The organism is Kribbella antiqua (assembly GCF_004345665.1).
GTDB classification, from domain to species: Bacteria; Actinomycetota; Actinomycetes; order Propionibacteriales; family Kribbellaceae; genus Kribbella; species Kribbella antiqua.
On the sequence record NZ_SLWR01000001.1, the window covers coordinates 904431 to 961546 of the forward strand.

Sequence of the window (57116 nt, forward strand, 5' to 3'; positions counted from 1 at the left end):
CCACGCGAGGGCTGGTCAGTGGTCAACGAGCAGGGCGAGACCGTTGCCCTCGACCTCGAAGTCACCCCGGAGCTCAAGCAGGCCGGCCTGGCCCGCGAGGTGGTCCGGACGTTGCAGGAGGCCCGTAAGAACGCCGGCCTCGAGGTGTCCGACCGGATCAAGGTCTGGCTGACGTCCACGGACGCCGACCTGTCCGATGCCCTCGGCAAGCATGCCGACGAGATCGCCCGCGAGGTCCTCGCCGTCGAGCTCAGCCAGGCGGTCCCGTCGGAGTCCGCCGACGTTGCCACCGGCACCGAAGAGGACCTGCAGCTGACCTACTGGCTGACCAAGGCCTAACGCGGCGGCCGCGCCGCTCTGGCCCGCAGAGCCGGAGCGGCGCCGAGGAGGTTGATCGCGTCGACCAGCAGCAACCGCGCCGCCTCGACGCGATCGACCCCCAAAGCCTGACGAAGTTCTGACTCCAGCGCAGCCCGATGCCTCCGCGCAGCCGCGATCACCCCGTTCCCCCGCTCCGTCAGTACGACGATCCGCGCCCGAGCGTCGGCGGGATCGGGGGCTCGGGCAACGTACTGGCGCTTCTCCAGATCGACCACCGACTTGGATGCGGCCTGCTGCGTCACCTTCATCCGCTCGGCCAACGCGCTGATCGTCAACGGCCCGCCAACCAGATGCTGAAAGACCACACCGTCTGCGAACCGGGTGTCGGTGAACCCATCCGCGACCAGCCGGCGCTGCACCTCGTCAGCCAGGGCCCACCCGGTGAACAGGCTGGCCAGCGACAGGTCAGCATCCACCGGGTCGAAGTCCATACCACCGAACTATACAACCGAGGTTGTGCATAAGCTAACCTACAACCATGGTTGTGCAAAAAGAGTTTGTCCAAAGAGCCCACCGCATCGTCTGGTGCACAGTGGCAACGGTCGGCCCGGACAACCGGCCCCGAACCCGGATCCTCCATCCCCTCTGGGAACTGGCCGGCGAAACCGGCAACCCGGAGGCGGGCGGACTGGTCGGGTGGATCGTGACCCGGGCGACGCCGGTGAAGGTGCGGCATGTTGCCTACAGCCCGTATCTGAGCTGTAGCTACTGGGAACCCGGCCAGGACGTGGCGGTGGCGGACTGCCGCGCCGATTGGGTCGGCGATGTGGCGACCCGGCAACGAGTGTGGGAGCTGTATCGAGCCGCTCCGGCACCGCTCGGATATGACTTCTGGAGCGTGTTCCCCGCTGGTCCCGCGGGGGAATCACCTTCGCTGCTGCGGCTGACGCCGTACCGTCTGCGGCTGACCGACGTCGAAACCCTCAGCGGAAGAAGAGGACCGTTGACCTGGCCTGACTCCGTGTCACCAGGACGGGACGGTGGGTCAAAAGAGCCCGGACATGACGAAGAGGCGGTGCCGCCGGAAAGCACCGCCTCTTGTCCCGAGGTTTTAGACGCCGTGGCCGTGGGCCTGGGCGCGAGCCTCCGGGCGGAAGCCGTTGCGCGGGCTGAGCGTGTCGTCGCCGTTGCCCAGCGCCTTGAGCTGCTCGGTGAAGTAGGTCTTCAGCCGGCTGCGGTACTCGCGCTCGTAGGCGTGCAGGTCGTCGATCGTGCGCTCCAGCTGGCCCTTCTGCTTCTCCAGCGTGCCCAGCATCTGGGCGCGGCGCTCGGCGATCTCGCCGTCCAGCTTCTCGGCGCGGGCACGGGCCTCGCCGGTCATCCGGTCGGCCTTGCCGCGCGCCTCGTTCTCCAGCCGCTCGGCCTTGGCGCGGGCCTCGCCGATGATCTTGTCGGCGGTGTCCTTCGCCTCCTGGACCAGGTCGTCGGAGTGCTTGGTCGCCATCTCCAGCAGCCGCACCGCGGAGCTGGAGGCGTCGCCGACGGTTCCAGCCGCCGCAGCAGCCCCCGCGGCCGCTACAGGCGCGACAACAGGTGGCTTCTCCTCCGGCTTCTCGACCACGACCGGGGGCTTGGGCTGCTGCACGACGGGCGGCAGCGCGGCGGTCTGGTCGACCGGCCGGTCCTGCCCCGCACCCGCGCGCTGAGCCGCCGCGAGCTTGGCCCGCAGCTCCTCGTTCTCGGCGAGAAGTCGCTCGAGCTCGGCTTCGACCTCGTCGAGGAAGGAGTCGACCTCAGTGACGTCGTAGCCCTCCCGCAATCGGACGGGCGTGAACTGCTTCGAGCGGACGTCATCCGGCGTCAGCGGCATCTTTCACCTCGTTTGTCTGTGTCTTGGCGGAGTCCCCGCGGCCTTCACCATCGGCGACTCAGTAGATCACGTTATCGCTTCGTTGTCTTATGACGGAATCCGGGCGGGCGATAACGGTCCACCTACCCCGTTTTTGTCGAGACTGTACCTACCCTGTCGCCGGCGTTCGTACCCTCCGACTTCGGGCTGCCCGAACTGGTTCCCACTGGGTCACAGCGAGTTCAGCGCGGTCGAGTTGATCGACATCGCCAGCGAGACGATGACGAACAGCATCAGCATGGACAGGTCGATCCGGATCCCGCCGGCCCCGATCGGGGGCAGGATCCGCCGCAGCGGCCGCAGGAACGGATCGGTGATCGAGTAGATCAGCTCGAAGAACAGCAGCAACGGCCCCTTCGGGTGCCACTGCGGCGCGAACATGACGATCAGACTGAGCACGAACCGCGCCACCAGCGCCAGGAAGAAGGCGAGCAGCACCCAGCTGAGAACCGTGAGGACGAGCGCTAGAGCAACCATGTCGTCAATGAGTGTAGAAGACCGGCGGAAACGGTGCGCGGGTCAGCTCTGGTTGTAGAACCCATCCGCGGCGATCTTCTCCTTCTCCTCGGCCGCCACCGTCACGTTCGGCGGGCAGACCAGGAACACCTTGGTGGTGATCCGCTCGATCGAGCCACGGCAGCAGAAGATCAGCCCGGCGGCGAAGTCAACCAGCCGCTTGGCGTCGGCGTGGTCCATCTCGGTCAGGTTCATGATGACGGGCGTACCGTCGCGGAAGTGCTCACCGATGACTCGCGCCTCGTTGTAGCTGCGCGGGTGCACGGTGGTGATGCGGGCCAACTCGGTAACCTCCGGGGACGGTGCGACACCACGTCGATCTGGGAACTTGCTGACCGTGCCGCCGGTCTCCTCGCGGCCGTGAGAATGGGACTCGGCCCGGGTCTCGCGGCTCTCCCGACCGGCGGGCGCCGGCTCGGCCTCCGCGGACTCCCCGTCGGCGGCTTCGTCGTCGTATTCGTCGTAGTCGTCGAACTCGTCGTCGTACCGCGCGTTGTAGCGCTCCCCGTCCTCGACCAAGCCGAGGTACACACCCATCTTGCGCAGCGCGCCGCTCATGGCCCTCCAGCCTCTCGATCCGGTTCGACGACAACGGTGAGCAGGAAGTGAAAACCTGCTCGATGTCGACACTAACCGAGCGGAGTGCGCGTACCGAGTAAGGCGCGCCCGAGCCGGACGTGTGTCGCCCCATGCCGGATCGCGGCGTCCAGATCGCCGGTCATCCCGGCCGAGATCCAGTCCGCCTTCGGATGTTCGGAGCGTAACCAGGAGGCTACTACCCGCAGTGCGTCGAACGCCTCATCGGGGTCCGATCCCAGCGGCGCCACCGCCATCACCCCACCGAGCTCCAGCCCGTCCGCTGCGGCCACCTCACCGGCCAGATCCAGTACGGCGTCCGGCTCGACTCCCCCGCGGCTGAACCCGGTCGCGGCGTCAGCCGATCCGTACGACGCCAGGCTCACCTGCAGCAGGCACCGGACAGTCCGCTCTTCGGCGACCGCGGCCTTCGACAGCGCGGCGACCAGTGAAGACCTATCCACCGAGTGCACGACCGACGCGTGCCGAACGACCGAGCGAGCCTTCTTCGACTGCAGCTGCCCGACGAAGTGCCAGGTGACATCCGGGCACTCCGGCGCCTTCGCCTTGAGCTCCTGCTCCCGGTTCTCGCCGACGTCCTGGACGCCGAGGGCCGCCAGAGCCCGTACGTCGCTGACTGGGAAGGTTTTGGTGATCGCGACAAGAGTCACCTCGTCCGACGACCTGCCGGCCGCCTCACAGGCCTTCTCGATCCGCTCCCGCACCAGCCGCAGATTCCCCCGCAGCTCGTCCTCACGCCCGCTCATCGCGTCGGGAGCTTCACGAGGCCGGCCAGGCGTCCACTGACCGGGCCCTCGCGCCGGTAGGAGTACAGATTCTCCGACTCGATCGTGCAGCTGGTCGCGTCGATCAGCTCGACGTCCAGCTCGGCCAGTTGCGCCTTGACCCCCGCAGCCACGTCGATCGACGGCGTACCCCAACTCGTCTCCGCGTACGACGCCGGCACCCGCTCGGCCACCTCGGCCCGCATCTCGGCCGGCACCTCGTAGCAGTTGCCACACGCGTACGGCCCGAGGACGGCGGTGATCCGCGACGCGCCGAGCTCGCGCATCGCTTCGACGGTCGCCGGTACGACGCCGACGTACATCCCCTTGCGTCCGGAATGGGCCGCTCCGATCACGCCGTCACCGGCAAGCAATACGGGCAGGCAATCCGCGGCGCGCACGGCCAGCACCACATCGGACCTGGTGGTGACGAGCGCATCCGCCGTCGGCATCGGGCTCAACGGCAGCTCGTCATCAGGCTGTACGACGTACACGTCCCGGCCATGCACCTGGCTGACCCGGACAATCCCCTCCGGCCGCACCCCGAACGCATCCGCGACCAGCCGGAAGTTCTCCGCGATCAACTCCGGGTCCTCACCCGATCCGCCGAGGTTCAGTTCGCCGTACGGCGCTTGGCTCGCACCGCCGAAGCGGTCAGTGAAGGCGAAGCGAACGTCGCGGAGAACCTCGTCATACCCGAACACATCCAGAGCCTACCGGCCCGGATGCGCCTTACTTCAGGAAGTCCGGGATGTCGAGGTCCTCTTCCGGCTCGGGCTTGCGGGCCGGACGGGTCGGGGTGGGCTGGGACGAGTTGGTGCTCGCGTTCGACGACGTGCTGGGGCCGTTGGTCGGCCACGAGTGCTGGGTGGTCGGCGCGGTCGGCGAAGCCGGGGTGTGCGGCGCCTGGTGCGGCGACTGCTGGCCCGACTGCACGGTACGCACCGGGTCGCCGGGCTGCGGGCGCGCGGAGTTCGTCGTACCGACGCCGGGACGGCCCTCGTTCTGGGTCGGGACCGGGACGGTGTCGTCGGTGGGCGCCGGCGGGTTCGCGAACTGACCGGACTGGCCCGACTGGCCCGACGACGCAGCCTGCCCGTTGGACGAGCCACCAGAAGCGGTGGGAGCCGACGGCTCAGCCGCGGGAGCCTGACCGTTGGAGGCCGGCGGTTGGCTGGCGGGCGGCTGACTCGCAGGCGGCTGAGCAGCAGCCGGAGGCGTCGTCTGTGCGGGTGGAGTCGTCGTACTCGACTGCATCGGGGCCGAGTATCCGGAGGGCTCCGGCCGGGAAGTCTGTGGCCGGGCCGAGTCCATGCCCTGCGTCCGGCGCTTCGGCATCCCGCCGTCGAATCCGGCCGCGATCACGGTGACCCGCACCTCGTCGCCGAGGGCGTCGTCGATCACCGCGCCGAAGATGATGTTCGCGTCCGAGTGCGCCGACTCCGAGACCAGCTGGGCCGCCTCGTTGATCTCGAACAGGCCCAGGTCGGAGCCGCCCGCGATCGACAGCAGCACGCCGTGCGCTCCCTCGATACTTGCCTCGAGCAACGGAGAGGAGATGGCCGCCTCGGCCGCCGCGACCGCGCGGTCCTCGCCGCGGGACGAGCCGATGCCCATCAGCGCCGAGCCGGCGTTCGACATGACCGCCTTGACGTCGGCGAAGTCCACGTTGATCAGGCCCGGCGTGGTGATCAGATCGGTGATGCCGGAGACACCCTGCAGCAGCACCTGGTCGGCCTGCTTGAACGCGTCCAGCACGGACACGGCCCGGTCGGAGATGGTCAGCAGCCGGTCGTTCGGGATGACGATCAGCGTGTCCACCTCCTCGCGGAGGGTGGCGATGCCGTCTTCTGCCTGGGTCGCGCGCCGCTTTCCCTCGAACGAGAACGGCCGCGTGACGACGCCTATGGTCAGGGCGCCGAGCGAACGGGCGATCCGGGCCACCACCGGCGCGCCGCCGGTCCCGGTACCACCACCCTCGCCGGCGGTGACGAAGACCATGTCGGCGCCCTTCAGCGCCTCCTCGATCTCCTCGGCGTGGTCCTCGGCGGCCTTCTGCCCGATCGCCGGGTTGGCGCCGGCGCCGAGGCCCCGGGTCTCCTCCCGGCCGATGTCGAGCTTGACGTCCGCGTCGCTCATCAACAGCGCCTGCGCGTCGGTGTTGATGGCGATGAACTCAACGCCCTTCAGACCGTGCTCGATCATCCGGTTGACGGCGTTCACGCCGCCTCCGCCGATGCCGACGACCTTGATGAGTGCCAGGTAGTTCTGCGGTGCCGCCACGTCCGCGCCTCTCGCCTCGTTCTGTTCCCGTTGTGGCCGGTTGGCCCCTGTTCCAGCGAAAAGTTCCAGCGAAAAGACTGAACCTCAAGTGGATGCTTAGACTTATGTCAACTTTAGATTACGCCGCACGGTACGGGACCGATTCGGGCAATGTCCACGCGCCTCGCCGCGCAGTCCCGGGATGTGACCAGTCACCGCTTTTCCCCTTTGGTGACAGGGAGATCGGGCGCCGAGACGTCGTACACCTTCGCCTTGCGCTTCATCAGCACGCTGAGTACCTCTGCCTTGCGCTCACTGTCATCGGAACTACCCCAAACGACCTTCACCCCGGAGCCGAGGTTGAGGGTGATCGAATCCGGTGAAGCGGCCGAGATCGACCCGACCTGAGCCCGCAGCGTGTCCGGCAGAGCGGCCGAAACCGTCACCACCGAACGGATCGTCACATCCCGCCGGGTTCCGGTCACCCGGGCCTCCGGCAGCGACGCCGGACGGGCCGTCACGGTCCGGAAGGCCGTCCCGGTCGCGTCGACCAGGTCGAACCGGCTGCCATCGGTGACGACCACCACCGGCACCCGTTCGGTGACCACGATCACGACCTTGTGCGGCCAGGCGCGGGTCACCTGCGCGTCGGCCACCGCCGGGATGCCACGCACCCGGTCCGCGATCGCGGTCAGGTCGACCTTCGCCAGCGGCTTCCCGATCGGAGCGTCGGCGACGTTCTCGATCGTTGCCACCGGCACCGTGTCCGCACCACTCACCCGGACGCCGTCGACCGCGAGTACGGCGGAGAAGTAGAACAACCACACGACCAGGCCGCCGAACACCAATACGGCGCCACCGATCGCCCACGGCAGCCAGCTGCGCCAGCGCACCAGCCGTTGCCGGCGCGCGAACCGCTGCTGTGCCCGAGCCAGATCAACGCTCTGGCTCATGCCAATGACCCCACCCTTTTACTCCACCACAGGAGTCAGTTCAGCAGCCGCAGACTCGCGGGCGACGGCCCGTTCGGCCAGCAAATCAACGACTTCCGGGCCGATCAGCGTCACGTCGCCGGCGCCCAGCGTGACCACCAGGTCGCCCGGCTCGGCCAGACTCGCGACCAGCTGCGGTACGGCGGACCACGACGGCTCGAACCGAACCTGCTCCGGCTTCAGCGGCACGTGGTTCGCGATCAGCGCGCCGGTGACACCGGGCTCGGGGTCCTCCCGCGCGGCGAAGACGTCCATCACGACGACCTCGTCGGCCAGCGCGAGCGCGTCCGAGAACTGGGTCGCGAAGATCCTGGTCCGGCTGAACAGGTGCGGCTGGAAGCACGCGATCACGCGCCCCTCCCCCGCCACCTGACGAGCCGCGGTCAGGTCGACGGCGAGCTCGGTCGGGTGGTGCGCGTACGAGTCGAAGACCCGCACACCGTCTTCCAGGCCCTTGAACTCGAACCGCCGCCCGGTCCCGGTGAACGACGCCAGCCCTTCGGCCAGGTCCGCCGCGGAGAACCCGAGCCCCAGCCCGACTGTCAGCGCGGCCGACGCGTTCAGAGCGTTGTGCTTGCCCGCCTGCTGCAACTGGACCACCGGCAGCTTCCGCCCGCGGTACACCGGTGCGAACGACTGCGTCGCGCCCGTCGCCGTGATCTCGGTGACGCGCATGTCGGCGTCGCTCGATTCGCCGTACGTGCGTACGTCGATACCACGCGCGCGAGCGAAGTCGGCCAGCTTGCGCGCACCGGCGTCGTCGTAGCAGATCGCCATGAAACCGCCCGGGATCACCCGGTCGCAGAACTGCTCGAAGGCGAGCCGGTAGCTGGCCTCGTCGCCGTAGTTGTCCAGGTGGTCCGGCTCGACCGATGTGACGATCGACACCTCAGGCGCGTAGGTCAGGAACGACTTGTCCGACTCGTCCGCCTCGGCGACGAAGAGGTCGCCGTTCCCGTCGTGGGCGTTCGACCCCGACTCGTTCAGGTTGCCGCCGATCGCGTACGACGGATCGGCCGCGCAGTGCTGCAGCGCGACGGTCAGCATCGAGGTGGTGGTCGTCTTGCCATGCGTACCGGCCACGGCCAGCGTCCGGCGGCCGACCATCACCGAGGCGAGCGCCGCGGCGCGCGGCAGGATCGGGATCCCGGCGGCCTGGGCCGCGACCACCTCGGGGTTGGTCTCGCGGATCGCCGTGGACACGACGACCGTGTCCGCCTCGGCGACGTGTTCGGCAGCGTGACCGACCCAGCAGGTGGCGCCGAGCGCACGGAGCGCGGAGAGCACTTTGCCGTCCTTGGCGTCGGAACCGGACACCTCGATGCCGCGGGACGCCATGATCCGGGCGATCCCGGACATCCCGGCGCCGCCGATACCGACGAAGTGCACTCTGCCCAGCTTCTCCGCGGGCAGGGTCGTGTCAGGAGCGGAGACGATCACGAAGCAGACCCCACCACATCCAGGATGATCCGCGCCAATCGTTCGTCGGCATCGGTACGGATCAGGCCCTTCGCAGCTGTGGACATGGCTGTCAGACGCGCGGGATCGAGCAGAAGTTGCGGCACATTCGCGCGAACCCAGTCCGGCGTCACCGTGGAGTTGTCCACCAGCAGCCCGCCGCCCGCATCGACCACGGGCTTGGCGTTCAAAGCTTGCTCACCGTTACCGATCGGCAGCGGAACGTAGATCGCCGGCAGCCCCACTCCGGAGACCTCGGTCACAGTGTTCGCACCAGAACGGCAAACGACCAGGTCTGCCGCCGCGTAGGCGAGGTCCATCCGGTCGACGTACTGGAGCACGACATACGGGTACCCACCTGTCTGCGGCACCTCGAGCGTGTTCTTCGGCCCGATCACGTGCAGGACCTGGATCCCGGCCGCCTGCAGCTCGGCCGCAGCGCCCGCGACAGCCTCGTTCAGCCGCTGCGCACCCTGGGATCCACCGGTCACGAACAGCGTCGGCGCGTCCGGGTCCAGCCCGAAGAACTGCCGCGCCTCGGCCCGCAACGCGGCCCGGTCCAGCGTCGAAATGGCCCGCCGGATCGGCAGACCGACGTACGACGCATTCGGCAGATCCGTGCCAGGGAACGACGTGATGACGTTCTTCGTGCAGTAGCGAGCCGCGAACTTGTTCGCGATCCCCGGTACGGCGTTGCCCTCGTGGACGACGATCGGCGTCTTCCGCCGCCAGGCGGCGACGTATGCGGGGGTGGAGACGTACCCACCGAAGCCAACCAGGACGTCCGCCTTGGCCTCGTCCAGCGCGCGCCGGGCGGCGTTCACCGAGGCGAGCATCTTGCCCGGTACGGCGAGCAGCGCCGGCGTCGGTTTACGCGGCAGCGGCACCGGCGGGATCAGCTCGAGCCGGTAGCCGGCCTCCGGGATCACCCGGGTCTCCAGGCCGCGCTCGGTGCCGAGAGCGAGGATCTCGACGGTCGGATCGATCCGGCGCAGCGCGTCGGCGGTGGCGATCAGGGGTGAGGTGTGGCCGGCGCTACCGCCACCGGCCAGGACGATGCTGGGCACAGCGTTCAACGCTCCTGCGTTCTATCGGTCGGGCGTACGCCGCGACGGCAGCCACCCGAATCGCGGCCGCCTGATCTCCTTCAAGGCAGCCTGCGCGCCGGGTTCGGCCTTCGCAAAGGACAGCAGCATGCCGATCGCGATCAGCGTCGGCAGCAGTGCGGAACCACCGTACGACAAAAGCGGGAGCGGAATGCCGACGATCGGTAGCAGTCCGATCACGGCGCCGAGGTTGACCAGCGTCTGGGCCATGATCCAGATGGTGATTCCGGCCGCGGCGTAGCGGACGAACGGCTCGGTGTTCCGGGTCGCGATCCGCACTCCGGCATAGGCCAGAGTGAGGAACAGGGCGAGGACGGTGAGCGACCCGACCAGGCCGAGCTCCTCGCCGATCACGGAGAAGATGAAGTCGGTGTGCGCCTCCGGCAGGTTGCCCCACTTCTGCCGGCTGTTGCCGATCCCGACGCCCCACCAGCCGCCGGTCGACAGCGCGTAGAACGAGTGGTACGCCTGCCAGCCGACCCCGGACGGGTCGGTGAACGGATCCATGAACGACGAGACGCGGTCCATCCGGTGCTTCGCCGTGATGACGAAGTACGACGCGATCGTGCCGACCACCAGGATGGTCGCGACGAACAGCCGGGTCGGTGCGCCGACGATCCAGATCATGCCGATCATCACAGCCATCAGCACCAGCGCCGTACCGAGGTCGCGCTGACCGACGATCAGCGCGATCACCAGTCCGCACACCGGGACCATCGGGATCAGCAGATGCTTCCACTGGGTGAGCAGTTTCTCCTTGCGGGCATAGAGATCCGCGCACCACATCACCAGCGCCAGCTTGGCGAACTCACTCGGCTGGATCTGCAGCGGCCCGCCGAGGTTCAGCCAGTTGGTGTTGCCGTTCACACCGACACCGAGGCCGGGGATATAGGTCAGCACGAGCAGGAACATCGACCCGAGCAGGGCGACGTACGCGAGCATGCGGAAGTGCCGCGGCGTCATCCGGGAGGCGACGTACGCCATCGGCAGGCCGACGCCGACCCAGATCACCTGCCGGGTGAAGATCGTGTAGCTGTTCCCGTTGGCGCGCAGCGACAGCACGCTGGAGGCCGACAGCACCATCAGCAGGCCGAGGATCAGCAGCAGGCTGGTCGCACCGAGCAGGATGTGGTACGACGTCAGCGGCCGGTCGAGCACGTCGCGGATGGCAGCCACCCACGGCCGCTCCGAGGTGTTCTGGTCCTGCTTCTGATCCGGCTGGTCAGCGATCGACGTCACTCGATCACCTCCGGATCAGCTGTCGCCCAGCTGGTGCACGGCTTCGGCGAAGGCGTCCCCACGGGCTCCGTAGTTGGCGAACATGTCCCAGGATGCGCAGCCAGGCGCGAGCAGCACGGTGTCTCCCACCTGTGCCAGCTTCGCCGCCTCCCCCACCACGATCTCCATGGCTCCAGTGTCCGTTGCCTCGATAGTGATCGTCGGGACATCCGGTGCGTGTCGGGCAAGAGCTTCGGCGATCACCAGCTTGTCCTGCCCGAGCAGTACGACGCCGCGCAGCCGATCGCGAGCCGCGACCACCAGCTCGTCGAACGTCGCGCCCTTGGCCTGACCGCCGGCGATCCACACCACGTGCTCGTAGGCCAGCAGCGACGCCTGTGCCGCATGCGGGTTGGTCGCCTTCGAGTCGTCGACATAGTTGACCCCGGCAACATCCGCGACGTGTGCGATCCGGTGCTTGTCCGGCCGGAAGCCGCGCAGCCCGTCCCGCACTGCCGACGCCGGTACGCCGAACGCCCGGGCCAGCGCGGCCGCGGCCAAGGCATTCGCCACGTTGTGCGGTGCGGCCGGGGTGATGTCGTCGAGGGTCGCCAGCTCGAGCGCCGACGACGCGCGCTGTTCGATGAACGCCCGGTCCACCAGGAGTTCGTCGACCAGGCCGACCATCGAGCGGTCCGGCGTACCGAGGGTGAAGCCGATCGCGCGGCAACCCTCGATCACGTCCGCGTCCATCACCAACTGCTCGGTCGCCGGGTCGGCCACGTTGTAGACACAGGCGACCTGGCAGTTCTCGTAGATCTTGCCCTTGTCGGCGGCATAGGCGTCGAGCGAGCCGTGCCAGTCGACGTGGTCCGGCGCGATGTTCAGTACGGCGGCCGAATGCGCCGACATCGAGTGGGTGAAATGCAGCTGGTAACTCGACAGCTCCACCGCGATCACGTCGTACGGCTCGGGATCCATGACGGCTTCCAGCAACGGGAGACCGACGTTGCCCGCGGCAACGACTCGGTGGCCGGCGGCGGTCAGGATCGCGGTCAGCATCTGCACTGTGGTGGTCTTGCCGTTGGTCCCGGTGACGCACAGCCAGGGCGCGGCGTTCGCCGGGTCCCGCAGCCGCCACGCCAGCTCGATCTCGCTCCAGATCGGCACGTTCCGCTCGGCTGCCTGCTTGAGGAGCGGCGCGTACGGCGGGACGCCGGGAGAGGTAACGACGACGTCGACCTCCTTGGGCAGCTCCGCCGTACTGCCCGGGCCGAGCGTGATGGTGGCGCCGAGGGTCCCGAGGATCTGCGCCTTCTCCTGCAGCGCTTCGTTGTCCCGGTCGTCCAGGACGATCACATGCTCGGCACCCGCCTGCAGCAACGAGTCGGCGCACGCGTAGCCCGCCGTACCGAACCCGAGTACGACGAAGCGGGTCGTCGCCCAGCCGTCGTCGGTGCGAGTCTCGAGGCTCATCCGCCGGTCACCCATTCCGCGTAGAAGACGCCGAGGCCGATCACCACGCATAGGCCCTGGATGATCCAGAAGCGGATCACCACGTTCACCTGTTCCCAGCCGAGCATCTCGAAGTGGTGATGTAGTGGCGCCATCCGGAACAGCCGTTTGCCCTTGGTGATCTTGAACCATCCGACCTGCAGGATGACGGACGCGGTGATGATGACGAACAGCCCGCCGAGCAGGAGCACCAGCAGCTCGGTCCGGGTCATCACCGCCATCCCGGACAGTGCCCCACCGAGCGACAGCGAACCGGTGTCACCCATGAAGATCTTGGCCGGCGACGCGTTCCACCACAGGAACCCGAACAGCGCCCCGGTCAGTGAAGCCGCTACGACGGCGAGGTCATGTGGATCTCGTACTTCGTAACACTTCGCGCCCGGCGCGGTCGCGCAGCTCTGGCCGAACTGCCAGATGCAGATCAGCGTGTAGGCGCCGAAAACCATCATCGACGCGCCGGTGGCCAGGCCGTCCAGGCCGTCGGCGAGGTTGACACCGTTCGACATACCGGCGATCAGCAGCAGGATCCAGATCACCACGAGTACGCCGGCCAGGTGCAGCCAGCTGATGTCGCGGATGAAGGAGATGAACGGCGAGGCCGGCCGCTGGCCGCGCTCGTCGGGGAACTGCAACGCGAGTACAGCGAAGGTGACCGCGATGAGCGTCTGGCCGGCCAGTTTCGCCTTGCTGCGCAGGCCGAGGCTGCGCTGCCGGAAGATCTTGATGAAGTCGTCCAGGAACCCGACGGCGCCCATCCCGGCGAACAGGAACAGCACCAGCAGCGCCGACGCGGTCGGCTCGGTCATGGTGAACAGCTTGGCGGCGAAGTAGCCGACGATGGTGGCAGCGATGAAGACGGTGCCGCCCATCGTCGGGGTACCGCGCTTGGTGTGGTGCGAGGTGGGCCCGTCGTCGCGGATCTCCTGGCCGTAGCCGCGTTTGGCCAGCAGGGTGATCGCCCAGCGGGTGCCGATCAGGGTCAGCACCATCGAGACGGCACCGCCGAACAGGATCGAGATCACTGCACGTCCTCCAGCAGCGCTTCGGCCAGGCTGCGCAATTTCGCCAGTTTCGAGGATTTGACCAGTACGACGTCACCCGCGCGCAACTCGCCGCGCAGGAACTCGTGCGCCTCCGCGAGCGTGTCGACGTAGGCGGATTCGTTGCCCCAGGAGCCTTCCAGCGAGGCGCCGAGATGGATCGGCTTCGCACCCTCCCCGACCACCAGCAGCCGGTTGACGTCGAGCCGGACCACGAGCCGGCCGATCGCGTCGTGCTCCTCGGCCGAGGTGTCGCCGAGCTCGCGCATCTCGCCGAGCACGGCCCAGGTACGCGCGCCCCGGGCCCGGCCGATCGCGACCAGCGACTTCAGCGCCGCGCGCGTCGACTCCGGGTTGGCGTTGAACGCGTCGTTGATGATCGTCACGCCGTCCGCTCGCTCGGTGACTTCCATCCGCGCGGCCGAGACCCTGGTCGCCGCGTTCAGGCCGTTGGCGATCTGCTCCGGTGTCAGGCCGACCGCTTTCGCGACCGTCGCAGCGGCGAGGGCATTGGACACGTAGTGCTCACCGACGAACTGCAGCTGGACGTGCTCGCTGAAGTCCCCGATGTGCAGGGTGAAGGCAGGCCGCCCTTCGGCGTCGAGCTTGACGCCGGCCGCGCGTACGTCGGCCTCCGGCGCCTCCCCGAAGGTGAGTACCTGCTCCGGCGTCCGGCTCCGCATCGCGGCGACCCGGTGATCATCGGCATTCAGTACGGCGATCCCACCGGGGACGACGGCCTCGATCATTTCGCCCTTGGCCACCGCGATGTTGTCCTGCGTGCCGAACTCGCCGATGTGCGAGGTGCCGACGTTCAGCACCAACCCGACCTTCGGTGGAGTGATGCCGCAGAGGTAGGTGATGTCGCCCCTGTGCCGGGCGCCCATCTCGGCGACCAGGTACTTCGTCTCCGGCGTCGCTTGCAGCGCGGTGAGCGGGTGCCCGATCTCGTTGTTGAAAGAGCCTTCGGGCGAAACGGTTTCGCCGTACGGGCGGATGAGCTGGGCGATCAGGTCCTTCGTGCTGGTCTTGCCGGACGAGCCGGTCAGTCCGATCACGGTCAGGTCCGGCAGCCGGCTGACGATCAACCTGGCCAGCGCACCGAGCGCGGCCTGCGTGTCGTCGACGACGATGCAGGGGCTGCCCTCGATCGGCCGGGTGGTCAGCGATGCCGTCAGGCCCTGCTGGCTCGCGGCGCCGACGTAGTCGTGCCCGTCGACGTTCTCACCGGGCAGGGCGACGAACAGTCCACCCGGTCCGGCGGTTCGCGAGTCGATCACCACGGCGCCGTCGACGACAGCGGCCGGGTCGACCCCGACCAGCTCGCCGTGGACGGCTTCGGCAATCTCGCCGCAACTGACAGGGATCACCGCTCTGCCTCCAGCAACTCACGCACGGTTTCGCGATCGTCGAACGGGTGGATCACACCGCCGACGTCCTGACCTGTCTCATGCCCTTTGCCCAGTACGACGACCGTGTCGCCCGGCCCGGCCAGCTCGATCGCGGTCGCGATGGCCTGCCGGCGGTCGCCGATCTCGTGCAGTTCGCCGGCCGGCACTGCCCGCCTGGCGCCTTCGAGCGCGGCGGCCCGGATCGCGGCCGGGTCCTCACTGCGCGGGTTGTCGTCGGTGATGATGACGACGTCCGCCGTACGAGCCGCTGCCGCGCCCATCGCGGGCCGCTTGCCGGCGTCGCGGTCGCCTCCGCAGCCGACCACGGCGTACAGGCGGCCCTTCGTCGCACCGCGCGCTGCCTGCAGCGCGAGCTCGACGGCGTCGGGCGTGTGCGCGTAGTCGACGATCACCGCCAGGCCGTCCTCCCGGGTGAACGTCTCCATCCGGCCGGGTACGTTCGCCGTACGCAGTCCGGTCGCGATCTTGTCGGCCGGCACGTCGAGCTGCCGCAACATCGCGGTCGCGAGCAGTGCGTTGGCCACGTTGAAGTCACCGGGCAGCGCGATCTCGACGGTCAGCGTCTCCCCCGGCCCCTGGATGTCGAGGACGGTCGCACCGTGCTCGGATTGATGCCGGTTCGTCACCGTCCAGTCGGCCTCGCCCTTGGTCGACACAGTCACCAGCGGTACGACGGTCTGCGCGGCAAGCCGGCGGCCGTACTCGTCGTCGATGGTCACCACAGCGACATCACACCGCTCCGGGGTGAACAACGAGGCCTTCGCCGCGAAGTACTCCTCAAACGTGTGATGGAAGTCCAGGTGGTCCTGTGTGAGGTTGGTGAACCCCGCCACTGAGAAGCGCGCGCCATCCACGCGTCCCAGGGCCAGTGCGTGGCTCGACACCTCCATCGCGCACCACCCGACGGCCCGCTCGCGCATTACTGCGAACAACGCATGCAGGTCCGTGGCCTCCGGAGTGGTCCGGACGCTCTTCACTACTTCGTCGCCGATGCGCGTCTGTACCGTCCCGATCAGAGCGGCCGGGCCAAGCTGCTGCAGTACGGCGTCCAGCAGGAAGCAGGTGGTGGTTTTGCCGTTGGTGCCGGTCACACCGAGCAACCGCAGCTCACTGGTCGGCTCACCGTAGATCCGGGATGCGACCGCACCGAGCACGTCACGTGGCTTGTCGACCACCAGCACGGGCAGACCGGTCGCCCGGGCCCGCTCTTCACCAGTGTGATCGGTCAGTACGGCGACCGCACCGGCCTCCTTCGCCTTGGCGACGAACGCAGCGCCGTGCGTGACCGCGCCGGGCAGAGCGGCGTACAGGTCACCGGGAAGGACCGAGCGCGAGTCGAGCGATACACCGGTGACGTCTGGACCGGCTGCCGGGATCTGTGCGTGCGCAACGCGTGCGAGGTCGCTCAGGCTGACCGGCACGATGTGCCGAGGCCTGATCGCTGCGACGGCTCCGCCTGCGGCAGTAGGGGTGGACACGGGCCCTGAGGCTACCGCTCCTGCCCGTGTGACTCCTACCTGACCCTGGGTCACCACGTCAGCGGTACGACGGGCTGCTTCGCACCTGTCGGCGGAACGACGTACTTCTGCAGTGCGTAGCTCATCACGTCGCGGAACACCGGGCCTCCCTGTCCACCACCGCTGCGCCCATTGGTCGGGTTCTGGAGTACGACGTACGTAACGAAGCGCGGGTTGTCGGCAGGAGCAAATCCGGCAAAAGAAGTGGCCCACTTGCGGTAGCAGCCGCAGGCCGAGTCGACTTCCTGCGCCGTACCGGTCTTGCCGGCCACCAGGTAGCCGTCGATCGCGGCCTGCGGCGCCGTACCGCCCTTGCCGGTGACGGCCTCCATCATCGTCGCCACCTCCTTGGCGGCGGTCTCACTCACCACCCGGCGGGAGGGAGCCGACGGGTTCGGGATGGTGTTGCCGTTCGCGTCGACGTAGTTCTTGACCAGCTTGGGCGGCACGTAGACACCACCGTTCGCGACGGCGTTGACGGCGGCGGTCATCTGGACAGCGTTCACGGCCAGCCCCTGGCCGAAGGCGACGTTCGAACGGGTCAGTTCGCTCCACTCGTCACCCTGCTGCAGCTTGCCGCGGCTCTCACCGGGGAAGTTCAGCCCGGTCGGCTCGCCGAACCCGAAGTCGTGCAGGTACTTCACGAACTGCGGGATCTGCATCTGCTGGGCGGCCATGATCGTGCCGACGTTCGACGACTTGGCGATCACGCCGGCGATGGTCAGGTCGAGCGTGCCGTGGTCGAAGTGGTCCTTGATCGTCCGGCCCTGCACGCGGATGCTGCCGGGCACCTTGAGCTTGGTGTTCAGGTCGATCAGCCCGGCGTCGGCCAGCGCGGCCATGGTGACGACCTTCTGCACACTGCCCGGCTCGTAGATCTGCTCGAGCGCCGGGTTGCTGAGCTGGCTCGACTTGACCGGCTTGTTCGGGTCGAACGTCGGGTAGTTCGCCATCGCCAGGATCTCGCCGGACTTCACGTCCGCGGTGACGACCGTTCCCGAGGTGGCCTTGTACTGCTTCACCGCCTGCTCGATCCGCCGCTCCGCGAACCACTGCAGGTCCGCGTCCAAAGTGAGCTGCGCGGTGACGCCGGGCTTCGGCTCCTCGACCGTGTGGTTCGCGTTCGGGATCTTGTTGCCCTTGGTGTCGACCTCGTACATCGCCTTGCCGTCCTGGCCGGACAGCTTGCCGTTCATCCCGTACTCGAGCCCGGACAGACCCTTGCCGTCGGCACCGACCACGCCGATCACGTTCGCCGCGACGGTGCCGTACGGGTGTGAGCGGACCGGGTCGTCCTCGGTGTAGATGCCGGCCAGCAGCGGCTGCTTCTCGTCGTCGGGCAGACTCTGGTTCTGCTTGCTGATGTCGGCGTTCTTCGCCTTCAGTTCGGCCTCGATGTCGTTCCAGGTCTGCGGGCTGACCTGGCGCGCGAGGTACGCGAACCGGCCCTTCCCGGTCATCGCGGTGACGAGCTTGTCGTACGTCGTGGTGGTCAGCTTCGGCGCGAGAATGTTCGCGAGCTGAGTCGCGACCTTGGCCGTCTGGGTCGGGTCCGCGGTGATCGCCACCGCGTCCTCGGACACCGACAGCGGTACGCCGTTCCGGTCCAGGATCGAGCCGCGCGACGCGTGCAGCACGAACGGCTTCGTGTTCTCCCGGGTCGCCGCCAGCGCGTAGCTGTCCGGGTCGACCCCCTGCAGCAACACGAGCCGCCCGGCGAACAACGACAGTACGAACGCCATCACCCCGAACGTCACCCGCAGCCGAAGCGCCGGCCGCCCCAACTTCAGCGTCCGCGGCGGCTTGCGCTTCTTAGCCTGCGGAGGCCGCCGCTTCTGCGGCGGCCGCTTCCGAGGCAGACTCTTCTCAGCTGCGACCTTCTTTGCGGGAGCCTTCTTCGCCGGCGCCTTCTTCGTTGCGGTCTTCTTGGCAGCAACCTTCTTTGCGGGTGCCGGGCGAGCGCCACCTGCAGCAGGCCGCTTCCTGGGCTGACTGGAGGCCGCCTTCTTCACCGGACGCTGCTGCTCCGCGGCGCGCTGCTCCTGCTCTTCGCGGGCTAGGCGGAGGAGGCGGTCGCGGGTGGATTCCGGACGTTGTGGGGCGTTGCGGTTGCTGTCTGTAGTGGAGGACGGACGGGACGGAGCCTTGCGGGGTGGCGTGCCCCGGCTCTGGTCACCACCACGCTTGCGTGGCGGTTCGTTGCCCCGTCGGTCGGTCATCCGTACCTATCCCCCGGTGGTCGTGCGTGGCTTGTTCGTAGCTGGAGGCTTGTTGCCTGTCGCCGTACCGGTGCGTGCGGTCGTGCCGGTGGCCGGCGGCTTCGTGGTCGCGGCCGGCGGCTTCACCGTGGTCGCCGGCGGCTTCACCGTCGTCACGGGTGGCTTGACCGTCGTGGTCGGCGGCTTGACCGTGGCGACCGGCGGCTTGGTCGCCGCACCGGTGGGCGTGCCGGGGCCGAACATCGTCGCGCCGGTCCCGGACTTACCCTCCTCGGGCACACCCAGCACCTGCCCGTCGGACAGCCGCAGGAAGACCGGGTTCGGGTTCGGCACCATGCCCATCCGCAGCGCCCGGTCCGCCAGGTTCTGCGGCGACTCCAGCGTCCGCACCTGCTTCTCCAGGCCTTCCTGCTGGTCGCGCAGCTGGCTGGCCTGGTTGCTCAGCTTGGTGATCTGGAAGGTCCCGCTCTGCAGCTCCGTGTTGAGCAGCAGCAAGCCGACCAGGCCGGCCGCCAGCAGCGACACCACGAAGATGACGAACGGCATCCGCGGCGGCCGGAACGGCGCGCCGTAGACGACCCGCAGCTTCGGCTGCGGCTTCGCCGGCGCCGGTGTGACCCGCGCCTTCGACGGGCTGAAGACAGTACTCATCAGGCCACCAGTCCCTTCGTCCGGACCCGCTCGGCTGCCCGCACGCGAGCGGAGGCAGCCCGCGGGTTCGCCGCGGTCTCCTCCTCGGTCGGCCGCTCGGCGCCTCTGGTCAGCAGCCGCAGGTAAGGCTCATGGCCGGCCGGAATCACCGGCAGGTCGTCCGGTACGTCGGTCTTGGTACCTGCCGCGAGGGTCTGCTTGGTGATCCGGTCCTCCAGCGAGTGGTAGCTCATCACGACGATCCGCCCGTGCAGCGCCAGCGCCTCGATCGCCGCGGGCAGCGCACGCCGCAGTACGTCGAGCTCGCCGTTCACCTCGATCCGCAGCGCCTGGAACGTCCGCTTGGCCGGGTGTCCCCCGGTCCGGCGGGCAGCCTGCGGGATCGCGTTGCGGACCAGCTCGGACAGCCGCGCGCTGGTGGTGAACGGCTCGATCTCACGCTCGCGCACGATCCGGTCCGCGATCCGCCGGGCGAACTTCTCCTCGCCGTACTGGTAGAGGATGCGGGCCAGGTCGGCGGCGCTGTAGGTGTTCACGATGTCGGCCGCGGTGGTCGGCCCGGTGCTGTCCATCCGCATGTCCAGCGGCGCGTCCTGCGCGTACGCGAACCCGCGCTCGGCCTCGTCCAGCTGCATCGAGGACACGCCGAGGTCGAAGAGGATGCCGTCGATCTCCGGGACGTCGAGATCGTCCAGCACGCGCGGCAGTTCGTCGTACACAGCGTGCACGAGCGTGATCCGTTCCTGGTACGGCGTGAGTCGCTCACCGGCGAGGCGCAGCGCCTCGGGGTCGCGGTCGAGCCCGATCAGCCGGGCCTCGGGGAACTGGCGCAGGAACGCCTCGGAGTGACCACCGAGGCCAAGAGTGGCGTCGACGAGGACGGCGCCGGGGTGCGCGAGCGCGGGAGCCAGCAGCGCGACCACGCGCTCCAGCATCACCGGCACATGCCGCTCCGCAGCGTTCATCCTCGACCCTTCCGTCGCCGCGGGAGCGACCCTGCCCCCGCAGGTCTTGTGTGGTGTTCGTCCTGCCTTTCCGCGCCGGCGTCGTGATCCCGGCGCCGTACTGCTGCGCTGTTCTCCCGGGCGGCTCAACGGATGCGGCACCGTCCGGTCAGATCGCGGGTACGCCTTCCGGGGAAGTACCTCGGGTGTCTTGGCGCCGGGGAAGTGGCGTCAACACGTTGAGGTCGGAAGTCGGACCCGTGATCTCACCGGACGGTCGGTTCGTTCTCGGTCCTGCTCGCCCACTCTTCAGCTAGAAGATCCCTGGCAGTACTTCCTCGGAGAGGTCGGCGAATGCCTGCTCCTGCTCCGCGGAGTACCTGTTCCAGTTCTCCGTGTTCCAGATCTCCACCCTGTTCATCGCCCCGATGACGACACAGTCGCGATCCAGTCCCGCGTAATCGCGCAGCATCGGCGGGATGGTGACCCGGCCCTGCTTGTCCGGCACCTCGTTCGAGGCTCCGGCGAACAGCATCCGCAGGTAGTCCCGCGCACCCTTGTTGGTGATCGGCGCCTGCTTCAACTGCTCGGTCAGCTGGACGAACTCACGCTCGGGCCACACAGACAGCGACCGCTCCTGTCCACGCGTGATCACCAGGCCGTCAGCCAGTTCGTCCCGGAACTTCGCCGGCAGGAACAGCCGTCCCTTGTCGTCGAGCTTGGGGAAGTGAGTTCCGAGGAACACGCTCCACCTCCCCGTTGCGGTCTCTCCGACTCAGGCGAGCTGTTTCCACCATTTCAGTTCCACTGCGCTCCACCTTACTCCACTTTCCCCCACCGTCAACCAACTTCCGCCCCATTCGCCCCACGTGGCGCCTGAATCCGCCCCCGGCCCACCGCGTGTCGCTGCCGTCTCAACTGCGCAGATCCCCGCCTGAGCGCTCCACTTCGCTCCCCCACCCCCTCCACCGGCGCTTCCTCCACTTCGCTCCACCCGCCCTCCCCGCCGGCCGGCACCCACCTTGAGCACCGGTCGACCACTTCGCGGCCCGGAACTTGGTTGGTGGGTGCTCAAGGTCGTGCTGACGGGACGGAACGGCGAACCTTCCGGCGGGCGGCGTCGTCGTACGCGCGGCGCTTTGTTTTGCCCGCCCGTACGCTTGGAGGGACGACTTTCCGATCCCCGCCCGGTGAGGGCCCCACATGAACGAAACCGCAGGTAACGAAAACCCCGCTGCTCTAGGCCAGGCCCCTACAGCGGGTGAGAATGTGTCGGCCGTCAACGATTGGGGAGGACACAGGGTGAGCACCACCGCGACCAGCTCGGCGTTGTCAGGGGCCGGGGACTTCGACGAACTGTCGGAGGTGGCCGGCCGGGTCCGGCGGGCCATGGAACAGGTCATCGAGGGCAAGCCCGACGTGGTCGAGGTCGCCATCACGGTCCTGCTGGCCGAGGGCCACCTGCTGATCGAGGACGTGCCCGGCGTCGGCAAGACGATGCTGGCCAAGGCGCTGGCCAAGTCGATCGACTGCACCGTGCGCCGGATCCAGTTCACGCCGGACCTGCTGCCGTCGGACATCACCGGCGTCTCGGTCTTCAACCAGGAGATCCGCGACTTCGAGTTCAAGCCCGGCGCGGTGTTCGCGAACATCGTGGTCGGCGACGAGATCAACCGCGCGTCGCCGAAGACCCAGGCCGCGCTGCTGGAGTCGATGGAGGAACGCCAGGTCACCGTCGACACCACGACGTACCAGCTCGAGGCGCCGTTCATGGTCATCGCGACCCAGAACCCGATCGAGATGGAGGGCACCTACCCGCTCCCCGAGGCGCAGCGCGACCGGTTCATGGCCCGCGTCTCGATGGGCTACCCGGAGCCCGCCGCCGAGTTGCGGATGCTCGACGGGCACGCCGCCGACGACCCCCTGCAGAACCTGCAGCCCGTCACCGACGGCCAGCAGATCCTCCGGCTGGTGAAGACAGTGCAGTCCGTGCACGTGTCGGAGTCGGTCAAGGAGTACGCCGTTTCGCTCGTCGGCGCCACGCGACGGTCGCAGGAGCTCCGCCTGGGCGCGAGCCCGCGGTCGACCCTGCACCTGATTCGCGCGGCCCGCGCGGCGGCGGCGCTGGACTCCCGGGAGTTCGTCCTGCCGGACGACATCCAGGAGCTCGCCGTACCGGTGCTGGCACACCGGGTACTTCCTGCGGCTGAGGCGCATCTCGGTGGGCGCGGTGCAGCCGACATCATCTCCGGGCTGGTGGCCACTGTGGCACTGCCCCGCATGCGTCGGGACTGAGACATGCGGCAGGCACTGCGCGGGCTGACGACCAGAGGGCGGGCCTTCGTCGCTGCTGGGATCACCGCCTCTCTGTGCGCGCTCCTGCTCGGGCAGAAGGATCTGCTCCGCGTCGGCATCCTCCTGGTGGCTCTGCCGGTCGTAGCGGCTCTGGTGGTCGGGCGGACGCGGCTGCGGCTCCAGGTGCGGCGCAGTCTGGCTCCGGACCAGGTCCCGGTCGGTACTCAGGCGACCGTAGAGCTTGCCCTGAGCAACCAGGGCCGGATGCCAGCGGGGCTGTTGCTGCTCGAGGACCGTATTCCTTATGTGCTGGGGCATCGGCCGCGCTTCGTGGTCGACCGGGTGAGCCCGAACTGGCGTCGTACCGTCAGCTATCCGGTCAAGAGCGACGTACGCGGGCTGTTCCAGGTCGGGCCGTTGATGCTGACCGTGGCTGATCCGTTCGGGTTGGTGGAGACCAGCCGGACTTTTACTCGGAGCCAGCACCTGCTGGTGACGCCGCGGGTCTACAGGCTGCCGGAGATCCGGCTGGGCGCGGACCGCGCCGGCTCGGGCGAGAACCGGCCGCGGGCGATCGCGTCCGCCGGCGAGGAGGACGCGACCGTTCGCGAGTACCGCGATGGTGACGACCTCCGCCGGGTGCACTGGCGCTCGACGGCACGCCGGGGCGAGCTGATGGTGCGGCGGGAGGAGCAGCCCTGGCAGAGCCGCTGCGCGATGTTCCTGGACGCTCGTACGATCTCGCACCACGGCCATGGGCCGTCGTCCAGCCTGGAGTGGGCGGTCAGCGCGGCTGCGTCGATCGGAATCGACCGGATCCGGCGCGGCTACGTCACCACCCTGCTGGGCGGCCCGACCACGTTGTCGGCGATCAGCCACCGTACGTCGGCCGCCGTACATCAGCCGCTCACCACTCAGCAGCTGCTGACCGAGTGCGCGACTGTAGAAGAGCACAAGTACGCCGAAATCGCTCCGCTGCTGACAGTCGACCGGCACGCGCAGGAGCCAAGCCTGGTGATCGCCATCGTCGGCGCGCTGGGCACCGACGACATCACCTCGCTGAACCGCTGGCGGACCAGCCAGGCGATCGGTGTCGCGCTGCTGCTCGACGCGGCCAGCTGGGCGGTCGGCGCGGAGGCGACCGAGAAGGCGGCACGGCTGACCACCGCTGCGGACGCTACCGAGAACGAACTACGCCGAAACGGCTGGCGAGTCGCCAGAGTCCGGCGCGGTGATCACCTCCCCACAGTGTGGTCCGGCCTTGGACTGCGGAGCGGAAGGATCGCATGACGGGTCACGCCAGGATCTCTCTCGCGGCCTGGGGAGCGACCGTGCTTGGGTCGCTCGTGCTGACTCCGGTGTTCTCCGGGCCGTTCCTGTTCATCAGTGCGTTCCTGTGCGCCGCGGTCACCGGGACCGGCGTATTGCTGCAGAACCTGCGCACCCCGCGGATCGTTCAGCCGTTCGTCCAGCTGATCGTGCTGGTCGAGCTGATCTCGTTCTTCTTCCTGCGGGACACGCTGAAGTTCGGCCTCATCCCGGTGAAGGCGACCGCGCTGGAGTTCAACCAGCAGATGGTCAACGCGATGGATTCGATCAATCGGTTCAGCGCGCCACTGCCACCGGACTCGCATCTGACCTTGTTCGCCGCGTCGGTGATCGCCGCGACCGGCCTGCTGATCCACGTGATCGCCGTACAGCTGAAGCAGGCCGCTTGGTCCGGGTTGCTGCTGCTGGTCATGTACACCGTGCCGGCCGCGACAGTGCACGGCGGGCTGCCGGCGCTGCTTTTCGTTCCGCCGGCGCTTGGATACATCATCCTGCTGTCGGCCGAGGGCCGGAGCAGGCTCAGCCGCTGGGGCCGCCGCATCTCCGGTGTGTCGCACCTCGACGCGACCGAGCCGGTGGAGGCCTCCGCGCTCGGTCAGGCCGGCCGCCGGATCGGCTTGAGCGTCGTCGCGCTCGCCCTACTGTTGCCGACGTTGCTGCCGGCGCTGCCGGAAGGTGTCATCGGCAACGGCCTCGCGGGCAGCGGACCCGGCAGCGGCATCGGCGCGTCCATCTCGTCGACCGACCCGATGCTCGACATGGGCAAGAACCTGAAACGCGGCGACAACGTGGTCGCGCTGACCTACAAGGGCGGCCCGGCCGGCGGCAGCTACCTGCGCCTCACCGCGCTCGACCTCTTCGACGGCAACACCTGGCGGATCGCGCCACGGGCGGAAGGCCGCAAGATCAGCGGCGACCTGGCCCCACCACCCGGATTCAACGGCGACCTGAGCAAGGTGCCGCAGAGCAAGATGGAGATCGACGTCAGCCGGAGCTTCCGGTCCCAGTTCGTCCCGGCGCCGTACCCGCTGCGCTCGATCTCCCTGAAGCGCGATTGGCGGTACGACGCCGGCGCGCTCGACGTGGTGTCGTCGAACGGCCAGGTGGTCGGCGGCAAGAAGTACAGCCTGACGTCGTACGACGTGCAGCCGACGCCCAGCCAGCTGCACAACGCCGCCGGCTCCAGCGAACCGGACCAGTACACCAGCCGCGTTCCGCGCCGGACTCCGGAGGCGATCAAGCAGCTGACCAACCAGGTCACGGCCGATGCCAAGGGCAACAAGTTCGAGGCGGCCGTGCTGATTCAGAACTGGTTCCGCAGCTCGGGTGAGTTCACCTACAGCACCGAGACCGCCCGCGGCAGCGGGATGGCGGCGTTGGAGGACTTCCTGCTGAACAACAAGACCGGGTACTGCGAGCAGTTCGCCACCGGGATGGCGCTGATGGCCCGCATCCTCGGCATCCCGTCCCGAGTCGGCATCGGGTTCCTGCCCGGTCAGTCCGGCAAGGACGGCGAGTACACGGTCCGGATGCACGACATGCACGCGTGGCCGGAGCTGTACTTCCAGGGCGTCGGCTGGGTCCGCTTCGAGCCGACCCCGGCCGCCCGCGTGGCCAGCACGCCGAACTGGACCGTCCCCTCGACCCCGGACCCGACCAACACGACGACGGCGCCGAGCACCGCGCCGACTACGCCGGGCCAGGGCGAGGACCCGGGCATCGAGAAGCCGAACACCGACCGCAACACGCCGGAGAACAGCGGCGTCGCGATCGTTGACGGCGGCAACTGGTTCACCAACGGTGGCGGCAAGACGATCGGCCTGGTCCTCGGGGTTCTGCTGCTGATCTGCATCCCCTGGCTGATCCGGTCGCTGACCCGCCGTCGCCGCTTCGCCCGTCCGCCGAGCCGGGTCGCCGCCGAAGGGCTGTGGGCGGAGATCCGCGATACGTCGCGCGACCTCGGGCTGGACTGGTCCGATATCTCGACCCCACGCCAGGCCGGTGACTGGCTGCTGACGAAGCTGCCCGCGGAGACGCATCCCGCGGCGCTCCGGCTGGCGCGCGGCATCGAGAAGCTCCGGTACGCCGGGGCCGGGGATCTGACCATCGACCTGCGCGCCGACGCCGCCGCCGTACGCAAGTCACTGTGGACCCGGGCCCCTCAACTCCGCCGCTGGCGAGCCCGCCTGCTGCCACCGTCGTGGCGCTGGTACCTCAACCGCGGCAGCACCGAAGCCTCAGACCTCCTGGACGAGTTCGACCTCCTCCTAGCCCGCCTGAGAGCCCTACTCCTCCGCCGCCGCCCCGCCAACTAGCACGCCGACCACCCGGCCGCCCCCACAGGCGGCCGGGCCACTCCCAGTGCCCCCACGCCGACCGAGCTGGCCGCATGGGTACGTGTGTGAGGGCGGGGAGAGAAACAAGGAACCACACCCGCCCCGCCAGGGTGCGAGTGTGGTTCGCTGGACGGTCGCGCGTCAGGCGCGCCGTACCGTCAGAGGTCTTCGTCCCGTCGGCGGCGCCAGCGGTCTTCCATCCGCTCCATGAAGCTGCCGGACGAGTCGTGCTTGGTCCGGTGCCGCTTGGTCGGCGGTGGCGGCGGCGGAATGTCGTCGGAATCCCCGGCGTTGCTGATCCGCTTCATGCTCAGCGCTGCGATGTAGAGACAGGCCACCATCATCACGAAGCCGATGACTCCGATGATGGTGTTGGGGATGATCGCGCCGGCCATCAGGACAACGATGCCCAGCACAAATCCAACGCCGGCAAGCACTGCCCGGCGCTTGTAGTACAAGCGCACATTGGTCCCTCGCATGGCGGAGACGAACTTGGGGTCTTCCGCAGCAAGGGCACGTTCGAGCTGCTCGAACTGGCGCTGCTCTTCTTCCGAGAGGGGCACCGTCGATCCCTCCATGATGAGCGCGATCTCGATAGGCCGTCTCCAGTCTAGGCCGACCATGCCCCACACGAAACCCTGACCGCCTGTCCAGCGCGTCACGGTCCGGCAACTGCCCCGATTCTCGCCGCTCAAACCAGGCAAACCAGCGTGTCGCCCGCGCGCCCAGCCCTCACCAACCACCTCTGGGTCTTGTCCAACCACCCTCGGCCGACATCCTCAACCACCCAGGTCGCGCGTCACCAGCTCGTCACCCTGCGTCGCCCAGGCTCACCCCTTATCCACGCGCCGTCGAGTGGGCCGCGGTGTGACCGACGCCACGCCGTACGGACAAACGTCAGCGGGTGGCGAGGATGTGGAGCTGGGTGGCGATGGCGCGGAAGGCGGGGTGCTGGCTGGCAGCGCGCTCGAGTTCGGCCAGCGACTCGGCCGCACCAGGCTCGGAGTCGACGAAGGCCGACGGCACCAGGTCGGCGAACGTACGTACGCCGTGCACGGTGTGGACCATGAAGCCGGCATCGGCCAGCTGCGCCCGGATGCCGGACTCGTCGAACCGCCGCGGCATCGGATCCGACGCACCCCAGCGCCCGTCCGGGTCCTGCAAGGCGACCCGCGCATCGTTCAGGTGACCGGCCAGCGCCCGCGCCAGGACGACCGCGTTGCGCTGGGCAACAAGCAGGCTCAGTACGCCGCCCTCACGCAGTACCGAACCCATCGCGTGCAACGCCTGCACCGGATCGTCGACGACCTCGAGCACCCCATGGCACAGTACGGCGTCCGCACTCGACTCCCCCGCGAGACCGGGAAGCTCGGCGGCATCGCCCTGCACACCGCGAACCAACTCGCTCACACCCTCGTCACGCGCCCGCCGCTCCAGCGACGCCAGCGCGTCCGGACTCGGGTCGACGACGGTCACCCGGTGCCCCTCCACCGCCAGCGGTACGGCGAACCCACCGGTGCCGCCGCCGAGGTCGACGATGTCCAACCCGGCTCCGGGATCGATCCGCGCCCGCGCCGCCAACGCGACCCGCAGAGCCTCGGCCACCAGCGCCGTCCGCACGGACCGCCGCCGCCGATCGACCATCGTCATAACCCTCTCCTAGCAACCCCGATGCACCAGCCCCACCTGCGCCACACCCTACTTCCCCGGCCATACCGGATTCCGTAAGAGGGTGTTAAGCCCCGGAGCTTGTGCACAGAAGGCCGGTCGCGCGATCGTCTGAAGAAAGGGGAGAAACACCGACCAGGGAGGGAACCCCATGACCATCCACAGCAAATCCTTCGACGAGCCCGATGAGCGCCGTACGCCGGACAAGACGAGCGTCGACGTGGTCAAGCTGCCGGGCGCCAGCGTCGCCCGGATCACCTTCCAGCCCGGCTGGCGCTGGTCGGAGTGCATCCGCCCCGTCGTCGGCGGCGACTCCTGCCAGGTCCGGCACATCGGCACCATCCTCACCGGCGAGATGGAGGTCGTCCACGACGACGGCTCCAAGGCGCGGGTGGTCCCGGGCGTCGCCTACATCATCGAGCCGGGCCACGATGCCTGGGTCGTCGGAGACGAGCCGGTAGTCAGCCTGGAATTCGAGTCCCACGCAGCCGAGATCTACGCCAAGGGCTAGGAGCTCGCGCTCGCGTACGACCGCAACCCGCGCCGCCACAGCATCCGGACCAGCGTGACCGCGACCACCGACAGCGCGATCCCGCCGGCGACCGGCGTCCAGCCGAGGTCGCCCGCGAGCGCCTGCACTGGGTACGTCGTCGCGAATGCCACCGGGAATGCGAACGTCAGGAACGCCCGCACCGGCACCGGGAAGAACACCAGCGGATACCGGCCCGCTTCGACCAGGTTGAGGTAGATGAACCCGATCGGGTTCACCGACTGCAGCCAGAACGCGAGGAACGACATCGCACTCCACACAGTGGAAAGCAGCGCCAGCCCGCAGACCGCGAGTACGAAAGCCTGCAGAAGCTGCGGCACATTCGGGCTGGCACCCGACTGCACGAGGCCGATCACCAGTACGGCGATGCCGCTGGCGACGTTGCTGAGCTCCGCGACGTTGATCCACCGCAGCGTCAGGTAGAGCTGGCTCGACACCGGCCGCAGCAGCACGCCGTCCAACTCGCCCTCGGCGATGTACTCCGTCATCCGCTGCAAGTTGGGCGCGACGAAGGCCGCCATCAGGCCGGTGATGATCTGGTACGCCCCGACGAGCGTGATCACCTCCGCTCGCGACCAGCCGTGCACCTCCTGGGTGAAGCCGAACAGCAGCAGGATCGGCACGATGCCGAGCCCGAGCTGGACCAGGCCCACGAGCAACGTGGTGGCGAAGTGCGCGCGGTAATGCGTCTCGCGGACCACCGCCTGCAAGAGAAACCGCCGCCACAGCCGGAGGTGGCGCCACTGCTTGTGCAGCCAGTTCCGGTCGAGCGGCTGCCGATTGTCGGCGTACGTACGGATCTCACTCATGCGCCCACCGCCGAGTACGCCCGGATCCCGACCGCCCAGACGAGACGCGCGAGGATCCCGAACACGAACACGTACGCCGCCTGAATCCCCAAGCCCACCAGGAGTTCCTGGCCCGACAAGCCGCCGGCGACGATCTCTACCGGGAACGACACCGTGTACCTGAACGGCTGATTGTCGACGAAGCCGCGCGACCAGTCCGGCATCAGCGCGAGCGGCACGACCGCACCGGACAGGACACTCGCGATGAGCACCCGGGCCTGCGCCAGCGCGGTGACATCGTCCATCCAGAACGCGAGCGATGCGATCAGGATGTCGATGGTGAACACCAGGATCGCCCCGAGCACGAGGCTGACCGCGAACACCGCCCAGCGGTCCGGGCCGGCCGGGAGGTTCATCGAGTCGCGGAAGATCCACCACAGCACGCCGATCATCGGCACCAGCGCGAACAGCTTCAGGAACTTCTCCGCCACGTTGTTGGCGACGAAGGTCAGCAGCAGCGACGCCGGACGTACCATCCAGCTGGAGAGTTTGCCGAGCCTGATGTCGTTGGCCAGGAAGCCCGTCAACCACGACGACGTCGCCATCGTGACGAAGCTGAGCACCACGAAGTAGCTGGTGACGTACCGATCGTCGATCGGGAGTTGCGCGCCGTTCGCGATCGCGGTCCGCCAGATGAGCAGCGAGATGATCGGCACGCAGATGTTGGCCGCCATGAAGATGATCCACGCACCGCGATAGATGGACTGCTGGACGATCTGCGCCGCGGTCATCCGGCGCAGCACCCGGAGGTTACGCACGACTGTGTCCATCACGCGTCCCCCAACGTACTGCGGCGCTGGAAGAGGTCGCGCATGATCTCTTCGATGTCGGCATCCGCCACGTCGAGGTCGACCAGCGGACCGATCCGCGTCAGCTGCTCGAGCACGTCGCCGGCCCGCTCGCGGTCCACCTCGAGCTTGATCGTCTGATCGGCGCTGTCGACCGCGGTCACGCCCTCGAGCTTGGCGAGGCGACCGCCGTCGACGTTCGTCGCGTACGTCGCCCGTACGAGCTTGCGTGGGCGAGCCGTGTGCACGAGCTGTTCCAGGCTTCCGTCGTACTGCAGGCGCCCGTGATCGATGATCATGACGCGCGAGCAGAGCGCCTCGATGTCGTCCATGTCGTGACTGGTGACGAGGATCGTGGTGCCGCGGAGCCTGTTGACCTCGGCAAGGAACGTCCGTACGCGCGCCTTCGCGACCACGTCGAGGCCGATCGTCGGCTCGTCGAGGAACAGGATCTCCGGACCGTGGACGAGCGCCGCCATCAGCTCGAGTTTCATCCGCTCGCCGAGGGAGACCTTGCGCACCTGGACGTTCAGCAGGTCCTGGACCTCGAGCAGCTCGGCGAGCTCGGCGACGTTGCTTTCGAACTCCTTCGTCGTGAGGCCGTACATCTCCTTGTGCAGCAGGAGACTTTCCATCGCGGGGACGTCCCACCAGAGCATCGTCTTCTGCCCCATCACGAGCGCGATGCGCCGCAGATAGTCGTGTTTGCGATCCGACGGGGTGAAGCCGAGGACCTCCAGCTCGCCGGACGTGACGTACAGGAGGCCGGAGAGCATCTTCAGCGTGGTGGTCTTGCCGGCGCCGTTCGGGCCGAGCAGGCCGACGACCTCGCCGCGATTGATGGTGAAGCTGATCTTGTCGACCGCGAGCCGGGTCTCGTAGGTACGCCGTACGAGGCTCCTGATCGCGCCGCCGAGACCGGCTTGCTGCTTGTGGAAGGTGTAGCTCTTGCTGAGGTCGTTCGCCGCGATCACCGGCGGCTGAAGGTCAATGAATGCGTGCGTCACGGATGAGCACCGCTTTCGAGAGTCGGTTGTAAATCGGACCGGGCAGCGTCAGCGCAGAGCGCAATCTCCTCTGGTCCTTCCGACATACGGCTGCCAACAGAAACGCTAAGCCACCCCGAAAACCGCTGTCCACCAGGTTTCCCGCTCGGTTGCCGACCGGCTGGCACACCAACGCGAGACCTGACACACCAACACGGGGCCTGACACACCAACGCGAGGGCTGGCACAGGCAATAGCCTGTGCCGACCCACAAGTTCCTGTGCCAGGCGGGCTCAGGAGGTGGTGCGGGCGACGACGTAGAGGCGTTGGGTGGTTTCTTGTCTGGCGGGGATGGGGCCGCGGAGGTACCACTCGATGTCGACGAGGCCGGCTGCCTCGACGACTCCGACAACGAAGGCGGGGTCGTGCAGCACGAAGTCGAGGTTGACTTCGTGGCCGAAGAGCTCGTCGCGGTGACGGACTTCGGTCCCGGCGTGCAGGGCGAGGACGAGCCAGCCGCCGGGATCGAGCGGGCGCACCAGCGCCGCGACCGCGTTGGGAAGCTCGGCGGCCGCTAGGTGAATCAGGGAGTACCACCCTAGGACCGCGGCCCACCCGGAGCTCGTGAGCGGTCGGCCCAGCCGCCGAAGGTCCCCGACCTCGAAGTTCCCGTCAGGGAAGCGCCGCCGCGCCTCGGCCACCATCTCGGGAGAGAGGTCGATCCCGGTGGCGTCAGCGCCGCCGGCGGCCAGGTAAGCGGTGACGTGTCCGGGACCTGAGCCGACCTCCACCACCGGCCGTCCGCCGGCGTGAGCGAGCACCCGATCCAGCAGCCAGGTCTCGAACGGCAGCCCGTCCAGCTCGTCCAGCAGCTGATCGGCGTACGCCGTGGCGACAGCGTCGTACGCCGAACGCACCCGAGCGTCACGCGCATCCGGCCCGTCGGCAATCACCACGTCCCGGTCGACCGTCTCGGCGGCGACCGGCGCGGCCTGCTCCGGCACCGGCCCGAGGAGGTGGATCCAGCGCCGGTCATGCTGACCGGGGCGACGTTCGAGCTCGCGCACCAGTGGCTCAGGCCGCGCCGCCATCTTGCGCAGGCAAGCCTCGACGTCGCCACGATCGGCGAACGCATGCAGTCGCTCGGCGCGGGTCCGCAGCTCACCGGGCGACTGTGCGCCCCGAAGGAGGAGGACAGTCAGAAGCGCCCGCTCGTCAGGCTCGAGCCCGAGCCGCTCATCAAGGGTCTGGTGGTACTTCAGCGTCCGCTGGCCCGCGCCGGCCCACACGGTCCGCACCAACTCCCGCTCCTTGAGCGACCGCGCGATCCGCTCCACCGTCCCCTGGTCGTACTCGACCACGGGCTCCCGATTACTCGTCTGATTGCAGGCAGTCCGCAGCGCGTTGGCAGTCAACGGGTACGACGCCGGCACCGTCGTCTGCTTCTCCAGCAGACTCCCCAGCACCCGCTGATCCTCGGCGTCGAGAACAGGAAGATCGCTCACAAGAAGACCCTAAAGCCCAACCCGACCAAGCTAGCCGGGTTGGTAGGTTTCGGGTCGATCAGTTCGATGGGTTCGAAGCCGGCGCCGTTGCATCTCTCCGACTCATCCGCCATCCGATCGAAGTTTCCCGCGCCAGTCGAGTGGACCGGGTGGAGTGCTGGTTCAGCTGGCTTGCATCCAGGGTTGGGAGAGGACTGATTGGGGGTCGGTGGTGGCGGTGAGGACCGGGGTGGTGGAGAGCCGGAGACTGGCTTCGACCTGGGTGTAGAAGGTTTCGACGGCGCGGATGAGGTCGTCGGCTTCGCGCGTGCTGACGGCGCGTTCGAGGCCGGCTTCGGCGGCGGCGCGCTGGGCGGCGCCGGCGGCGAAGAAGGTGGCCCATTCACCGAACTCGGGAGCGACCTCGGCGAGCAGGACCCAGGCGTTGCGCTGCACCCGGCGGCGCGGGCCCGAGCGAACCGGGCGAGCCCGAACGGCGAGGACCGCCGCCGCGACCCGGAGGGCTGCGATGTGAGCGCTCGAGTAACGGATCAGGTGATCGCTCGTCTCCACGGCTTCCGCGAGCGCGGCCCGCGCCCGGGAGAGCTCCCGGCTGGCCGCTCCGGCAGCCGCCGGCGACACCGGTGAAACTGTCATCGGTCCATCACCCTTTCCAGTTGCCAGCGACCGGAGTCCGGGTCGTGCGCGAGATCGAACAGCTCGCGCCGCCCCTGCCGGCCGCACCCCGCCTCCACCCGGTACACCGCGCGTCGTGGGCCCCAATCCGCATCCAGTACGCCGACCGCCGCGGGACTACCGCCGACAGCCGCGGCGTCCACGCCGACTGGAGCAACGGCGGTGCTCAGGCCGCGGCCGATGGTGCCGCGTTCCCACCAGGCGGCGGTTTCGGTCCAGTGGGCCTGGACGGAGCAGACACGCCAGAGGCGTCCGCGCCACAGGAACTGGGCCGGGGTGTCGACGCCGTTCTCGACGTCCGTGCGTACCTCGACGGCCTCGTCGAACTCCCACATGCTCCATCGCCTCCTGTGTACGAACTGCCCCTGATCGACGGCCCGGTCGGCGGTCCGGCGGGTGGACACGAGGTGGGGGTCGAGTTCCACCTCGGTGCCCGGCCCGCCGGAACCACCGGTTTCCGATGCGGCCGCAACTCCACACCGGAGCCGTCCAGCTGTCCGGATCACCCCTGGCCGGCCTCCCGACGAAGCCGGGCCGGAGGTAATCGAACATCTGTTCGAACACTCGAAGACTATCGCCGCCGGGTGGGAATCGTCAACGGGCCGTAAGCCCGGCGCGTCCCCACGTACGCCATCCGCCGCCCACACTGGTGTCAGGACAAGACCGGCGTGCGTCGTACAGGCGGAAGGGGAAGCGATGCGGAAGCGTTGGCGGGCGGCACTGATCGCCGCGGCGGCTGGTGCCGTCGTGGTCCTGGCGGTCGCGTTGCCGCTCTTCCAGCCGTGGCGGCTCTTCACCGACAAAGTCGTCGACGAAGCGCTACCCAGCGCCGTTCCGATCTCCACGAATTCATCGTCGACGACGCCACCGACAATTTCCGGAGCCCCGTCAAGTCACCGGCCAACGGCCCCGGAAATCCTCCTCACCGGGAAGCTGATCACGCACGAACACGAGACCTCCGGCACAGTCGCCGTACTGCGACTCCCGGACGGCTCCCGCATCCTCCGCCTGGAGAACCTCGACACCTCCGACGGCCCCGACCTCAAGGTCTGGCTCAGCGACGCCCCGGTGATCGTCGGCAAGAACGGCTGGCATGTGTTCGACGACGGTCGATACCGCAGCCTGGGAGGCCTGAAAGGCAATCACGGCAGCCAGAACTACCCGATCCCCAAAGAAGTGCGCCTCGACGACTTCCAAAGCGTCGCGATCTGGTGCGACCGCTTCAACGTGTCCTTCGGGGCAGCTGAGCTCAAATCCACGTGACACGCCGCATAAGCTGCCGAGGGTGAGCAATCATCATCCCAACGTGCAACGGGTGGCCGACGCGCTCCAGGCGGCCGGGTCCACCGGTGAGATCGTGATCCTGGACGACGCGGTCCCGACTGCGGCGGCCGCGGCCGCCGAGCTGGGCTGCGAGGTCGGCGCGATCGCGAACAGCCTGATCTTCGACGGCGACGGCGCCCCGGTACTGATCCTGACCTCCGGCGCCCACCGGGTCGACACCGCCAAGGTCGCCGCCGAGCTCGGCATCAGCAAGCTGCGCCGCGCCACCCCGGAGTTCGTCAAGGAGCACACCGGCCAGTCGATCGGCGGCGTCGCCCCGGTCGGCCACCCGCACCCGGTCCCGACGTACGTCGACACCGCCCTCGAGCAGTACGACGTCATCTGGGCAGCCGCCGGCATCCCCCACTCGGTCTTCCCCACCACCTACGCCGAACTCCTCAAACTCACCAACGGCACCCCGACCACCGTCAACTGATCAGCTCACCGACAGCAACAAGTACGACGAAGCCGTCCAGCACCAGGCTGGACGGCTTCGTCGGTCGCAGGCAGTTCTAGAAGGCCGGTTCTAGAAGGCCGGCTTCAGGTCTACGTCGGCTGCTCGGACGTAGGCCATGCGGTGGCCGAACCAGATCTGGTAGTAGCGGTCCGTGCCGAGGACCTGGACGTGGTCGGCCGGGGGTTCGGTGGCGAAGGTGACGGCTCGGTAGTAGTCCGTCTCGATCGACGCGTCACCCACCGGGTACGCCTGGCCGTCGCCGATCGTGTACTGCAGCGGCGTGACGGTCTGGTACGGGATACCCGCCGGGTACGCCGACTGCTCCGGGTACGCACGCCCATACACCGGCGCCGACGTCTTGTCCGCCTTGAGCTTCACCACCAGACCCGGCTTGGCGAAGGCATCCGGTGCCGACGCCGGGCTCTTGAACCACGCCAGCGCTCCGAGGTACCAGACCCCGACCCAATCCCCTTGCACGTCCGCTACGACGTACTGCGAACCAGCCGCAGCTCGTGCACCGATGTCAGAGACCACAGTGGTGCTGTCGGTGCCGTCCGGGTGCAGGCCGAGGTCCTTGACCAGCGGAGCGGCGTCGTCAGGCGCCTGACGCAGGTAGACGAAGTTGGTGCCCTGGGGGGTGCAGGTGGTGCCGGCACCGGTGCAGTTGGTGATGACCTGGACGTTGTCGCTGAAGCCCGGCTTGATCGTCACGATCGAGCCCTTACGCACCGGGAAGACCGAGTGGCCGTAGATCGGTGCACCGAGCAGGTCGAAGTAGTGCTCCCAGTCCCAGTACGGTCCCGGGTCCCAGTGCATGCCGCGGACCGTGCTCGGGATGGTGCCCGGTACCTGGTCGTGGCCGATGATGTGGGCCCGGTCGAGCGGGATGTCGTTCTTGGCGGCCAGGTAGCGCACCAGCTTGGCCGAGTTGCGGTAGAGCGACTCGGTGTACCAGGTCGCACCAGTCGCGGCGAAGCCCTCGTGCTCGATGCCGATGCTGTGCATGTTCACGTACCAGTTGCCGGCGTGCCAGGCGACGTCGTTGGCCTTGACGTGCTGCCAGATGTGCCCGTCGGACGAGCGCATGGTGTACTGCCAGCTCACGTACGTCGGGTCCTGCACCAGGTTGAGCACACCCGGCCAGGTGCCCTCGGTGTCGTGAATGATGATGTAGTCGATCTTGCCGGTCTTCGGCCGGTTCGCCAGGTCGTGGTTGCCGTAGTCACCGGCACCGAACTCCTCGTACGGCGCCGGCAGCCACTCACACCCCAGGGTCGGCGGGCACTCCACACCAGAGCTCGAAGCCTTGACGCCGGCCGGCAGCGCCAGCTTCGAGACCTGCGTCTTGTCCGGCGTGACGGCGACGGCCGGCATCACAACCTGCTGCCCGGTGTTCGTCGTACGGGCGGCACCCTGCGCCATGATCGAGTAAACGTCGTCGGCGAACTCCGCTGCGCCCACGCGGTCCGAAGCCTCCGCGTACGACGCCACTGCGCCGTACCAGGATGCGGGAGACGTCTCGGCACCAGCAGGAAGGCCAAGCGACCTCTGGTACGACGCCAGCAGTGCGGCACCACCGGCGATGTTCGCAGTGGGGTCATTGCGCAGGGCAACAGGATCGAGCCCGGTCAGGTCGGACGCCTTGTACAGCGTGCGCAGCGACGAGGCTTTGGCGATCTTGCGCTCACCGGACAGGTCGACCACCGTGGTGGGGTCGACAGCAGTGAGGTGCATCGGGCCGTAGCCGCCGTCCGTGCTGGACGCACCTTGATGGTCGTCCCAGCGGCTTTCGGCGTACGACACAGCCAGCAGCACGGACTCCGGTACGCCGTACTTCGCGGCAGCATCGCTGAAAGCCGATGCGACCGTGGCGGACGGCCCAGGGGTCGCCGCGACGGCAGGTGGGCCTCCGGACGACACGCCGGATACGGCCATGGGCAGCGCTACCGCCGCCAGTGCGGCGAGAATCTTCGGACGACGACGCATGTTGTTCTCCTGAACCCGACGAGGCGGATGCCGGTCACCAAGACTGGCATCACTCTGGGTCGAGTCGGCGCACATGTCAACGGCTAACCAAAACTCGCCATCATCGGTTCAATACTGACAGCAGCTGGGAACTGAGGAGCAGGACGATGGAAGCGTTGCCGTTGGCGTTCACAACGGGCTGGGCGAGTGGCATCAACGCGTACGCCTGCGTGCTGATCCTGGGCCTGCTCGGCCGGTTCGCCGGTGCCGACGACGTACCCACCGCGTTGACCAGCAACGGCGTGTTGATCGCCGCTGGTGTCCTGTTCGCGTTCGAGTTCGTCGCCGACAAGATCCCGTACGTCGACTCCGCCTGGGACGCGATCTCGACCGTCATCCGGCCGACCGTCGGCGCGATCGTCGCCGCCCTGCTGTCCGGCGAGGCGAGCACGCTGAACCAGGCCGTGATCGCGACCATCGGTGGCGTCGTCGCGCTGCTTTCACACGCGGTCAAGTCCAGCCTCCGGCTGGCGATCAACACCTCCCCCGAGCCGGTCACCAACATCGCCGCCTCGTCCGGTGAGGACATCGCGGTCGCCGGCGTGGTGTCGCTGGCCGCGTTCCACCCGGAGGTCGCGCTCATCATCGCCGCGGTCCTGCTGCTGCTCGGCCTGATCGGGGTGTACGTCGCCTTCCGGTTCATCCGGCGCGGCTACCAGCGGTTCAAGGCGTGGCGGGAGAAACGGACCGGCCCTGCGACCGGGAGCAGTGCCGTCTGATGGCTCGCGTAGTTGTCGTCGGGGCCGGTCTCGCCGGTCTCGCCAGTGCCGTCCGGCTGGCCAAGCTCGGCCACCAGGTCACCATCTGCGAACGCGACGGGCGCCTGGGCGGCGTGCTGGGCCGCGTGGAGGCAGACGGGTTCAGCTGGGACGCAGGAGCAGCAAGTACGACGCTGCCGGCCGCGCTGCGCGACCTGTTCCGGAAGAGCGGTCGCCCGATCGAGAGCCTGGTCCAGCTCGAGCCGGTGACCGAACCACGCCGGCACATGTTCGGAGACGGCTCGGTGCTCGACCTGCCCATTTCCGACCGCGGTGCGCAACTCGAAGCCTGGACAGACCTCGCCAGCGACACAGTGGCCAAGCAATGGACCGATCTGGTCGATGCCTACGGCGAGACGTGGCAGGTACTGCGCAAGACGTCGCTGGAGCCGCCGCTGCAGGACAAGCTGCCGTTGAGCGCCATACGAGCGCTCAAGCCCTGGCAGTCGCTGGAGCGGGTAGCCCAGCGCCAGCTGGACGACGAGCGCGCTCGCGCCGTACTGCGGTACTTCGCAGCGCAGGGCGGCTCGGAAGCCAAGCTCACACCCGGGTACGTCGGCGTCTGGTCATACCTGGAGCGCACCTTCGGCCGCTGGACCATAGAGGGCGGGTTCGGCGTACTCGCGGACGCGTTGGCGCAGCGGGCGAGCGAGCGGAAGGTCGATGTGCGCACTGGTGCCGAGGTGGTCGCTGTCACCACAACGCAGGGCGCTGTGACGGGTGTACGGCTGGCTGATGGGGCTGAGCTCCCAGCGGACATCGTGGTGAGCGACATCGACCCGCGTGACCTCTTCGGGCAGCTGGTGGACGACCCGGCAGCCAAGAAGGTGCGCAAGCGAGCGCTGTCGACACACCAGGCCCAAGCGGCGTACGTCGTACATCTGGGGCTGCGGGAGCCAGTGCCGGTGCTGCCGTTCGAGACTGTCCTGCACGGTACGCCGACAGTCGTCGTACGGACGGGTGGTCAGGCACCGGCTGGGCACCAGGCGTGGTCGGTGCTCGTGCACGGCTACCCGACGGACGACGTACTGGACCTGCTGGTGGCGCGTGGGCTGCACGTCCGCGACAAGGTCGTGTCGCGGCAGACCTCACAGTCCTGGTGGGCCGGGGTCGCGTGGGAGGGCTATCGCACGGCCCGGCGCCGGGCGGCCAACGTCTCGCCGGTGAAGGGCCTGTACTGCGTCGGTGCGGGCGCTCACCCGGGTTCCGGCGTACCTGCCACCACGCTGGGCGCCGCAATAGTGGCGGATGCCATCGGGAAAGCCTGAGACCCGCTGGGGTCCAGGTTGCCGTCCCACGTAGGATTGATCGTTCATGTGTTCCATGTCGGGATAGGTGCCCGGCAGTAGAGAGGACCTCGGTGGATCAATCCCCCAAATCGGCCGATCACGAGAATGTCGAGCGGGCTGAGCTGGCGGCCGAGCAGCAACACATCGACCGGGTCTACGACCGGGTCGCGGAGGCTGCCCGGTCGGCGTCCCGGATCGCGGTCGAAGGGCACCAACGCGGGCAGGCGCAGAACGTCGGCCGGGTCCGTGAGGAGGAGCAGACCGGTCTGTACGAGCGGGACGTGCTGGTGTTCGCCGCCGCCCGCCGGATCGCCGAGCTGGACGCCGAGCACGAGGGCCTGGTCTTCGGCCGGCTCGACTCCGACCACGGCGACGACACGGAGGCCGCGGCGAGCGCAGCCGACCTGGAGAAGCTGTACGTCGGCCGGATCGGTGTCCGGGACGCGGAGTACGAACCGCTGGTGATCGACTGGCGTGCCCCGGCCGCTGAGCCTTTCTACCGCGCCACCTCCACCGACCGGCTGAACGTCGTACGGCGGCGGGTGCTGCGGAACAAGGGACCGCGGATCGTCGGGCTCGAGGACGACCTGCTCGCGCCGGAGCGGGCACCCGAGGACCTCCCGGTGATGGGTGAGGGCGCGCTGATGGCGTCCCTGTCGCGGGCACGCGGTCACACGATGCGGGACATCGTCGCCACCATCCAGGCCGAGCAGGACAAGGCGATCCGGGCGCCGGCCCGCGGTGTCACCGTCATCGGCGGTGGACCCGGCACTGGCAAGACAGTGGTCGCGCTGCACCGCGCGGCGTACCTGCTCTACAGCGACCGCCGGCGGTTCGAGCGCGGCGGCGTACTGGTCGTCGGGCCGTCCGCTGCCTTCATGGCCTACATCGAGCGCGTCCTGCCGAGCCTTGGCGAGAACACCGTGTCGCTGAAGGCGGTCGGCGAGCTGGTGGACGGCGTCAAGGCCACCGCGGTCGACGAAGCCGACGTAGCCGCGATCAAGGGCTCACTGCGGATGCGCGGCGTACTGTCGCGTGCTGCCCGCGACCGCGTGCCCACCGCCCCCAGCACTTTGCGGATCTTCGTCGGCGGCGCCACCGTCGAGCTGGACGCCAACCAGCTGGACAACGTACGACGGAACGCGCTGCGGCGGACGGCACGCAACAGAGCGGCTGCCGAAGCCCGCAAGGGTCTGGTCGCTGCGCTGTGGCAGCGGTTCCCCGACGACCTGCGCAACGGCGTCTACGGAGACCGTGAAGCCTTCGGCGACCAGGTGACCGAGACACCTGCGTTCAGGACATTCTTCAGCCAGTGGTGGCCGGTGCTGACCCCAGAGTCCGTACTGCGCTGGCTCGGTGACCCACGCCGGTTGCAGCGGTGGGCCCGCAACGACCTGACTCCGACAGAGATTGATGCGCTCGCCAACGCGATCCGCAGTACAGACGAGTTCACCATTGCAGACGTAGCCCTGCTGGACGAGCTGAGCACGTTGCTGGGACGCGCACCGGTCGCGGAGACCAAGGACGAAGAGTTCGACTGGCTGGAGGGCCTGTCGGACGGGGTCAACGAAGTGCTCACCACATCTGAGCGCCGGGCCCGGGCTGTGGCTGCCAGAGAGGCCGAGGAGCCGGAGGAGTACGCGCACGTCCTGGTGGACGAGGCGCAGGACCTCTCCCCCATGCAGTGGCGGATGGTGACTCGGCGCGGCCCGCAGGCGAGCTGGACGATCGTCGGCGACCCCGCGCAGAGCTCGTGGCCCGACCCGGACGAGGCCCGTGCGGCGATGGACTCGATGCTGTCGCACCTGCAGCGGCACTCGTTCCGGCTGTCGACCAACTACCGGAACTCGGCCGAGATCTACCAGTTCGCCGGAGAGGTGATCCGCCGGACTCTGCCCGACGCCGATCTGCCCGACGCAGTACGTCGTACTGGCGTGGAACCGGAGCACCGAGTCTTCGACGACGGCAAGGTCTCCGAAGCCGCCGGTGACGCGGCCGCGGAGCTGCTCCAGCTGGTCGAGGGCACGGTCGGCGTGATCGTGCCGCCGAAGCTACGGCCCGGGATCGACGCGGTCCTCGGCGAGCTCGGCGACCCCCGCGTGGTCGCGGTCAGCCCCCTGGAGTCGAAGGGTCTCGAGTACGACGCTGTCGTCGTGGTCGAGCCGGACCGCATCGTCAGCGATACCCTCGGCGGCGTACGAGCCCTGTACGTCGTCCTGACCCGGGCAACTCAGCGACTGGTCACCGTCAACAGCACCACCCACTGGCTGCCTTAAAAGTATGTAGAGCCGCTAGCCGCGAGGGACGACGAACGAGATCAGGTCGGCGTCGTCCGGGCCGAGGTCGGACCAGCGGCAGCTCAGGTGGAGGACGGCGAGGCCGGAGGTCGGGTATTTCTGGCTGAGTTCGACCCGCTCCGGGCTGGTGCCGTCGAGGGCGAGCTCGTCGGCGAGCCACGGTACGCCGGGGCCGTGGCCGACCAGGATCACAGTGCGGGCCTCGGTCGGCGCCTCGTGGATGACGTCGAGGAGCTCATCGGCGTCGGCGTTGTAGATGCGCCGGTCGTACCAGACGTCGGTCGCGGCCGCCCCGGCCTCGGCGGCGAACCGCCAGGTCTCGCGGGTGCGCTGCGACGGTGAGCACAGGACCAGGTCCGCGTCGATGCCCTGGGCAACGAGATAGCGGCCGGCCGCGGCGGCGTCGGCCCGGCCGCGGTCGGCGAGCGGGCGCTCGAAGTCGGGCATCGACTCGTCCTGCACCGCCTTCGAGTGCCGGAGCAGGACGAGCGTACGGTCGATCAAAAGGTCCGACGGATCAGCCACCGAGTCAGGATACGACGGCGGACCGGGTCACGGGACGACGGCAGACCGGGTCACTGGACGACGGCCGACTGGGTCAGGAGACGACGGCCGACTGGAGGTTGAGGTAGACCTGACGGGTCGCGGTGGACCTGTTCAGGGTGATGAAGTGGATGCCCGGCGCGCCGCCCGCCAGCAGGCGCTCGCACAGCTCGGTCGCGATCTCGATGCCGACCGCCCGGACCGCGCCGGGGTCGTCCTCGACCGCGAGCAGCCGGTCGGTGACCGCGGCCGGCAGCGCCATCCCGGTCAGCTCCGCCATCCGCTGGATCTGCTTGATGTTGGTGACCGGCATGATGCCCGGCAGCACCGGGATGTCGCAGCCCAGCTGGCCCGCCCGCTCGACCAGCCGGAAGTAGTCGTCCGCGCCGAAGAACATCTGGGTGATCGCGTAGTCCGCACCGGCGGCCGCCTTGGCGGCGAGCACCTGCGCATCGGCCTCCAGCGACGCCGCCTCCGGATGCTTGTCCGGGAACGCCGCGACCCCGACGCAGAAGTCGCCGAGCGAGCGGATCAGCTCGACCAGCTCGACCGCGTGGTTGAGCCCGTCGGGGTGCGCGACCCACGGCTGGTTCGGGCCCCCCGGCGGGTCGCCGCGCAGCGCCAGCATGTTCCGTACGCCCGCTCCGGCGTACGCACCGATCACCGAGCGCAACTCGTCCCGCGAGTGCGCGACACAGGTGAGGTGGCCGAGCGGTGTGAGCGAGGTGTCCTGCGCCACCCGCTCGGTGACCCGGATCGTGCCGTCCCGGGTGGTGCCGCCGGCGCCGTACGTGATCGAGACGAAGGTGGGCCGGAGCTGCTCGATCTCGCGGATCGATCGCCACAGCACCTCCTCGGCCTCCGGCGTCTTCGGTGGGAAGAATTCGAACGAGAAGGAGCGGCCACCGGTCGCCAGCAGATCGCGGATCGTGGGCGTACCGCCGGAAAGCGTCGAAGGAAGACCGTGGGCCATGGCGATAGGTTACCCGGGCCGTCGGTGCACGCGCGCCCACCGGTTACGCTCCGAGGCGTGTATGGCGACGTGGACATCCCGGCCGAGGTACAGCGGGCGCTGACCGGCTTCCTGGATCTGCAGCAACAGCGACTCGAGGCGATCGGGCCGGAGCTGGCCGAGCAGGTGCAGGCCGCGCGGGACGCGACCAGCGGCGGCAAGCGACTGCGGCCTTCCTTCTGCTATTGGGGTTTCCGGGCCGCCGGCGGTGATCCGGCACAGCCGATCCTGAAGGCCGCGGCCAGCCTGGAGATGCTGCACGTCAGCGCGCTGGTACACGACGACGTGATGGATTCCTCCGACGTACGACGGGGTGCACCGGCCGCGCATCGGCGCTTCGAGGCCCTGCAGCGAGCCCGGTCGCAGACTTCCGGGGTCGGCGGCGATGCGGAGCGCTTCGGCATCGGAGCGGCCATCCTGCTCGGCGATCTGTGCCTGATCTGGGCAGACGAGATGCTGCACACGTCGGGCTTCGACGCTGCCGCGCTGGCCCGCGCGGCAAGGTTCTTCGACGCCGTACGAGTCGAGGTGACGGCCGGGCAGTACTTGGACCTGGTCGCCCAGGCCAGCGGCGAGTCGGACATGGATCAGGCCTTGCGGGTCCTGCGGTACAAGTCGGCGACGTACACGGTCGAGCGGCCACTGCACGTCGGGGCGGCGCTGGGTGGTGGGGATCAGCGTCTGATCGAGGCGTTGTCGGCGTACGGACTGCCTTTGGGTGAGGCGTTCCAGTTGCGCGACGACCTGCTCGGGGTGTTCGGCGACCCGGCGCTGACCGGGAAGCCGGCGGGTGACGATCTGCGTGAAGGCAAGCGGACGGTGCTGATCGCGTACGCCGTCGACCACGCATCGGAGGTGCAGCTGGCCGAGTTCGACCGGCTGTTCGGGCGGCCCGATCTGGATGACGACGAGATCCAGTTGTTGCGCGAGATCCTGCAGGACTCACGCGCCGTACAGGCCTGCGAGGACCTGATCACCGACCGCACCGAGGACGCCCTGGCCGCCCTCGACCGCGCTCCCCTGGCTGATGGCACGGCCCGCAAGGCTCTGGCGGATCTGGCGATCGCGGCGACGTCTCGCCAGCTCTAAGGCGACGTCATCAGGTTGATCAGCCGGAGCAGCTCAGCCGTCGGCGCCAGATCGCCGAGGATGATCACCTTCAGTACGGCGCGATCCTCGTCGTACACGGTCTCGACCCGGAGCCGGCCGACGCCGCTCTGATTGAGCGAACCGATCACGTGCGTGCTGATCCGGTCCGCGCCGGCCCGGTCGATCGCGTCGATGTGCACGATGCTCGACGCCTCCACGTTCCGGGCCGTCTCGTCCACCTCGAGCGCGGCCGCGCTGGTGCCGGTGAATGCCTCCAGGTCCTCGCGGGCGATCCGGTACTGCTTGCCGATCCGGACCGCCTTCAGCCGGCCGTCGCGCACGTAGTTCCGGATCGTGCGGACATGCAGACCGAGCCGGTTCGCCACCTGCTCGACCGAGTACAGCTCCTGAGGCATGCCACCTAGACTACGTGCGATTCCTTAGAATTCCCTATAAATCGCCAGATAGGGATATTTAAGGTAGTTTTGGTGCATGAACGTTGAAGGGGTGCGGGTGTACGTGAGTGACGCCCGCGTGCAGGACGACGGCGATGCCGTGCAGCTCATCGCGGACGCGCACTACGGGCACCAGGCCGAGTGGGTCGCGGTCGACGCCGAGCAGCTGGGGGACGATTTCTTCGAGCTGCGGACCGGGCGCGCGGGTGCGATCGCGCAGAAGTTTGTCAACTACCGGATGGGGCTGGCCGTGGTGGGTGACATCGCGGAGAAGCTGGCGGGCAGCAAGCCGCTGCGCGACTGGGTACGGGAGAGTAACCGGGGACGGTCGCTGTGGTTCGTCACCGACCTGGACGCGCTGGCCGAGCGGCTACAGGACCGGCAGTGAGCTGAGCAGGTCCGGCGTATCGGCCTCGCTGCGTTCACGGATGAGGACGCGGAGCTGGCCGGAGTTGGTGGTGTCCTCGGCGAGGATCTGCAGCGCCACGTCGACGGTGTCGTGGTCGTGATCGAGCAGGTGGTGCAGCCCTTCCCAGAGGACGATTTCGGGCTCACCGGTGGAGCGGTCGCTCAGCGAGTCGGCCAGCGCGTCCCAGTTGCGCCCGAACCAGCGCGGCAGGTCGAAGGCGGTCGCACACAGGTCCAGGAAGCCGGTCTTGTCGTGGATCTCTGTGGTGTCGAGCAGAACGAAGTCCCAGCCGGCGTCGGCGACATCACGTCGTACGTCGTCCGGAGTCAGGTCCGACTGCCAGCGGTAGACGCCGGGGCGCAGGCCCTCGGTCAGCAGCGTGGGCAGGTCAGTCATCCGTCGCACCCCCGTCCGCCGCGATCCGGCGGAACGACTTGTAGTGATCGTCAGTGTAGTAACGCTCGCCATTCTTGCCGGTCACGATCCGCCGGGCGCCGCGATTGCTCTCGCCCGGCGTCTTCACGGTGTACTCGTGGTAGTACCCGCGGTCCTGCTTCGGCAGGATCTTCTCGAAGTTGCCGAACACCACACCGTCCCGGCTGTACGGGAACGGACCACCCTGATCGATCAGCTTCAGCGTCTGCTGCGCCTCACTCGGCAGGTCAGCCACCGCCACGATCGTGAGGCCGCTCTCCGGATCAGTACTGTTCGGCTTGGCCGCGCTGCATCCGAACAGCGAGGCCGCCAGCGTGATCACCAGCATCGCGATCACGACTGCTGCGATGATCCGCGCGGCCTTCGGGTTGTTGATCACCCAGCACCCCGCAGCCGCCTACTGAACTCAGCCGCTGCGGCCGCCGGGTCATCCGCCTCAGTGATAGCCCGTACGACGACCACGCGGGTGGCTCCGGCTTCGACGACCTGGTCCAGCCGCTCGAGGTCGATGCCACCGATGGCGAACCACGGCTTCGACTGCGGCCGGCTGGCGGCGTACGAGACGAGCTCGAGGCCCGCAGCCTGGCGGCCCGGCTTGGTGGGCGTCTCCCAGGTCGGACCGACGCAGAAGTAGTCGGAGCCCTGCTCTGTGACTGCTGCGTTCACCTGGCTGAACGTGTGCGTGGAGCGGCCGATGATCGGCATTGGGCCGGTGATAGCCCGTGCTGCGTGCACTGGCAGGTCCCGCTGGCCCAGGTGCAGTACGTCGGCTCCCGCGACGAACGCGATGTCCGCACGGTCGTTGACCGCCAGCAGCTTGCCGTGCCGCTTGCAGGCGTCCGCGAACACCTCCAGCGCCGCCAGCTCGTCCGCGGCCTCCATCTCCTTCTGCCGCAGCTGCACGATGTCCACGCCACCGCCCAGAGCAGCATCCAGCAACTGCTCGAGGTCGCCCTGCTTCTCCCTTGCATCAGTGCATAGATACAGACGGGCGTCTTCCAGCTGCTCGGTGTGCTCAGTCACACCGCCAAGCCTGCCATGCTTCGCTGGACGTAGGCTGACGGCATGCCTGAGCACACGTCCGATGTGGTGGTGGTCGGCGCCGGGCTGATCGGTCTTTCGATTGCCTGGCGGCTGGCTGCAGACGGTATCCAGGTGACGGTATGCGACCCGACCCCTGGCACCCAGACCTCCGCGGTCGCAGCCGGCATGCTCGCCCCGGTCACTGAGGTCGAGTACGGCGAAGACGACCTGCTCGCCCTCAACCTCGCCAGTGTCGCCGCGTGGCCCTCCTTCGCAGCAGAGCTGGAGGAACTCACCGGAGTGCCCGCCGGCCTCCACCAGACCGGGACGCTGTCAGTCGCGTACGACGTCGACGACGCGGCCGCCCTCCGTCGCCTCGCCGACTACCAGCGCCGTCTCGGCTTGGAAGTCGAGGTGCTGTCCGGTCGCGACGCCCGCAAACGCGAACCGCTCCTCGCCACAGGCGTCTCCGGAGGTGTCTGGGTTCCCGGCGACCACTCCGTCGACAACAGGCAGGCAGTGACCGCACTCCTCCGCGCTGTGGAGCTGTCCAAGGTCACCCTGATCCGCCAGCGCGTCTCCCGCATCCTCACCTCCGGTACGACGGCTGTCGGCGTACAACTGGAGAACGGGGACACGGTGCGGGCTGCGCACGTAGTTGGTGCAGCAGGGCCGTGGTCTGGGCAGTTGGAGGGCGTGCCGCAGGAGCTGCGGCCGCCTGTGCGTCCTGTGAAGGGTGAGGTGCTTCGGCTGCGTGTGCCCGAGGCTTACCGGCCGGCGTTGCAGCACACGGTGCGGGCGACTGCGCGAGGCTTCTCCGTCTACCTCGTACCACGGCCGGGTGGTGAGCTTGTCGTGGGCGCCACCAGCTCGGAGCTCGGCTACGACACCAGAGTGCTTGCAGGTGGCGTGTTCACGCTGTTGCGGGACGCGCGGACCGTACTGCCGATTACCGACGAGCTGGAGCTGGTCGAGTCGATCGCCGGGTTGCGGCCGGCCACGCCGGACAACGCGCCGATCCTCGGACCGTCCGGGCTCGAAGGGTTGCTTTGGGCAACTGGTCACTATCGCAACGGCGTGCTGCTCACACCGATCACCGCGCGGATCATCGCCGACACCATCCGGACCGGCGTCGTACCGGAGCTCGGAGTTCCCTTCCTGGGCAGCAGGTTCGCCCATTCCACTCTGTAGTACATCGGTTGCCGTCAGCAATCAATGCTTGTGAACTACATGCCTGTAGTTCAGCCTTAAATTGTAAACATTGAGTTACAGGCGTAACAAGCACCCCATAAGCCCCTGTTGTCACATCCGTATCTGCACTTACGGTCAAAAGACGTTCACACGGGGAGATGAATCGATGGATGACGCCTGCACCTCCAGTCGACGCCGGACCGTAGTACGGGTTCTGACCGGACTCGCCGTACCGGTTCTGACCGCCGCCGTCATCACGGCCGGCTCGCCTGGCTTCGGCCAGTACAAGGTGAAGAACGGCGACACGCTGAGCCGGATCGCGACCCAGTACGGCACCACCGTGCGGAATCTGGTCGCGCTGAACAACCTGCCCGGCAACGGCAACACGATCTATGCCGGCGAGACGCTGAAGGTCCCAGGCGGCAAGCAGACGACCAAGCGCTCCCAGCTCGGCCGGGTTACCTACATCGTCAAAAAGGGCGACACGATCTCCAAGATCGCCAAGCGCTTCAAGTGCTCACAGGCGAACCTGCTGGCGGCGAACGGGCTCCGTGCCACCGACCATATCTACGCCGGCAAGCCGCTGCAGGTGCCGGTCAAGCTCCACCCGAAGCCCAAGCCGAAGCCGAAGGCGCCGGCCAAGAAGAACAACAGCTTCGCCGGCCGCACCTACCCCGACCACGTCGTCGCCAAGGCGGACCAGAACCGCGCGATCCTGAAGAGCCGCAAGCTGCCTACCCGTGCACAAATGCGCAACCTCATCATCGCCACCTCCAAGCATTACGGCGTCGACCCGGAGCTGGCCCTCGCGGTGAGCTGGCAGGAGTCCGGCTGGAAGCAGCGGGTGGTCTCCCCCGCCAACGCGGTCGGTGCGATGCAGGTGATCCCGTCGACCGGCCGGTTCGCCTCCAGCGTCGTCGGACGCGATCTGGATCTGCTGAAGCCACGGGACAACGTCACCGCCGGTGTGGTGCTGCTGGACCGGCTCACCAGCGCCGCCGAGCTCCAGACCGCTGTAGCGGGCTACTACCAGGGCCTGGGCGGTGTGAAGCGCAACGGGATGTACCCGGACACCAAGCTCTACGTGAAGAACATACTGCGGATCAAGGCGCAGCTGGAGCGTGGCTGGAGCCCGCTCAAGTGAGCAGGCCTCACCGACTGCGGTGAGCCTGGCGCGGTCGCACTGAGCCCTTATCTACACTCTCAGTGCAGGACGGCTTCGAGAGGCGGCTCACCGCAAGTGACGGACGACGTGGACACGCAGGTCAGCGACCGCCTCGTCGGGCGAGTGCTCGACGGACGGTACCGCGTGGGCGCACGCGTCGCCAAGGGCGGCATGGCCACTGTCTACAAGGCCCTCGACATGCGGCTGGACCGCGTCGTCGCACTCAAGGTGATGCACGACGGGCTCGGCGACGACGCCCAGTTCGCCCGCCGGTTCGTGGCCGAGGCCCGGGCCGCCGCGCGGCTCTCGCACCCGAACGTGGTGGCCGTCTTCGACCAGGGCGACGACAACGGCACGCTGTTCCTGGCGATGGAGTACGTGCCCGGCCGCACGCTGCGGGACGTGATCCGGCAGCAGGCGCCGCTCTCCCCCGCCCGGGCGCTGGATCTGCTGGCGCCGATCCTGTCCGCGCTCTCCGCGGCCCACGACGCTGGCATCGTCCACCGCGACATCAAGCCGGAGAACGTGCTCATCTCCGACAACGGCGCGGTGAAGGTCGCGGACTTCGGTCTGGCCCGGGCGGTCAGTGCGACCGGCAACACCGCGACCCAGGGTCTGCTGATGGGCACGGTGTCCTACCTGGCGCCTGAGCTGGTCACCGACGGCAGTGCGGACGCCCGGTCGGACGTGTACTCGTCCGGCATCCTCCTGTACGAGATGCTGACCGGGAACAAGCCACACTCCGGTGACACCCCGATCCAGGTCGCCTACGCACACGTGCATGCCGACGTACCGGCGCCGTCGCTGGAGCAGCCGACGATCCCGCCGTACGTCGATGCACTCGTGCAGCGCGCGACCGCTCGGGACCGGGACCTGCGGCCGGCGGATGCGCGGGTGCTGAGCCGGCAGGTCCACCGGGTGCGCAGTGCGCTCGAGGAGGGGCTGCCGGACGACCCGGAGCTCACTGGCGACTTGACCGTTCCGATCCAGCAGATCCGCCAGGACAGCGGGTACGACGACGGCTATACGCGCGGTGACCCGGAAGACGCCGTGCTGCGTCACGACACGATCGTCGTACCGGTGGAACACGGGCGCCCGACCGGTGCACCGGCGACGCGGGTGCAGGCGCCACCCCAGCGTAGGGGCCGCGGGCTGGTCGCGCTGATCCTCGTCCTGGCTGCTGCCATCGGCGTCGGTACGGCGGCCTGGTACTACGGCATCCACCGCTACACCACCACGCCGAGCCTGGTGAAGATGGTGCCGGCGGACGCAACGGCGGAGGCTGAGAAGGCCGGGCTGCGGACCAACCTGGCCAACCAGGACTTCTCCGAGGACGTGCCGAAGGGGCAGGTCATGGCGACCGACCCTTCTGCGGGAGACCGGATCCGGAAGAACGGTGAGATCAATCTGACCGTTTCCAAGGGCCCTGAGCGCTATCGGGTGCCGCAACTGGCCGGTCTGGAACTCGAGGCCGCCAAGCGGGCGCTGGACTCGATCAAGCTGATCACCGGCCAGATCAACGAGCAGTACAGCGAGACCGTGCCGGCTGGGCGGGTGATCGCGTTCAGCCCGAAGTTCGACGCAGTTGTGAAGCCCGGTACGGCGGTCAACTTCGCCGTCAGCAAGGGAAAGAAGCCGATCGCGGTCCCGGACGTGACCGGCAAGACCTACCGCCAGGCACGCGAGGCCCTGCGTAATCTCGGCTTCGTGGTCGGCCGCACGGACCAGTACGACGAGAAGATCGCCGAGGGCAAGGTGATCAGCCAGACCCCCAACACCGGCACGTTGTTCGCCAAGGACAAGGTGCAGCTGGTGGTGTCGAAGGGCCCGGCGCTGCGTGAGGTCCCGAACGTGAAACGCAAGACCCTCGACGAGGCCCAGCAGATCCTCACCGAAGCAGGCTTCAAGGTGCGGGTCGAGAAGGCGCCGTTCAACCTCGGCCTCAACATCGTCGCGGCCCAGAACCCGGGGTCCGGCAAGATGGCCCAGCCCGGCACCACGGTCGTCGTCACCGTGCTCTGATTTTGTCCGCAGGACAAGGCTTCTGGTTAGCTGTGCCGCGTGAATCACCCGCGCCTTGCCGTCGTTGCCCTGCTCGCGGTCGCGGCGGCATGGGGATCCACGTTCTTCCTGACCAAGGACCTGCTCACCAGGATGGATGTCGCCGACTACCTGGCGTTGCGATTCCTGATCGCCTCGGTCGCGCTCGTCCTGGTCCACCCGCCGGCCATCGCCCGGCTGAGCCGGCTCGACCGCGGCCGGGCCGTTGCCCTCGGCATCACCTACGGCATCGCCCAGCTCCTGCAGACCGAAGGCCTGCGGCACACCGCCGCGAGCGTTTCCGGCTTCGTCACCGGCATGTACGTCGTCTTCACGCCACTGCTGGCCGCGGTCATCCTCCGGCACAAGATCGGCCGCTGGGCCTGGGTGGCTGTGATCCTCGCCACCGTCGGCCTCGGCGTACTCTCCCTGCGCGGCGTCAGCATGGGTCCGGGAGAACTTCTCACCCTCGCCTCGGCGGGCCTGTACGCGTTGCACATCATCGGCCTCGGCGCCTGGTCGACCTCGGCCAACGCGTTCGGCCTCTCGTCGTTGCAGATGATCACCATCACGGCGGTCTGCGCGATCGGCGCGATCCCCGGCGGCTTCTCGATACCGGGCACCGGCGGCGACTGGGTCAGCGTTTTCTACATGGCACTGGTCTCGGGCGCGCTCGCCCTGATCGTGCAGACCTGGGCACAGGCGCATCTCACCCCGACCCGGGCGGCGATCGCGATGACGATGGAGCCGGTGTTCGCGTCGGCGTTCGCCGTACTGTTCGGCTCCGAGAGCGTGACGTGGCGGATGCTGGTGGGTGGGGCGCTGGTGCTGTCCGCGATGTATCTGGTCGAACTGGCGCCGCGGCGTAAGTTCGAGGCCGAGGTCCAGCACCTCGCACAGTAGGAGGGTCGGCAGATGCGGGACGACAGCGCACGGCGGGTCCGGCGGTTCCCGGCCGTCGTGATCGCCGTCCTGCTGGCGGTTCTGGCGGCCGGTACGGCGAACAACCTGGCCCGCAACCCGCAGCCGCTGCTCGTTGCCCCCGGCAATGTCTCACGCGGGGACGACCTGGCCGGGCAAGCGGTCCTGGACCTCGACGCGTTGACTCTCCCGAACGGCGCGACGCTGGCCGGCCCGGACGGCCCGTGGCGATTCGTCTGGCCGCGCGACGCGTCCTTCGTCGCTGCGGCGCGCTGCTCTCTCGGTCAATTCGACGAAGCCGGCCGCGTGCTGGATTTCCTCAACAAAATAAGGCCTTCCAGCGGTCGATGGGAAGCACGCTATTCGTCCGACGGTTTGCTGGTTCGGGACGGACGCGAGCCGCAGCTGGACGGATCCGGATGGGTGCTCTGGGCAACCTGGTTCTGCCATGCGGGGAGCAGATACTGGGAAATGGTCCGCGAATCCGCCGACCAGATCGTTGCCGAACTCGGGCCCAACGGTCTCCCGGCACGATCACCCGACTATTGGGAACGGCCGGAACGTGTGGTGACGTTGGGCACCATCGCTCCCCTGCTGACCGGTCTGCGAGCTGCCGTCGCGATCGCTCATGACCTCGATCGTCCGGCCGAGGCCGCACGATGGCAGGACGCGCTGAACAAGTTGTCCTCAGCAACGGATCGGTCGTTCGGCCCGGACTTTCCGCGGACGCCGGCGCGTGCGGTGAGCTTCCTCGAACCAGGGCTCGAGCCGATCGGCCTGGGTGGCGGCGCCGATGCGATCGTCACGGTTCTCGGCCCGCCCTTTGCTCCGCCCCGCGACGACGTCGACCACGCGATCGACAACGCTCGCGCCGCCCTGACCCAGCCGAACGGCGGTGTCACCCCCGGCGAGGACTGGCGCACCGACGGCGTCTCCTGGACCCCACAAACCGCCCTCTTCGCCCTCAGCGCCGCCGCCCGCGGCGACCGCGCCACCGCCTCCAGCCTCCTCACCTGGCTGAACCACTACCGCACCAGCACCGGCGCCCTCCCCGAAAAGGTCAACCGCGACCTCCAACCCGCCGGCGAAGCCCCCCTCGCCTGGACCTCAGCCCTGGTCATCCTCACCCACGCCGCCCTCCAAACCCCCCTCCCCATCCCCTGACCCGACCTCCCGCCGAGTGAAGCCACCGTGCGAGCCTCAGCGGATGTGGAGTGGCCGGAGTGGGTCAGCAGATCTCCATGGACTCGTTGCTTGGGGCATCGGGTCGGGTCGTGCTGGTTTTGGCTGAGTAGAAGAAGGCCGTTGAGGCGATGTCGTCCTGGAGCGGGAGGTAGCGGCCGCCCGAGCGCCAGCCGAGGGCTTGTACGTCGACTCGCAGCTTCTCGCGGAAGCGGATCGGGTCGGGCAGGTGGAAGCGGTACATGCCGAACCGCTGCTGGCTCGCATACAAACCGTCCGGCCGGATCACCTGCGGCATGCCGAGGTACGGCGTACTGAACTCGGTGTAGCCGTCGCCCGGGACATCGAAGTTCCAGGCGCCGCCGAAGTAGTCCTCGGTACCGGTGCCGCAGATGGTCGGGAACTCGTCGTCGCCGTCGACGTAGAACTTCACCTCACCCTCGCCCCACCAACCGCTGCTGTTGACGCCCCACGCGACGTACGTGCCGACGTAATGGCCCGGGCCCTCCACGCCGTCGAGCAGGGTGTGCACGGTTTTGGCCTGTAGCGGGTTGCTCCGCCGCCACTGCGCATGCAGGTAGGCCGACTGCTCCGGTACGGCGCCCAGCCAGTAGTCGACCTGGAAGTACACGATCACCGGTTCGTCGTGCGTGTTCTCGAGCGTCAGCTTGGCCTGTGACTGGAACGGCATCTCCCAGTAGCTGTTGAAGCCGCCGTTCGGGTTCACCGCGACCGGGAGCGAGTTGACCTGCGCGAACTTGCCCCAGCCGGAGCAGAAGAAGTCGCCGACCGGCGTCTCGATCGCGGGCGCCTCGTCGCCGTCCCAGTACGAGCGCAGCACGAGCCGGCGCCAGTGGTCGACATGCGTGGTGAGCCAGATGTGGGTGATGCAGCCGGATCCGGCGATGTCCGCGAGTACGGCGGTCTCCCCGGCGCCGATCTCGATCGACGGCGACACCTTCCAGCCTTGGCCGAGGTCCCGGGCCGCGTTCGCCCCGGTCCCCTCGGTCCGCCGGCCGCCCTGACCGGGCTCGCCGGTCGGGTTCTCCGCACTGATGGAGCGCGTCTCGACATCGAGGATCGCACTGATTCCGCACAACTTCCCAAGAGTCATACCCGCGACCCTAGGTCTCCCCTGGTCGACAAGAAATCGATTGCCCGCCACCTGGACTCTAATATGCCTCTTTGGTTATATTGACGGCGTGGACAGTCGACGTGGGACGGTTTTCGGGACCGAGGACGACGAGCAGCGGCGCCGCTACGGCATGACCGACGACCCCTCTGGCGCGCCGAACGGCCGGATTCTGCGCAACGAAGCGCCGTACGTGCTCGAGTACGAGTGGGCCGGCGAGATCCTGACCTGGGAAATCACCAGTACGGCGGAAGGCAGCCGGCTCGTCTTCACCAACGTACTCACCGACCCCGACGCCGCCGGACCTGCAGCCGCAGGCTGGGAAGCCGGCCTGGAGGTCGTCGAGGCCCAACTCGCCGGCCAGCCGATCACCTGGAACCCCCTGGACCGAGCCGAAGAACTTGCTACCCGTGGCAGCTAGCAGGCGCGGACTTTGGCTTCTTGGCCGGTGAAGGAGACGCAGGCCCACGGGCGGCCTTGGGCGGGGTTGGCGCGGACGATCAGCGGGAAGGCGTCGGCGCCGCGGACTTCGGATGTGCCTCTGGAACCGACTGCACCGCCTCGGGCTTCGGCGGCGGCTTTGACGTCCTGGACGGTGACGGCACTGCGGGCGTCATGCGCGGCCGCGTTCTTGGCATCGGTGGCGACAGCGAGGGCGAAGTCGATCTCCGGCGGCGTCGCCCAGGTGGTCGAGCTGACCGGGAAGACCACGCCGAACATCAACAGGCCGACCGCGGTGATGATCTGACGGAACCGGCGGCTCTGGTCAGCGGCGAGCAGCGCGGCGCAGCACAACGCAAGAAGCAGGGTGATCCCACGCACAACCCAGTGCCGATCAAGCCGGCTGTCGACCGCCAGCGCGGAGACCACCGCAACCACGACGCAGACAAGGGCACCGAGCAGCGCCCGCATCCGGGGAGACACAGATTGCATGCCGCAGACGATAGACGCAGAGACGCAATCCGCTGTTGGGCGCGCGCGGGATTGCGCTATTGTCCGCAACCATGTTCGGCGTACGAGGCAGGACGGCCCATCTGGCGTGGTACCGGACCGATGAGGCGGCGGCCGAGGTCGCCTTCCTGCACGGCTTCTCCGACTCTGCGCAGTGCTGGGAACCACTGCTCGGCGCGATGCCCGGGATTCGGGCGCTCGCGATCGATGCGCGCGGGCACGGCGAGTCCGGGCTTCCAGAGGAACCTCTCCGCTACACCGCGCAGCGCGACGATGCCGCCCTCGTGCTGTCGAGCCAGCCCCGTGACGGCGGGGTGGTCGTGGTCGGCCACTCGATGGGCGCGATGTCGGCCGCCTACCTGGCCGCGTCGAGGCCCGACCTGGTCCGTGCGGTGGTGCTGGAGGACCCGCCGACTGGAGCTCCGACTGGCGACCAACAGGACCGATCCTGGTCCCAACCGGGTTGGCTCGAGGATCTCCGGGCACTCGATCTGCCGTCACGGATGGCAGCGGGCCGATCCGAGGACCCCGGCTGGCCCGACGACGAGCTCGAGCCCTGGGCCGTGTCGAAGGCGCAACTCGACCCACATCTGTTCGATCTGCCGTTTCAGGACGCGGCCCCGCTGACCGACCTGCTGGCAGAGATAACGTGCCCGGTACTGCTGATCCATGGCGACACCGAACGCGGCTCGCTGATCTCCGCCGAGTACGCGGAGCGCTGCGCCCAAGCGGCGGCCGGCGAGTTCCGCGCCGTACACATCGCCGGCGCGGGCCATTCGGTCCGCCGAGACAACCGCCCGCAGTACATCGCGGAACTCACCACGTTCCTCTGAGCGTCTGTCAGCACGCGTGGGTCGGTCCCAGTACAACTAGAACGGGAGTTTGGGTTGGGGTGGGGCGTGGGTGGGGTCTACGCCGTCGAAGAGGCTGCTGACTGATTCGCCGCCGTGGATGCGCTTGATGGCTTCGGCGAAGAGGGTGGAGACGGAGCTGACCTGGAGTTCGGGGAAGCCGGGCGGGCGTGGGACTGTGTCGGTGCTGATGACCTCGGTGACGGACGGGTGTGAGCGGAGTCGCTCGACGGCTCGGCCGGCGAACAGGCCGTGGGTGCAGGCGACGGCGGCTTGCACGCAGCCGCGCTCCTTGAGGCGGTCGAGCAGTTCGATGATCGAGCCGCCGGTGGCGATCTCGTCGTCGAGGATGATCGCTCGTCGGCCGGCCACGTCGCCGACGATGGCGTCGATCACCACGCGGTCGTCGGCCAGCCGCTGCTTGCTGCCGGCCGCGACCGGAAGACCGAGCAGCCGGGCGAACTGCGTCGCGGTCTTCGCGTTGCCGAGGTCGGGGCTGACCACGACCGTGTCGGCGAGATCCTTGCCGCGGAAGTGGTCCGCGAGTACGCCGATCGCGGTCAGATGGTCGACCGGGACGGAGAAGAAGCCGTGCACCTGCGGGGCGTGCAGCGCCATGGTCAGCACCCGGTCGACGCCCGCCGCGACCAGCAGATCCGCGACCAGGCGACCGCCGATCGAGATACGAGAGGCGTCCTTCTTGTCGGAACGGGCGTACGCGTAGTGCGGCATCACCGCGGTGATCTGCTGCGCCGAAGCGCCGCGGGCGGCGTCGATCATCAGCAGCAGCTCCATCAGGTGCTCCTGCGTCGGCGGCACCAGCGGCTGCACGATGTAAACGTCCCGCTGCCGGCAGTTCACCTGCAACTGAACCTGCAGACAGTCGTTGCTGAAACGATGGATCTCGACCGGTGAGAGCGGTACGCCGAGATCGGCGCAAATCTTCTCCGCCAAACCAGTGTGGGCACTCCCGCTGAACACGACGATCTCTCGCACGGCTCTCCCCGAAACACAACGACCCGACAGCTGCACCTTATCTCGCCGGCCTCGGTCCCCTGACGGCGACCGAGGACAGAGACAGGCTCGAAACACGCCGCCCGACTGGTGAGTGGCGGCCGCTTTAGTGAGTCAGGAGTCGGGCAAGGGT

General features: G+C 68.3%; 57 protein-coding genes (2 of these 57 cut by a window edge). 19 read left to right on the forward strand and 38 right to left on the reverse strand.

The genetic code is table 11. From position 1 onward, the window contains the following. Positions 1-339 carry the 3' end of an isoleucine--tRNA ligase gene (gene ileS, locus EV646_RS04355; protein ID WP_132144060.1) on the forward strand. 2811 nt of this gene lie to the left of the window's left edge, so 339 of the gene's 3150 nt are visible here — the last part of the coding sequence; its start codon lies off the left edge, out of view; it ends in the stop codon at positions 337-339. Here ileS and EV646_RS04360 read toward each other — a convergent pair. From EV646_RS04360 to mraZ, 19 genes are all read right to left on the reverse strand, one after another. After that, positions 336-812 carry a MarR family winged helix-turn-helix transcriptional regulator gene (locus EV646_RS04360; RefSeq protein ID WP_132144062.1) on the reverse strand — a complete coding sequence of 159 codons (477 nt, stop codon included), beginning with the start codon at positions 810-812 and terminating at the stop codon, positions 336-338. The two genes, ileS and EV646_RS04360, sit on opposite strands and share 4 nt — an antisense overlap. Before the next feature lie 620 nt (positions 813-1432). Beyond that, positions 1433-2191 (reverse strand): DivIVA domain-containing protein, encoded by a 759-nt coding sequence (locus EV646_RS04370; RefSeq protein ID WP_132144064.1) that lies wholly within the window; start codon positions 2189-2191, stop codon positions 1433-1435. A 210-nt stretch (positions 2192-2401) separates the two neighbouring features. After that, complete coding sequence (locus tag EV646_RS04375; RefSeq protein WP_132144066.1) at positions 2402-2707, reverse strand: YggT family protein; 306 nt, start codon at positions 2705-2707, stop codon at positions 2402-2404. Positions 2708-2749: 42 nt separating this feature from the next. After that, positions 2750-3304 (reverse strand): cell division protein SepF, encoded by a 555-nt coding sequence (locus EV646_RS04380; RefSeq protein ID WP_132144068.1) that lies wholly within the window; start codon positions 3302-3304, stop codon positions 2750-2752. A gap of 71 nt (positions 3305-3375) precedes the next feature. Next, entirely contained in the window at positions 3376-4089 is a 714-nt protein-coding gene (locus tag EV646_RS04385) for a YggS family pyridoxal phosphate-dependent enzyme (protein WP_132144070.1), read from the reverse strand. After that, complete coding sequence (locus EV646_RS04390; RefSeq protein ID WP_132144072.1) at positions 4086-4811, reverse strand: purine nucleoside phosphorylase YfiH/LACC1 family protein; 726 nt, start codon at positions 4809-4811, stop codon at positions 4086-4088. Before EV646_RS04390 ends, EV646_RS04385 begins: the two co-directional genes overlap by 4 nt. Before the next feature lie 28 nt (positions 4812-4839). Further along, positions 4840-6390: a cell division protein FtsZ gene (ftsZ, locus tag EV646_RS40885; RefSeq protein ID WP_132144074.1), complete on the reverse strand. Its 1551-nt coding sequence runs from the start codon at positions 6388-6390 to the stop codon at positions 4840-4842. A gap of 191 nt (positions 6391-6581) precedes the next feature. Beyond that, positions 6582-7322: a cell division protein FtsQ/DivIB gene (locus EV646_RS04400; RefSeq protein ID WP_132144076.1), complete on the reverse strand. Its 741-nt coding sequence runs from the start codon at positions 7320-7322 to the stop codon at positions 6582-6584. 18 nt (positions 7323-7340) lie between these two features. Then, on the reverse strand, positions 7341-8801 hold the full coding sequence (gene murC / locus EV646_RS04405) for a UDP-N-acetylmuramate--L-alanine ligase (RefSeq protein ID WP_132144078.1): 1461 nt from the start codon (positions 8799-8801) through the stop codon (positions 7341-7343). After that, positions 8798-9886 (reverse strand): undecaprenyldiphospho-muramoylpentapeptide beta-N-acetylglucosaminyltransferase, encoded by a 1089-nt coding sequence (gene murG, locus EV646_RS04410; RefSeq protein WP_132144080.1) that lies wholly within the window; start codon positions 9884-9886, stop codon positions 8798-8800. Before murG ends, murC begins: the two co-directional genes overlap by 4 nt. A 21-nt stretch (positions 9887-9907) precedes the next feature. Then, complete coding sequence (ftsW, locus tag EV646_RS04415; RefSeq protein ID WP_132144082.1) at positions 9908-11164, reverse strand: putative lipid II flippase FtsW; 1257 nt, start codon at positions 11162-11164, stop codon at positions 9908-9910. 15 nt (positions 11165-11179) lie between these two features. Beyond that, positions 11180-12634 carry a UDP-N-acetylmuramoyl-L-alanine--D-glutamate ligase gene (gene murD, locus EV646_RS04420; RefSeq protein ID WP_422386685.1) on the reverse strand — a complete coding sequence of 485 codons (1455 nt, stop codon included), beginning with the start codon at positions 12632-12634 and terminating at the stop codon, positions 11180-11182. After that, positions 12616-13647, reverse strand: coding sequence for a phospho-N-acetylmuramoyl-pentapeptide-transferase (mraY, locus tag EV646_RS04425; protein ID WP_422386688.1), 1032 nt, complete (start codon positions 13645-13647; stop codon positions 12616-12618). Before mraY ends, murD begins: the two co-directional genes overlap by 19 nt. A 29-nt stretch (positions 13648-13676) precedes the next feature. Further along, the gene (locus EV646_RS04430) at positions 13677-15068 is read right to left on the reverse strand and encodes a UDP-N-acetylmuramoyl-tripeptide--D-alanyl-D-alanine ligase (protein ID WP_132144088.1); all 1392 of its coding nucleotides are present in this window, start codon (positions 15066-15068) and stop codon (positions 13677-13679) included. Continuing rightward, a complete protein-coding gene (locus EV646_RS04435) occupies positions 15065-16588 on the reverse strand; it encodes a UDP-N-acetylmuramoyl-L-alanyl-D-glutamate--2,6-diaminopimelate ligase (protein WP_132144090.1) in 1524 nt (507 codons plus the stop codon). Before EV646_RS04435 ends, EV646_RS04430 begins: the two co-directional genes overlap by 4 nt. Positions 16589-16638: 50 nt before the next feature. Then, the gene (locus EV646_RS04440) at positions 16639-18846 is read right to left on the reverse strand and encodes a peptidoglycan D,D-transpeptidase FtsI family protein (protein WP_241995269.1); all 2208 of its coding nucleotides are present in this window, start codon (positions 18844-18846) and stop codon (positions 16639-16641) included. Between the two features lie 6 nt (positions 18847-18852). Continuing rightward, entirely contained in the window at positions 18853-19497 is a 645-nt protein-coding gene (ftsL, locus tag EV646_RS04445) for a cell division protein FtsL (protein ID WP_132144092.1), read from the reverse strand. Further along, positions 19497-20462, reverse strand: coding sequence for a 16S rRNA (cytosine(1402)-N(4))-methyltransferase RsmH (gene rsmH, locus EV646_RS04450; RefSeq protein WP_132144094.1), 966 nt, complete (start codon positions 20460-20462; stop codon positions 19497-19499). Before rsmH ends, ftsL begins: the two co-directional genes overlap by 1 nt. A 292-nt stretch (positions 20463-20754) precedes the next feature. Next, on the reverse strand, positions 20755-21186 hold the full coding sequence (gene mraZ, locus EV646_RS04455) for a division/cell wall cluster transcriptional repressor MraZ (protein ID WP_132144096.1): 432 nt from the start codon (positions 21184-21186) through the stop codon (positions 20755-20757). Between the two features lie 611 nt (positions 21187-21797). Here mraZ and EV646_RS04465 point away from each other — a divergent pair. From EV646_RS04465 to EV646_RS04475, 3 genes are read left to right on the forward strand one after another with little or no spacing between them, the layout of a single operon-like run. Beyond that, complete coding sequence (locus EV646_RS04465; RefSeq protein WP_422386689.1) at positions 21798-22736, forward strand: AAA family ATPase; 939 nt, start codon at positions 21798-21800, stop codon at positions 22734-22736. A 3-nt stretch (positions 22737-22739) separates the two neighbouring features. Beyond that, positions 22740-24026 (forward strand): DUF58 domain-containing protein, encoded by a 1287-nt coding sequence (locus EV646_RS04470; RefSeq protein ID WP_132144102.1) that lies wholly within the window; start codon positions 22740-22742, stop codon positions 24024-24026. 41 nt (positions 24027-24067) lie between these two features. After that, on the forward strand, positions 24068-26380 hold the full coding sequence (locus tag EV646_RS04475; protein ID WP_241995271.1) for a transglutaminase TgpA family protein: 2313 nt from the start codon (positions 24068-24070) through the stop codon (positions 26378-26380). Positions 26381-26559: 179 nt separating this feature from the next. On the opposite strand, the gene EV646_RS04480 is transcribed toward EV646_RS04475, so the two are convergent. Together EV646_RS04480 and EV646_RS04485 are read right to left on the reverse strand one after the other, a co-directional pair. Next, the gene (locus EV646_RS04480; RefSeq protein WP_132144106.1) at positions 26560-27063 is read right to left on the reverse strand and encodes a DUF3040 domain-containing protein; all 504 of its coding nucleotides are present in this window, start codon (positions 27061-27063) and stop codon (positions 26560-26562) included. 235 nt (positions 27064-27298) lie between these two features. Further along, a complete protein-coding gene (locus tag EV646_RS04485; RefSeq protein WP_132144108.1) occupies positions 27299-28051 on the reverse strand; it encodes a class I SAM-dependent methyltransferase in 753 nt (250 codons plus the stop codon). Positions 28052-28220: 169 nt separating this feature from the next. Between EV646_RS04485 and EV646_RS04490 the strand changes: the two genes are divergently transcribed. Next, positions 28221-28580: a cupin domain-containing protein gene (locus EV646_RS04490; protein ID WP_132144110.1), complete on the forward strand. Its 360-nt coding sequence runs from the start codon at positions 28221-28223 to the stop codon at positions 28578-28580. On the opposite strand, the gene EV646_RS04495 is transcribed toward EV646_RS04490, so the two are convergent. The 6 genes from EV646_RS04495 to EV646_RS04520 form a co-directional block, all read right to left on the reverse strand. After that, positions 28577-29428, reverse strand: coding sequence for an ABC transporter permease (locus tag EV646_RS04495; protein ID WP_132144112.1), 852 nt, complete (start codon positions 29426-29428; stop codon positions 28577-28579). The two genes, EV646_RS04490 and EV646_RS04495, sit on opposite strands and share 4 nt — an antisense overlap. Beyond that, positions 29425-30237: an ABC transporter permease gene (locus EV646_RS04500; RefSeq protein WP_132144114.1), complete on the reverse strand. Its 813-nt coding sequence runs from the start codon at positions 30235-30237 to the stop codon at positions 29425-29427. Before EV646_RS04500 ends, EV646_RS04495 begins: the two co-directional genes overlap by 4 nt. Then, positions 30237-31262: an ABC transporter ATP-binding protein gene (locus EV646_RS04505; protein ID WP_132144116.1), complete on the reverse strand. Its 1026-nt coding sequence runs from the start codon at positions 31260-31262 to the stop codon at positions 30237-30239. Before EV646_RS04505 ends, EV646_RS04500 begins: the two co-directional genes overlap by 1 nt. A 272-nt stretch (positions 31263-31534) precedes the next feature. Continuing rightward, entirely contained in the window at positions 31535-32746 is a 1212-nt protein-coding gene (locus EV646_RS04510) for a DUF480 domain-containing protein (protein WP_132144119.1), read from the reverse strand. Between the two features lie 162 nt (positions 32747-32908). Continuing rightward, positions 32909-33382, reverse strand: coding sequence for an SAV_6107 family HEPN domain-containing protein (locus EV646_RS04515; RefSeq protein WP_132144121.1), 474 nt, complete (start codon positions 33380-33382; stop codon positions 32909-32911). Then, positions 33379-33756 (reverse strand): DUF6504 family protein, encoded by a 378-nt coding sequence (locus EV646_RS04520; RefSeq protein WP_132144123.1) that lies wholly within the window; start codon positions 33754-33756, stop codon positions 33379-33381. Before EV646_RS04520 ends, EV646_RS04515 begins: the two co-directional genes overlap by 4 nt. A 361-nt stretch (positions 33757-34117) precedes the next feature. Between EV646_RS04520 and EV646_RS04525 the strand changes: the two genes are divergently transcribed. Both EV646_RS04525 and EV646_RS04530 read left to right on the forward strand, forming a co-directional pair. Further along, entirely contained in the window at positions 34118-34684 is a 567-nt protein-coding gene (locus tag EV646_RS04525; RefSeq protein WP_132144125.1) for a DM13 domain-containing protein, read from the forward strand. 22 nt (positions 34685-34706) lie between these two features. After that, positions 34707-35180: a YbaK/EbsC family protein gene (locus EV646_RS04530; RefSeq protein ID WP_132144127.1), complete on the forward strand. Its 474-nt coding sequence runs from the start codon at positions 34707-34709 to the stop codon at positions 35178-35180. A 90-nt stretch (positions 35181-35270) separates the two neighbouring features. Here the strand turns inward: EV646_RS04530 and EV646_RS04535 are convergent, their stop codons facing one another. Then, positions 35271-37187 (reverse strand): N-acetylmuramoyl-L-alanine amidase, encoded by a 1917-nt coding sequence (locus EV646_RS04535; protein ID WP_132144129.1) that lies wholly within the window; start codon positions 37185-37187, stop codon positions 35271-35273. Positions 37188-37333: 146 nt separating this feature from the next. On the opposite strand from EV646_RS04535, the gene EV646_RS04540 reads away from it, so the two are divergent. From EV646_RS04540 to EV646_RS04550, 3 genes are all read left to right on the forward strand, one after another. Continuing rightward, the gene (locus EV646_RS04540; protein ID WP_132144131.1) at positions 37334-37945 is read left to right on the forward strand and encodes a DUF4126 domain-containing protein; all 612 of its coding nucleotides are present in this window, start codon (positions 37334-37336) and stop codon (positions 37943-37945) included. After that, the gene (locus tag EV646_RS04545) at positions 37945-39252 is read left to right on the forward strand and encodes a phytoene desaturase family protein (RefSeq protein WP_132144133.1); all 1308 of its coding nucleotides are present in this window, start codon (positions 37945-37947) and stop codon (positions 39250-39252) included. The genes EV646_RS04540 and EV646_RS04545 overlap by 1 nt, the downstream gene beginning before the upstream one ends. Positions 39253-39344: 92 nt before the next feature. Beyond that, on the forward strand, positions 39345-41549 hold the full coding sequence (locus tag EV646_RS04550) for a HelD family protein (RefSeq protein WP_132144135.1): 2205 nt from the start codon (positions 39345-39347) through the stop codon (positions 41547-41549). 15 nt (positions 41550-41564) lie between these two features. Here EV646_RS04550 and EV646_RS04555 read toward each other — a convergent pair whose 3' ends face one another. Continuing rightward, positions 41565-42095: a SixA phosphatase family protein gene (locus EV646_RS04555; protein WP_132144137.1), complete on the reverse strand. Its 531-nt coding sequence runs from the start codon at positions 42093-42095 to the stop codon at positions 41565-41567. 73 nt (positions 42096-42168) lie between these two features. Next, positions 42169-43086, reverse strand: a complete 918-nt coding sequence (gene metF, locus EV646_RS04560) for a methylenetetrahydrofolate reductase [NAD(P)H] (RefSeq protein WP_132144139.1) — start codon at positions 43084-43086, stop codon at positions 42169-42171. A gap of 57 nt (positions 43087-43143) precedes the next feature. On the opposite strand from metF, the gene EV646_RS04565 reads away from it, so the two are divergent. Further along, complete coding sequence (locus EV646_RS04565) at positions 43144-44214, forward strand: polyprenyl synthetase family protein (protein WP_132144141.1); 1071 nt, start codon at positions 43144-43146, stop codon at positions 44212-44214. Here EV646_RS04565 and EV646_RS04570 read toward each other — a convergent pair. Next, positions 44211-44630, reverse strand: coding sequence for a helix-turn-helix domain-containing protein (locus tag EV646_RS04570; RefSeq protein ID WP_132144143.1), 420 nt, complete (start codon positions 44628-44630; stop codon positions 44211-44213). The two genes, EV646_RS04565 and EV646_RS04570, sit on opposite strands and share 4 nt — an antisense overlap. Before the next feature lie 76 nt (positions 44631-44706). On the opposite strand from EV646_RS04570, the gene EV646_RS04575 reads away from it, so the two are divergent. After that, entirely contained in the window at positions 44707-45057 is a 351-nt protein-coding gene (locus EV646_RS04575; protein WP_132144145.1) for a DUF4180 domain-containing protein, read from the forward strand. Here the strand turns inward: EV646_RS04575 and EV646_RS04580 are convergent. Genes EV646_RS04580 through thiE form a run of 3 tightly spaced genes read right to left on the reverse strand, consistent with a single transcriptional unit; the run spans position 45040 to position 46536 of the window. Then, the gene (locus EV646_RS04580; RefSeq protein WP_132144147.1) at positions 45040-45474 is read right to left on the reverse strand and encodes a barstar family protein; all 435 of its coding nucleotides are present in this window, start codon (positions 45472-45474) and stop codon (positions 45040-45042) included. The two genes, EV646_RS04575 and EV646_RS04580, sit on opposite strands and share 18 nt — an antisense overlap. Then, positions 45467-45892 carry a guanyl-specific ribonuclease gene (locus EV646_RS04585; protein WP_199236776.1) on the reverse strand — a complete coding sequence of 142 codons (426 nt, stop codon included), beginning with the start codon at positions 45890-45892 and terminating at the stop codon, positions 45467-45469. The genes EV646_RS04580 and EV646_RS04585 overlap by 8 nt, the downstream gene beginning before the upstream one ends. After that, entirely contained in the window at positions 45889-46536 is a 648-nt protein-coding gene (gene thiE / locus EV646_RS04590; RefSeq protein WP_132144148.1) for a thiamine phosphate synthase, read from the reverse strand. The genes EV646_RS04585 and thiE overlap by 4 nt, the downstream gene beginning before the upstream one ends. Positions 46537-46578: 42 nt before the next feature. Here thiE and thiO point away from each other — a divergent pair, with 42 nt between their 5' ends. The 5 genes from thiO to EV646_RS04615 all read left to right on the forward strand — a co-directional run bounded on the left by thiO (position 46579) and on the right by EV646_RS04615 (position 53017). After that, positions 46579-47727 carry a glycine oxidase ThiO gene (gene thiO / locus EV646_RS04595; protein ID WP_132144150.1) on the forward strand — a complete coding sequence of 383 codons (1149 nt, stop codon included), beginning with the start codon at positions 46579-46581 and terminating at the stop codon, positions 47725-47727. Positions 47728-47893: 166 nt separating this feature from the next. After that, entirely contained in the window at positions 47894-48871 is a 978-nt protein-coding gene (locus tag EV646_RS04600) for a lytic transglycosylase domain-containing protein (protein WP_132144152.1), read from the forward strand. Between the two features lie 96 nt (positions 48872-48967). Next, positions 48968-50914, forward strand: coding sequence for a Stk1 family PASTA domain-containing Ser/Thr kinase (gene pknB, locus EV646_RS04605; protein WP_132144154.1), 1947 nt, complete (start codon positions 48968-48970; stop codon positions 50912-50914). 39 nt (positions 50915-50953) lie between these two features. Then, the gene (locus EV646_RS04610; RefSeq protein WP_132144156.1) at positions 50954-51835 is read left to right on the forward strand and encodes a DMT family transporter; all 882 of its coding nucleotides are present in this window, start codon (positions 50954-50956) and stop codon (positions 51833-51835) included. Between the two features lie 12 nt (positions 51836-51847). Then, positions 51848-53017 (forward strand): glycoside hydrolase family 15 protein, encoded by a 1170-nt coding sequence (locus EV646_RS04615; protein ID WP_132144158.1) that lies wholly within the window; start codon positions 51848-51850, stop codon positions 53015-53017. 64 nt (positions 53018-53081) lie between these two features. Here the strand turns inward: EV646_RS04615 and EV646_RS04620 are convergent, their stop codons facing one another. Next, on the reverse strand, positions 53082-54149 hold the full coding sequence (locus EV646_RS04620; RefSeq protein WP_132144160.1) for a glycoside hydrolase family 172 protein: 1068 nt from the start codon (positions 54147-54149) through the stop codon (positions 53082-53084). A gap of 88 nt (positions 54150-54237) precedes the next feature. Here EV646_RS04620 and EV646_RS04625 point away from each other — a divergent pair, with 88 nt between their 5' ends. Next, entirely contained in the window at positions 54238-54588 is a 351-nt protein-coding gene (locus tag EV646_RS04625) for an SRPBCC family protein (RefSeq protein ID WP_132144162.1), read from the forward strand. On the opposite strand, the gene EV646_RS04630 is transcribed toward EV646_RS04625, so the two are convergent. Then, positions 54585-55100 carry a hypothetical protein gene (locus EV646_RS04630; protein WP_132144164.1) on the reverse strand — a complete coding sequence of 172 codons (516 nt, stop codon included), beginning with the start codon at positions 55098-55100 and terminating at the stop codon, positions 54585-54587. The two genes, EV646_RS04625 and EV646_RS04630, sit on opposite strands and share 4 nt — an antisense overlap. Positions 55101-55171: 71 nt before the next feature. On the opposite strand from EV646_RS04630, the gene EV646_RS04635 reads away from it, so the two are divergent. Further along, positions 55172-55951: an alpha/beta fold hydrolase gene (locus EV646_RS04635; RefSeq protein ID WP_132144166.1), complete on the forward strand. Its 780-nt coding sequence runs from the start codon at positions 55172-55174 to the stop codon at positions 55949-55951. A gap of 36 nt (positions 55952-55987) precedes the next feature. Here EV646_RS04635 and EV646_RS04640 read toward each other — a convergent pair whose 3' ends face one another. Next, positions 55988-56965: a ribose-phosphate diphosphokinase gene (locus EV646_RS04640; protein ID WP_132144168.1), complete on the reverse strand. Its 978-nt coding sequence runs from the start codon at positions 56963-56965 to the stop codon at positions 55988-55990. Between the two features lie 124 nt (positions 56966-57089). Next, positions 57090-57116, reverse strand: the final stretch of a protein-coding gene (locus EV646_RS04645; protein ID WP_132144170.1) for a threonine aldolase family protein. Its footprint extends 999 nt past the window's final position; only the last 27 of its 1026 coding nucleotides appear in the window; its start codon lies off the right edge, out of view; the stop codon is at positions 57090-57092.

Coding starts and splice junctions, on each gene's coding strand:
- metF (WP_132144139.1), bottom strand. CDS start 43,086: ATGGCCCACGGTCTTCCTTCGACGCTTTCCGGCGGTACGCCCACGATC.
- EV646_RS04525 (WP_132144125.1), top strand. CDS start 34,118: ATGCGGAAGCGTTGGCGGGCGGCACTGATCGCCGCGGCGGCTGGTGCC.
- rsmH (WP_132144094.1), bottom strand. CDS start 20,462: ATGAACGCTGCGGAGCGGCATGTGCCGGTGATGCTGGAGCGCGTGGTC.
- EV646_RS04495 (WP_132144112.1), bottom strand. CDS start 29,428: ATGAGTGAGATCCGTACGTACGCCGACAATCGGCAGCCGCTCGACCGG.
- EV646_RS04580 (WP_132144147.1), bottom strand. CDS start 45,474: ATGACTGACCTGCCCACGCTGCTGACCGAGGGCCTGCGCCCCGGCGTC.
- EV646_RS04620 (WP_132144160.1), bottom strand. CDS start 54,149: ATGACTCTTGGGAAGTTGTGCGGAATCAGTGCGATCCTCGATGTCGAG.
- EV646_RS04380 (WP_132144068.1), bottom strand. CDS start 3,304: ATGAGCGGCGCGCTGCGCAAGATGGGTGTGTACCTCGGCTTGGTCGAG.
- EV646_RS04500 (WP_132144114.1), bottom strand. CDS start 30,237: ATGGACACAGTCGTGCGTAACCTCCGGGTGCTGCGCCGGATGACCGCG.
- EV646_RS04630 (WP_132144164.1), bottom strand. CDS start 55,100: ATGCAATCTGTGTCTCCCCGGATGCGGGCGCTGCTCGGTGCCCTTGTC.
- EV646_RS04485 (WP_132144108.1), bottom strand. CDS start 28,051: ATGACGATGGTCGATCGGCGGCGGCGGTCCGTGCGGACGGCGCTGGTG.
- EV646_RS04615 (WP_132144158.1), top strand. CDS start 51,848: ATGCGGGACGACAGCGCACGGCGGGTCCGGCGGTTCCCGGCCGTCGTG.
- murD (WP_422386685.1), bottom strand. CDS start 12,634: ATGGGTGACCGGCGGATGAGCCTCGAGACTCGCACCGACGACGGCTGG.
- EV646_RS04635 (WP_132144166.1), top strand. CDS start 55,172: ATGTTCGGCGTACGAGGCAGGACGGCCCATCTGGCGTGGTACCGGACC.
- thiO (WP_132144150.1), top strand. CDS start 46,579: ATGCCTGAGCACACGTCCGATGTGGTGGTGGTCGGCGCCGGGCTGATC.
- EV646_RS04490 (WP_132144110.1), top strand. CDS start 28,221: ATGACCATCCACAGCAAATCCTTCGACGAGCCCGATGAGCGCCGTACG.
- EV646_RS04515 (WP_132144121.1), bottom strand. CDS start 33,382: ATGACAGTTTCACCGGTGTCGCCGGCGGCTGCCGGAGCGGCCAGCCGG.
- ftsL (WP_132144092.1), bottom strand. CDS start 19,497: ATGAGTACTGTCTTCAGCCCGTCGAAGGCGCGGGTCACACCGGCGCCG.
- EV646_RS04545 (WP_132144133.1), top strand. CDS start 37,945: ATGGCTCGCGTAGTTGTCGTCGGGGCCGGTCTCGCCGGTCTCGCCAGT.
- EV646_RS04535 (WP_132144129.1), bottom strand. CDS start 37,187: ATGCGTCGTCGTCCGAAGATTCTCGCCGCACTGGCGGCGGTAGCGCTG.
- EV646_RS04470 (WP_132144102.1), top strand. CDS start 22,740: ATGCGGCAGGCACTGCGCGGGCTGACGACCAGAGGGCGGGCCTTCGTC.
- EV646_RS04600 (WP_132144152.1), top strand. CDS start 47,894: ATGGATGACGCCTGCACCTCCAGTCGACGCCGGACCGTAGTACGGGTT.
- EV646_RS04520 (WP_132144123.1), bottom strand. CDS start 33,756: ATGTGGGAGTTCGACGAGGCCGTCGAGGTACGCACGGACGTCGAGAAC.
- EV646_RS04540 (WP_132144131.1), top strand. CDS start 37,334: ATGGAAGCGTTGCCGTTGGCGTTCACAACGGGCTGGGCGAGTGGCATC.
- EV646_RS04370 (WP_132144064.1), bottom strand. CDS start 2,191: ATGCCGCTGACGCCGGATGACGTCCGCTCGAAGCAGTTCACGCCCGTC.
- EV646_RS04385 (WP_132144070.1), bottom strand. CDS start 4,089: ATGAGCGGGCGTGAGGACGAGCTGCGGGGGAATCTGCGGCTGGTGCGG.
- EV646_RS04575 (WP_132144145.1), top strand. CDS start 44,707: ATGAACGTTGAAGGGGTGCGGGTGTACGTGAGTGACGCCCGCGTGCAG.
- mraY (WP_422386688.1), bottom strand. CDS start 13,647: ATGGTGCTGACCCTGATCGGCACCCGCTGGGCGATCACCCTGCTGGCC.
- EV646_RS04440 (WP_241995269.1), bottom strand. CDS start 18,846: ATGACCGACCGACGGGGCAACGAACCGCCACGCAAGCGTGGTGGTGAC.
- EV646_RS04360 (WP_132144062.1), bottom strand. CDS start 812: ATGGACTTCGACCCGGTGGATGCTGACCTGTCGCTGGCCAGCCTGTTC.
- EV646_RS04400 (WP_132144076.1), bottom strand. CDS start 7,322: ATGAGCCAGAGCGTTGATCTGGCTCGGGCACAGCAGCGGTTCGCGCGC.
- EV646_RS04375 (WP_132144066.1), bottom strand. CDS start 2,707: ATGGTTGCTCTAGCGCTCGTCCTCACGGTTCTCAGCTGGGTGCTGCTC.
- EV646_RS04570 (WP_132144143.1), bottom strand. CDS start 44,630: ATGCCTCAGGAGCTGTACTCGGTCGAGCAGGTGGCGAACCGGCTCGGT.